Genomic DNA, 56,924 nt, shown 5'->3' with positions numbered 1-56,924 from the left:
ACCGGCTCGCCCAGGACCTCAAGGTCTACCGCGAGTTGATCCTGCGCGAGGTGCGGGCCCGCAAGCCGCTCGACGAGGTCTACGCGGCGGTGGACGCCCAGATCGCCGCGCACGGGTACGACAACCGCCACCAGGTCTACCCTGGGCGGGTGATCGGCCACCAGGTGACCCGCAACACCAGCCGCGCGCCCAAGGGCGTCAACCTCTTCGGCTTCGGCCTGCGCACCCTGCAGACCCTGGGCCGGGAGCTGATCAGCGAGCGCCTGCACGGCCGTTCGCCACTCTGGGCCGACGGCCGCGCCTCCCGGCACGCGCCCACCCCCGGCCTGTGGGCGGTGGAGCCGCACATCGGCTTCCGTTCGGTGGGGATCAAGTTCGAGGAGCTGCTGGTGGTCACCGACGACGACGCCTACTGGCTGGACGACGACCTGCCGCACGTGCGGCGCTGGACGAGCCTTGAGGAGGCCGCCGCATGAGCACCGGCCGCATGAGCACCGGTCAGCCGAGCCCGGTCCGCCGACGGACCGTGCGCAGCGCGGGCGTCGACCTGGCCGTCTTCGAGCAGGGCGACCCCACCGCACCCACCGTGCTGCTGGTGCACGGCTATCCGGACACCCACCGGGTCTGGGACGACGTGGCCGCCGACCTGGCCGCCGACCACCACGTGGTCCGCTACGACGTGCGCGGCGCGGGCGAGTCCTCGGCGCCGGCCGACCGCTCCGGGTACCGCCTGGAGCTGCTGGCCGCCGACCTCTTCGCGGTGGCCGACGCGGTGCGCCCCGACCGCCCGGTGCACGTGGTCGCGCACGACTGGGGCTCGCTGCAGTCCTGGGAGGCCGTCACCGAACCCGGCGCCGAGCGCCGACTCGCCTCCTACACCACGATGTCCGGCCCCTGCCTGGACCATATGGGCCACTGGATCCGGCACCGGCTGCGCCGCCCCACCCCCCGCCACCTGCGCCAACTCCTGGTGCAGGGAGCGCACTCCTGGTACATCACCGCCTTCCACCTGCCCTTCCTGGCCCCCGCCACCTGGCGCCTGGGCCTGGCCCGGGCCTGGCCCAGGGTGCTGCGCGACCTGGAGGGGGTGCGGCCGCGCACCGGCCACCCGCAGCCGACGATCCGTCAGGACGCCGTTCGCGGAATCGAGTTGTACCGGGCGAACATGCGTCCCACGCTGCGCCACCCGCGCGAGCGGCCCACCGAGGTCCCGGTGCAGCTGGTCACGCTGCGCCGCGACCACTACGTCAGCCCGTTCCTGTCCGAGGGCCTGGAACGCTGGGTGCCGCAGCTGACCCGGCGCGAGCTGAACGCGACCCACTGGTCCGCGCTGCTCGAACAGGGGCCGGTGGTGGCGGGTCTGGTGCGCGAGTTCGCCGGGCGGATCGAGGCGACCGGGCGTCCGCCGGGCCCGGGTGAGCGGGTGGTGGTCGTCACCGGCGCCGGCAGCGGGATCGGGCGCGCCACCGCGTTGGCCTTCGGTGAGGAGGGCGCCACCGTGGTGGTTTGCGACCTCGACCTCGCGGCCGCAGAGCGGACCGCCGAACTGGTCACGCTGGTCGGCGGCGCGGGCCACGCCTACCGGGTGGACGTCAGCGACGGCGCGGCCGTGGACGCCTTCGCGCAGCAGGTGGCGGCCGCCCACGGGGTGCCGGACGTGCTGGTGAACAACGCCGGTATCGGGCACTCGGGCACCTTCCTGCAGACCACCGAGAAGGAGTGGCAGCGGGTCCTGGACGTCAACCTGTGGGGCGTGATCCACGGCTGCCGGGCCTTCGGCGCGCTGATGGTCGAGCGCGGCCGGGGCGGCCACATCGTCAACCTGGCCTCCGCGGCGGCCTATCTGCCCTCCAAGGTGCTCGCCGCCTACGCCACCAGCAAGGCCGCGGTGCTGATGCTCTCCGACTGCCTGCGGGCCGAACTCGCCGACAGCGGGATCGGGGTGAGCGCGATCTGCCCCGGCATCGTCAACACCAACATCACCAGGACCTCGACCTTCTCCGGGGTCTCGGCGAGCGAGCAGGCCGCCAAGCAGGCCCGGGTGGCCAAGCTCTACGCCCGCCGGGGCTTCCCGCCGGAGAAGGTGGCCGCCGAGATCGTCAAGGCGGTGCGCACCGGCAAGCCGGTGGTCCCGGTCACGGTGGAGGCGAAGGTCGCGCGCTGGGTCGGGCGGATCTCACCCGGGCTGCTGCGCCGGGCCGCGCGGATCAACGCGGGCTGACCGACCCGGGCACGGCCTGGGTACGACGTGGGCGCGGCCCGGGTGGGCGGTGGTGGGCGGGGCGGTGATGGGCGGGTGGGCGGTGGTGGGCGGGCCGATTCGCCCGCCCACCACCGCCCGGCCCCGCTCGCGTCCGGCTAGCGTGAGGTCCCGTCAGCGCCAGTGCGCGGCTGCTCGGACGCTCGGAACTCCGCGTCCAGCAGCCCCGAGGTGATGTCCAGTTCCGCCGGCGTGGTGTTCAGCTCGTAGTGCAGCCGCTCGGCGGGCACGCCGTCGCGCTGGAACCGCTCGACCATGCTGACCACCATGTCGTCCGGCCCGCTGACGAAGACCTCGTGCTCCACCCAGTGGCCCTGGGCCGGGACCACCTCGGGCAGCCGGCCCACCACGCCCTGGTAGCCGATCTCCTCGGAGACCACCGGCACCAGCAGCAGCCGGGGGAAGACGCTGGCCAACTGCCGCAGGCTCCGCAGGTCGTAGAGGTCGCGCTCGTGGCGCGCGCCGACGAACAGGTGCAGGGTGAGCGGGCGGTTGCGCGCGATCATCTCCTCGACCAGCGCCTTCACCGGGGCCAGGCCGGTGCCGCCGGCCACGCAGACCACCCGGCGGGCCGGCCGCTCGGGCAGCGTCATGGTGCCGCGCCCCGGACCCAGGCGGACGACGTCGCCGACCCGGGTGTGCTGGACCAGCGTGTTGCTCACCCAGCCGGCCGGCACGGCCCGCACGTGCAGGCTCACCAGGCCGTCGCGGCGCGGCGCGTTGGCGATCGAGTACGGGCGCCAGACCCGGGGCCAGCGGGCGGTCTCCACGGTGGTGTACTGGCCGGCCCGGTAGGGGAACGGGGCGTCCGGGCGCAGGGTCAGTACCGCCAGGTCGTCGGAGCGCCGCTCGTGCGCCACCACCTCGGCCAGCCAACTCGCCGGGGTCTGCCCGGCCTCGGCCTCGGCGGCTCCGCTCATCGCGGCCGCGATCTGACCGTAGGCCGCGGTCCAGGCCCGCTCGTGGGCGGGGGTCCAGGCCTCGCCGGCGAACCGGCGCAGGGTGGCCAGCAGCGCCGATCCCACGGCGTCGTAGTGTGCGGTGCGCACCCCGTACTTGCGGTGGTCACGCCCCAACTGCTGCAGGAAGGTGGTCAGTTCGGCGGGCCGGTCGAGCATCCGCACGGCGCCGGCCAGCGCCCGGAAGAGCCGGTCGCGCTGCAGGTCCATGGCGGGCGGGAAGAGCTCGCGGACCTCGGGATCGTGCAGGAAGAGCGTCGCGTAGAAGTGGCCGGTGAGCTTGTCCGCGTGCTGGTCGACCAGGGCGAAGCTCTCGCGGATCAGGGTCAGGTTCTCGGTCTTGTCGGTCTCATCAGTCATGGCGGTGGATGACGCTGCGTCAGATTCCTTGTCCGCTGGTTTCCTTGGCGCCGAAGAAGTCGCCGCCCTTACGTCGTGCGTCGTCGGTGCCCCAGGCGCGGGTGCGCGCCACCGGGACGAACCTGGGGATGTGCTTGGCGCAGTGCAGATAGGCCTCCTCGATGTCGATCAGCACCCAGTGCTCGGCCCGCCGGCCCGGCGCGGTCTCCAGTGGCAGGCCGGGTGCGCTCGGGCGCAGGTCGACGTCCTCGACCACCCGGGCCCGGCCGTTGATGTGCAGACCGATCACGTCGCGGACGAAATCGACCAGCAGCAGGCCGACATGGCCGTTCTCGCTGATGTTGCCCAGGCTCGCCATCACGCCGTTGCCCCGGTACTCGGGGTAGGCGAGGGTCCGCTCGTCCAACACGTGCAGGAAGCCGGGCGGGCCGGCCCGGAAGGTGGCGTCGCACTCGCCGTTCGCGTCCGAGGTGGCGACGAAGGCCATCTCCTGGCGGGCGACGAACTCCCGCATGGCCGGGTTCAGATGGTCCAGCACCTGCTCGCGGTAGAACCGCTCGGCCCGCTCGGCGGTGCCGTGCGCCTGCTGCAACTGGTGCTCGCCGGCTGAACCGGGGCGGTGGAGCAGGTGCTTGCCCATCGGGCCTCCGCATCCTGAGGGGGTCGTGAGGGGAGGTGGGTGACGGTGAATCCACTGCCGTGAATCCACCGATATGTCAAGGGCATGACAAGATCTCCCCTGGACGTACACAACTGTGGGTGAACGCACCGGCGTTCGACCATCCATCGGAACCCTACACGTAGCGCGACGAGCGGTCACCCGGCAGTTTGCCGAGGTCGTGCGGGCACGACAGCGCTCTGGGAGGGTGCTGTGCGAGGGCGTGCTGGGACGGCTCCGGGGCGGCGGCGCGCCGGAGCGTGGGGAGCCTGGGCCAGGCCCGGCCGACCCCAGCCGGGCCGGACCCAGACTCGTACCGCGGGGTGACGGACCCGGGGGAGTCCGTCACCCCGTCGGGGCCGGCGGCCGAACTCATGCACAGTCAGGGCCGCCGGAGTTCCGGGAGGGTGGTGTGCCCGGGGAAGCCACCACCCGTCCCGGAGTCTGAGGGGGTATCGCGTTGTACTGCGTGTACTGCGTGTACTGCCTGGACCGCGTGTCGCGGAGCTCTTCGCGCCGGCTCACAGCCTCCCGTGGTCGAGGCCGCCGCTGACGCCGCCGAGGATGCCGCCGTCCGGCCCCTGCGGGGCTCGGCCGCGGTCCTGTCCGCCGGTCGGGCTCGGTGCGACCGCGGTGCGGGTCGCGCTCGGGACCGGTGTGGGCAGGCGGCCCGGGGTGGGGTCGCCGGCCCTGGGCGAGGGCACTTGGGAGGCGGCCGGCGAGCTCTTGCCGTCCTGGTCGCCCTGCTTCAGCAGGGCGGCGCAGAAGGTGCGGACCCGGTCCGAGCCGCCCGCCGCGCGCGTCAGCGGCTCGAACCGGGAGTCGGCGGAGCCGGACTGGCCGTCGCTCGGCCAGACGCGGCAGAGCGGCAGCAGCACGGCGGCGAGACCCGACCCGCTGGGCAGCGCCTGCCCGGGCACCGCGGTCCTGCCCGACGGACTCGCGGCCGAGGGCCCCGGCGAGGTCGCGGCAGTGCCGCCGCCACCCCCGCCGGAGCCGCCCGAGCTACCCGAGCCGGCCGGGTCGCCGAGCGAAGCACCGGCTGATCCCGAGCCGCCGGGCAGCGGCCGGGCAGCGGCGGGTCCGCTCGCCGGTCCGTCGGCCCGCGCCGTGCTCGGCCGCGCGGTGCCGGGCGCGCCGGTCCAGCTCGCGACCGGGGCGGCGGAGGCCGAAGCGCTGGTGGCCGTGTTGTCGGCGGGCACGGAGTGTCCCTGGCCGCCGAGCACGACCGGCAGGTGCCCCGTCCCGGCCGCCACCGCTACCCCGCCGATCGCCGTCACCGCCAGCGCTGCCACGGCGGCCTTCGCACTGAGGAACCGCGTGGGTACGCGGAACCTCTGCGGTGCGCAGCTGGCCATCGGGCGACTCCGGGGCTTGGACGGGGCGGGCGGGGTGGACGGGACGAGTGGCGCGGTGGCACGGGTCGGAGCGAGGCGGGCGGCCTCCCGGAACGCGGTCACGGCCGCCTCCTCGCCGGTCAGTTCGGCCGCGGTCGCGGGGGCGGCAGCGGCGGCGAGCAGTCCGGAGAGGGCGTCCAGACCGCCCGGCGTACCGTCCGCGCCGCCGGCCAGCAGGTGCTCGGCGGCGTCGCGGTCGATCCGACGGGGTCGGTTGGTGCTCATCTCATGTCCTTCAGCGTCGAGGCTCCGGGTTGTGTCACACCTTCGGCGAGATTTTTCTTGAGCCGTTTCGACGGGCCGCGCTGAGTGGGGACGGCGCCGGGCGAGTCGAGCAGTTTGGCCAGCCGGCGCAGGCCCCGGTGGGCGGCCATCCGGACGCTGCCGGCCCGCTTGCCGAGCACCTGGGCCGCGCTCTCCGCGTCCAGTTGCAGCACCACGCGCAGCAGCACCGCCTCGGCCTGGTCCCGGGGCAGCCCGGCGATCAGGTCCAGCGCCTCCCGGGTCCCGAGGGCGGTCAGCACGCTGCCCTCGGTGTCCTCCGGGGCGGGCAGGTCGAGCAGTTCCTCGACCGGCAGGTCGGCGGTGGGCCGCCGCCGCCGGGCCCGCAGGTGGTCCAGCGCGCGGTGCCGGGCGATGGTGGCGGCCCAGCCCCGGAAGCCGTCGCCGTCGCCGTGGAAGGTGTGCAGGTCCCGGGCGATCTGCAGCCAGGCCTCCGAGGCGATGTCCTCGGCGTCCCCGGCGCCGCTGCCGTCGCCGCCCACCATGACCCGCAGGTAGCGCAGCAGCATCGGCTGCACGATGCGGAAGACCAGCCGGAACGCCTCTTCGTCGCCGTTCTGCGCGGCTCGCACCGCGTGCCCGAGTCTCTCCGTGTCGCCCGCCGTGTCGCCGGTCGTGGCGCCGGGGTCGGTGGACGGCGGTGGGGTCGGTGGCGAGCCGTCGGCGGCGGCGTACCCGAACTGATCTGCGTTTTGCACCGAGCCATCATCCCCTCTGTTCGGACCTGGACATGCAAGATCCCGCCCGGTGCGCTGCTCCGGACGGGATCTTCGTCAGGTGTGCCGCGGCGAACGGCTTTTCCTGTGAGCTTGCTGAGTACTGACGGTGCGTCAGGCAGCGGAGGTGGCGGAACCGGCGGGCGGAACCGGGGCCGCAGCGGGGGCCGGACGGGACGTGTCAGGCGACCCGGCGGCCCTTGGCGGGCTTGCCGCCGGCCCGCTCCAGGTCGTGGTGGATCGGGCCCGCGCCCGCCGACAGCGGCAGGCAGCCGCCGCCGCGGCGGCTGGCGACGATCTCGGCGGCGACCGCGACGGCGGTCTCCTCGGGGGTGCGGGCCCCCAGGTCCAGGCCGATCGGCGAGCGCAGCCGGGCGATCTCCGCCTCGGTCAGGCCGACCTCGCGCAGCTTGGCGTTGCGGTCCAGGTGGGTCTTGCGCGAGCCCATCGCGCCGACGAAGCCGACCGGCAGCCGCAACGCCCGTTCCAGCAGCGGGATGTCGAACTTGGCGTCGTGGGTCAGCACGCAGAGCACGGTGCGGCCGTCGATGCCCGCGTTCCGCTCGGGCGCGGCCAGTTGGGCGTCCAGGTAGCGGTGCGGCCAGTCGACCACCACCTCGTCTGCCTCCGGGAAGCGGCGCCTTGTGGCGAAGACCGGCCGGGCGTCGCAGACGGTCACCCGGTAGCCGAGGAACTTGCCGATCCGCACCACGGCGGCGGCGAAGTCGATCGCGCCGAAGACCAGCATCCGCGGCTTGGGGACGTAGGACTCGACGAAGAAGGTGACGGTGCTCGCGGCCGTCCCCGCGGGCATGCCCGCCGAGACCATCGGAGTGCAGGGGCGGCCGTCCAGCGCCAGGGTGACCTTGGCGGTCTTCCCCGCGTCCAGCAGCGCGCGCGCCTCGGCGACGGCCGAGCGCTCCAGCGCGCCGGTGGTCGAGGGGCCGGCGGGGGAGAGGGCGCCGTGGTGGGTGTCGGCGGTCACCGCGACGGTGGCGCCGAGCAGCGCGGTCGGGCCCTCGATCACCCGGACCAGCGCGACCGGGGTGCCGGAGGCGATGTAGGTGATGCCCGCGTCCAGTCCGGCGTCCGCGCCGGGGACGATCGGCTGGACGAAGACGTCCAGGATGCCGCCACAGGTCAGGCCGACCGCGAAGGCGTCCTCGTCGCTGTAGCCGAAGCGCTCCAGCACCGGCTGCCCGGACTCGATCGCCTCCCGGCACAGCTCGTAGACCGCGCCCTCGACGCAGCCGCCCGAGACGCTGCCGACGGCCTCGCCGTCCGCGTCCACGGCCAGCGCCGCGCCGGGGTCGCGCGGGGCGCTGCCCGAGACGCCGACCACCGTGGCCACGGCGAAGGACCGCCCGGCGGCGTGCCAGGCCTGCAACTGCTCGGCGATGTCCTGCATGTCCGTGGCTCCTATCGGCGGTGTCGAGGGTCGGTGTCGTCGACGGTGAAGGGTGTCGAGGGTCAGTCTCGTCGAGGGTCGGTGCTGTCGATGGTCGGTTCTGTCGACGGTCTGCGCTGTCGATGATCGGCAGATCTATGGTCACTGATCTCAAGGGTCTGACGGTCGATGATCTATGACATCAATAGTTGGTGTCATAGATGACCGGTGCCGCGCGGGGACGGAGGCCCCCCGTGCGGCACCGGTACCGCTAGTGGACTCCCAGCCACTCCTTGATCGGAGTGAGCGCGAAGTAGATCAGGAAGACGGCGGTCAGGATCCACATCAGCGGACCCGGCTCGCGCCACCTGCCCTTGCCGGCCTTGATCACCGTGTAGGAGACCACGCCGGCCGCGACACCGGCCGTGATGCTGTAGGTGAACGGCATCAGCGTGCAGGTGAGGAAGGCCGGGATCGCCACGTCGCGGTCGGCCCAGTCGATGTGCCGTGCCTGGCTCATCATCATCGAGCCGATCACCACCAGCGCGGCCGAGGCGACCTCGACCGGCACGATGCCGGCCAGTGGGGAGAAGAAGAGCATCAGGGTGAAGACACCGCCGGTGACCAACGAGGCGAGACCCGTCCTGGCACCCTCGCCGACGCCGGTGGCGGACTCGACGAAGACCGTCTGGCCCGAGGCGCCGACCAGGCCGCCGATCGCGCCGCCGGAACCGTCGATGAAGAGCGCCTTGGAGAGGCCCGGCATCCGGCCCTGCTTGTCGGCCAGACCGGCCTCGGTGCCGACGCCGATGATGGTGGCCATCGCGTCGAAGAAGCCGGCCAGCACCAGGGTGAAGACCGCGACCGAGGCGCTGATCGCGCCCATGCCCTTGGAACCGAAGGCACCGAACAGGTCGACATGGCCGACCAGGCCGAAGTTCGGCGCGGCGACCGGGCTGCCCGGCCAGACCGGCGGCGCGCTGCCCCAGGCCTTGGTGGGGATGTGGCCGATCGCGTTGACGATGAAGGCGAAGACCGTGCCGGCCGTGATGCCGATCAGGATGGCGCCGCGGACGTTGCGCGCCAGCAGCACGAAGATGATCAGCAGCGTGACGGCGAAGCAGACCACCGGCCACCCGGTGAGTTCACCCTCGGGGCCGAGCGAGACCAGGGTGGGCCCGCCGCTCTGCACGAAACCGGCCTTGTGCAGGCCGATCAGCGAGACGAAGAGGCCGATGCCGATGGTGATCGCGTGCTTGAGCGCCAGCGGTATGCCGTTCATGATCTTCTCGCGCAGGCCGGAGACGACCAGCAGCACGATCAGCAGACCGTAGATCACGCAGAGGCCGAAGGCCTGGGCCCAGGTGGTGTGGGGGACGACCAGGGCGGAGACCGCTCCGGACACCGACAGGCCGGCGGCGACCGCCAGCGGCACGTTGCCCACCACACCCATCAGGATGGTGGTGACGGCGGCGGCGAGCGCCGTTGCCGTGGTGAGCTGCGCGTGGTCCAGTTTGACGCCGGTGACGTCGGCGCCGCTCAGGATGAGCGGGTTGAGCAGGACGATGTAGGCCATCGCCATGAAGGTGGTCAGGCCACCGCGGATCTCGTTGCCGAAGGTCGAGCCTCTTGCCGAGATCTTGAAATACGCGTCCAGGGCATTCTTCGAAGCTGGTGCCGAGGCCGACGTGGGGGTGTCGGCCTGGTGGGGGATCTCTTCAGTGGTGCCAGGCTCCGTGGGGATCCGGGTCATGTCCACTCCCAAGGTTCAAAGGGGATTGGGGTGGGCGAGCCGACCTGAACGTCAAGGGGGAGACGGCACAGGGGGACTTGTTCGACTCACGAGGTGCACTCGGTGTGCGTGCGGTGCGTGGGGTGGTGCGCACCGCTGCAGAGCCCCGGCGTGGGAGAGGCAGCGGGATCGTGCACTTGCTGGGTACTGCTGGGTACTGCTGGGTACTGCTGAGTGGCGCTGGGCACTGCTGGTGGTGCGCCCCGGGGCGGCGGGGGAAGACGTTGGCCGCCGCCCCGGGAGGTAGGGAGCGGGAACCGCTCTGCGGTCAGAGCGTCCCGGTGATGTGCTCGGGCCGGACCGGGATCCGGTTGAGCGCGATGCCCGTGGCCTGCCTGATCGCGGCGACGATCGAGGGGGTGGCCGAGACCGTGGGCGCCTCGCCGACCCCGCGCAGCCCGTACGGGGCGTTCGGGTCGGGCAGCTCCAGCACGTCCACCGGGATCGGCGGGACGTCCAGGATGGTCGGGATCAGGTAGTCGGTGAAGGAGGCGTTGCGCACCTTGCCGTCCTTGACGATGATCTCCTCCATCACCGCCAGGCCCAGCGCCTGCGTGCAGCCGCCCTGGATCTGGCCGACCACCGAGAGCGGGTTGAGCGCCTTGCCGACGTCCTGGGCGGCGGTCAGCTCGACCACCTTGACCAGGCCCAGCTCGACGTCCACGTCGACCACCGCGCGGTTGGCGCAGAAGGTGTACTGGACGTGGCCGAAGCCCTGCCCGGTCACCTTGTCGAAGGCTTCGGTGGGGCGGTGGTGGTGCTCGCGGGTCAGGTCGATCGCCTCGTCGCCGAGCAGGTCCACCATCGAGACCAGCGAACCCTGCGCCGCCGAGACCACCTTGCCGCCGACCAGGTCGAGGTCGGTCTGGGTCCAGCCGTAGCGCTTGCGGCCCTTCTCGATCAGCGCCTGCTTCACGGCCTCGGCCGCGAGCTTCACCGCGCCGCCGGTCATGTAGGTCTGCCGCGAGGCGGAGGTGGAGCCGGCCGAGCCGACCTCGGTGTTGGCCGGGTGGATGGTGACCTGCTCGACCCCGAGCTCGGTGCGGGCGATCTGGGCGTGCACGGTGATGCCGCCCTGGCCGACCTCGGCCATCGCGGTGTGCACCATGGCGACCGGCTCGCCGCCGATGACCTCCAGGCGCACCCGGGCGGTGGAGTAGTCGTCGAAGCCCTCGGAGAAGCCGACGTTCTTGATGCCGACCGAGTAGCCGATACCGCGCACGATGCCCTCGCCGTGCGAGGTGTTCGACAGCGCGCCGGGCAGCTCGCGGATGTCGAGGTTGGCCAGGTCCAGCGGCGGCGGCAGCGGCATGTCCTTGACCCGCCGCAGCAGTTCGGCCACCGGGGCGGGCGAGTCGATCTGCTGGCCCGTGGGCAGGCGGTCGCCCTCCGACATCGCGTTCAGCTGGCGCAACTCGACCGGGTCCATGCCCAGTTCGGCGGCGAGCCGGTCCATCTGGGTCTCGTAGCCGAAGCACGCCTGCACCGCGCCGAAGCCGCGCATCGCGCCGCAGCTGGGGTTGTTGGTGTAGAGCGCGATGGCCTCCATCCGCACGTTCGGGATGTTGTACGGGCCGTTGCCCAGCGAGGCCGCGTTGCCGACCACGGCGGGGGAGGCGGAGGCGTAGGCGCCGCCGTCCAGCACCAGGCGCACGTCGGAGTAGACCAGCTTGCCGTCGCGGGTGGCGCCGTGCTCGTAGCTCATCTTCGCCGGGTGGCGGTGCACGTGGCCGAAGAAGGACTCGTCGCGGGCGTAGACGATCTTGACCGGCTTGCCGGTGCGCTGGGCCAGCAGCGAGGCGTGGATCTGCATCGACAGGTCCTCGCGGCCGCCGAAGGCGCCGCCGACGCCGGCCAGGGTCAGGCGCACCTTCTCCTCGGGCAGACCGAGCACCGGGGCCATCTGCTGGCGGTCCACGTGCAGCCACTGGGTGGCCACGTAGAGGTCGATGCCACCGTCCTCGGCGGGCACCGCGAGGCCGGACTCCGGGCCCAGGAAGGCCTGGTCCTGCATGCCGACCTCGTACTCGCCCTTGACGACCACGTCCGCCAGCGCCTTGACCTCGTCGGTCACGCCCTGGCCGAAGACCAACCGCTGCGAGTGGCAGATGTTGCCGGAGCCGTGCGACTTGTACTCGTGCGGCTCGTGCACGTAGCCGTGCACCTCGGGGTTGAGCGCCTGCTCCTCGGTGGTGATCGGGGTGAGCACCTCGTACTCGACCTTGATCTTCTTCACCGCGCGGCGGGCCGTCTCCGGGTGGTCGGCCGCCACCAGCGCGATCGCCTCACCGTGGTAGCGGACCTTGTCGATGGCCAGGGCCGGCTGGTCCTGGATCTCCAGGCCGTAGAACTTCGTGCCCGGGATGTCCTCGTGGGTCAGCACCGCGTAGACGCCCGGGGTCCTGAGCGCCTCGGAGATGTCCACCGAGAGGATGTTGGCGCGCGGGTGCGGCGAGCGCAGCGCCATGCCCCAGAGCATGTCCTCGTGCCACATGTCCGAGGAGTAGGCGAACTCGCCCTTGACCTTCAGCGTGCCGTCCGGGCGCAGCGGCGAGCCGCCGATGCCGTCCTTGCTGCCGGTGGTGATGTCCTGCAGGTTCTTCTGGCCCTGGATGGTCCGCGTGCTCATTCCGCCGCCCCCGCCTTCTGGCACTTGCGGGCGGACGCCAGCCGCACCGCGTCCATGATCTTCTCGTAACCGGTGCAGCGGCAGAGGTTGCCGCTCAGCGCCTCGCGGATGTCCGTGTCGCTGGGCTGCGGGCTGCGCTCCAGCAGCGCGTCGGTCTGCACCAGCAGGCCCGGGGTGCAGAAGCCGCACTGCACGGCGCCGGCGTCGATGAACGACTGCTGGACCAGGCCCAGCTCGCCGCTCTCCTCGGTCAGGCCCTCGACGGTGCGGACCTCGCGGTCCTGCACCTGGCCGGCCGCCACCAGGCAGGAGCAGACCGGGGTGCCGTCCAGGTAGACCGTGCAGGAGCCGCACTCGCCCTGCTCGCACGCGTTCTTCGAACCCGGCAGGCCGACCCGCTCGCGCAGCACGTAGAGCAGGCTCTCGCCCTCCCACACGTCGTCCGCCTCGACCGGCTTCCCGTTGGCGGTGAATGTGACCCTCATGCCGCGCTCCTGATCTGCTTGCTGTAGTCGGTCCAGGTCCAGGTGAGGGTGCGGCGGGCCATCACGGCCAGCGAGTGCCGCCGGTAGTCGGCGGTGCCGCGCACATCGTCGATCGGCGAGGCGGCGGCCTTCACCAGCTCGCCGAACCGCTGGGTCACCTCGGTGCCCAGCAGAGCGCCCGACTCCCACAGCCCGCGCTCCTCGAGCACGCCCTGCAGGTACTCCTCCGCCTCGACGGCGCGACGCGGCGTGGGGGCAGCCGAGCCGATACCGGTTCCGACGGTGTGGTTCTTGGGGTGCAGCGCGAAGCCGAACGCGCAGACCGCGATGACCATCGCGTTGCGGGTGCCGATCTTCGAGAACTGCTGCGGGCCGTCCGCCACCGGGATGAGGACGGCGCGGATCAGCTCGTCCTTCTCCAGGCTGTTGCGCTTGACCCCGACGTAGAACTCGTCGATCGGGATCAGTCGGGTGCCGCGCACCGAGCAGGCCTCGACGAAGACATCGCGTCCGGCGGCCAGCAGCGCCGGGTGGGCGTCACCCGCCGGGGAGGCGCCGCCCAGGTTCCCGCCGACCCCGCCCCGGTTGCGGATCTGGGGTGAGCCGACCGTGTGCGCCGCACGCGCCAGCCCCGGCAGGGGCTCGGACAGCTCGTCGATGATCCGGGAATACGGGACCGCGGCCCCGAGTCTGACCACGCCGTCGGTGATCGACCACTCGGTCAGCTCGGTGATGCGGTTCAGGTCGAGCAGTGCAGCCGGCCGGTGAACATCGAAGTTCATCTCGACCATCACGTCGGTGCCGCCCGAGATCGGCAGCGCGGTCGGGTGCTCAGCCTTAACCGCGAGAGCCTCGTCCCAGGTAGCGGGCCGCAGGAACTCCATGCGGGTGTCTCCTCAAGTCGTCGCCAATCGAACCAGTGGGCACAGCGCCCGGAAACCCGCGGGAATTCGCCCGGTTGGGGGCGTCGGCGCGGGATTCCCAAACCTCCGGTGCTCGGACCGGCCACCGGAGCGTTGCCGGGGCGTTGAGTCCTGGTCACCGGGGTGTGTCCGGCGGCGTGTCAGCCAGTGAACCGCTGTGACGGGGCCCACTGGCAGTCACCGATGGCATGAAGCCCGTGCTTCGGTGCCGCCCGGCATCCTGTACGTTCCTCTAAGGCCGATGAATCCCCTGCTGAGCGGTCTGCCAACCGCCGCTTACGACCGTAATCCGGCCGTGACGACGAAGCGACGGCCCCGTGACCCGGCGGAGCGCTGATACGTAACACCGAAGGCCTGGAACTCGGGCACACTCGGGCACACTGTTCCCCCGACCTGCGCGGATCTGCCCCAGGTAGCGGTATCCCTCACACTTGGTCCAGACGAAGGAGTCTGCGGATGCGCGTCCGTGACCTGCTCGCCCCCGGCGCCCCGAGACTGCGCCTGCTCGCGGCCGAGGACGAGCTCGATCGACAGGTCAGCGGTGTCATGACCACGGACCTGCACGACCCGGGCCGCTACCTGCACGGTGGCGAGCTCGTGCTCACCGGCATGCTCTGGCGCACCGGGCCGGAGGACTCCGAGCGCTTCGTGCGCACCCTGGCGGCCGGCGGGGCGGTGGCGCTGGCGGCCGGCGAGGCCGAGGTCGGGCCGATCCCCGAGGACCTGATCGACGCCTGCCGCCGGCACCGGATGCCGCTGCTCGCGGTGCCCGACGACATCGCCTTCTCGACCCTGACCGAGTTCATCGGCCGCCAGGTCTCCGCCGACCGGGCCGCCGACCTGGCCGCGCTGGTCGACCGGCACCGGATGCTGGTCTCGGCGGCCGGCGGCGGCGGCCTGGACGCCGTGCTCGACCTGCTCGGCGGCGACCTCGACCTGGACTGCTGGGTGCTCACGCCCACCGGCCGGGTGGTCGCGGGCCCGGTCGACCACCTCTCCGCCGAGGACCGCGACCAGTTGGTCCGCGCCCACCTGGCCGCCCAGCGCCAGCGCCGCCGCCCCCCGCACCGGGCCCGCCTGGTCTCCGGCTCCTACTCGCTGCTGCCCGCACCCGCGCGCCCCGAGGAGGAGGCGCCGCTGTCCGACTGGGTGCTGGCGGTGGCCGGCGACGTCACCGAGTGGACCACCAAGCGCCAGCAACTGGCCGATAACCTGGCCCGGTTGGTCGCCGCCGAGCGCAACCGGCGCGACGAGGGCCGCCGCCTGCGCCGCCGACTGGCCGACGAGGTGCTCACCCTGCTGCAGCGCGACGCCGATCCGGCCGAAATCAGCCGCACCCTCTACGCCTCCTCGGCGATGGCCGCCAAGTACGAGGCCACGGCACCCGAGTCGCAGGCACCGGAGGCTTCCTGGCTGGTGCTCAGCGCCGAGGGCACGGGGCTGCCGGACGGCGCGGTGCGCTCGATCCTGGAGGAGGCCCTCACCGACACCTCCGACCGCGCGCTGGTGGCCGGCACCGGCGCCGGGGCGGTGGTCGTGCTGCCCGCGCCGGGCGCCACCGTGCCCGCCGACGCGCTGCGCGAGCTGCTCGCCCCGCTGGAGGCCGGGCTCGGCTCGGAAGGGCGGATCACCCTGGGCGTCTCCGCCCCCGCGCTGGAGGCCGGTGGGCTGCGCGGCGCGCTGGAGGAGGCCAGGCACGCCCGGCGGATCGCCGCCGCCCGGGTCGGCCGGGTCTGCGTGGCCGGCCCCGAGGAGCTCGCCTCGCACGTGCTGCTGCTCGCCGCGGTGCCCGACGAGGTGCGCCGGGCCTTCCGCAGCCGGCTGCTCGACAAGGTGATCGGCTACGACATCGAGCACCAGGCCGACCTGGTCCGCACCCTGGAGGCCTTCCTGCGCTCGGACGGCTCCTGGACCAGGTGCGCCGCCCAGTTGCACGTGCACGTCAACACGCTGCGCTACCGGATCGGCCGGATCGAGGAGCTGACCGGCCGCGACCTGTCCCGGCTGGAGGACCGGGTGGACTTCTACCTGGCCCTGGAGCTGGCCTGACGCACCGCGGCCCGGACCCCGGCCGCCCGGGGCCCGGACCCCGGACCCCGGCCGCCCGGTTCGGCCCAGGGCCTGTTTTCCGCTCAGCGCCCGGAACCGCCCAGGGTCCGGTCTCCGCTCAGGGGGCTCCGCGGGTCAGGGCTTGGGCGCCGGGATGATGGTGCTCAGCCACTTGAAGACGCCGGGGATCATCGGCCGCCAGAGCGAGGGCGTGTGCGGCCCGGTGGTCAGCACCACCTGCACCGTGGTCGGCGCCTTGGCGGCCGCGGCCAGCGCCTGGCCGTCCTCGTAGCCGTCGCCCTTGTCACCGGTCTGGTAGAGCGCGAGCTTCGGCGGGGTCTGGGCGTGCTGCAGGATGTAGAGCGGGTTGGAGGTCTCGCGCAGCTTGGGGTCCTTCGCGGTGAGCGAGAGCGACTCGGCGTCCGGCGCGCTGTAGCCCGAGAGGCTGATCGCGGCGCGGTAGCGGTCGGGGTGCAGCAGGGCCATCCGGTCCGCGCAGTGCGCGCCGGCCGAGTAGCCGGCCACTGCCCAGCTGTTCACCGAGGGGTCGGCCCGGAAGTTGTCCAGGACCATCTGCGGCACGTCGGTGGAGAGCCAGGTGTCCGCGTTGACCTTGCCCGGCACGTTGGCGCAGCCGGTGTCGACCGTGGTGCTGATCAGCTGGGTGCGCGGGGAGACCAGGATGAACGGGGTGACCTGGCCCGACTGCATCAGCGGCTTGAGCTGCTCGGAGATCTTCAGCGAGCCGAACCAGGTCTTCGAGGAGCCGGGGAAGCCCGGGAACAGCTCGACCACCGGGAACTTCACGTCCTTGTACGCCGGGTCGTTGTACTGCGGCGGCAGCCAGACGTTGACCTCGCCGTCGACCCCGGAGACCTGGCCCTTGAGGTCGGTGGTCTGCACGTCGCCGGGCACCGCCGGGTCGTCCACGCCCTTGAACTGCTGGAGCGCCTTCGCGGCGGCCGGCTTGCCGTCGTTGCCGGGCCGGGGGCTCGCCGTCCCCGGGCCCGGCTGGCCCGCCGCGTCCGCGGCCGGCACGTTCGGCACCGACTGCACGTGACTGTCGTCACCCAGCAGGTCGCCCCAACTCCCGTAGATCAGGTTGGCGTTGTTGACCATGACGAACACCATGGTCACCGCCGTCGCCTGGCAGAACAGCAGCATCACCAGGCGGACCAGCGCCTGCAGCGGCTTAGGTCCGCGCACCCGGCCCCAGAGCAGCAGGGCCACCGCGATGGAGAGCGGCACCAGGATGATCGTGAGGATCAGGAAGGGCTGACCTGTCAGTTGCATAGGTATCTCGTATCCGGGTTGCTTGCTGCCCGGACCCCGCTTGCCCGGTGCTGACGACAATGAAGAACGACGGCGTGAACGAACGCCCGGTTTCCGACGATCATGAAGGAAACCTGAGAGGAAGATCACGTGCAGCTGGGAGCCTGCTGAGTGACCGCTCCCAGTCTGTCATCTGACCGGGTGTGCCCCGAGCACCGAGGGGAGCCGGCCCGCCCGCCGGGACGGTCCGGCTCGCCTGCCGGAACGACCTGGTCCGCCCGCCGGGACGGTCCGGTCCGCGTGCCGGGACGGTCCGGCCCGCCTGCCGGAACGATCAGTGCGGCGTATCGTTCCGGTCGTGACCCACCCCAGCGGCCGGACCGGCCAACCCGTCCTCCCCGCGCTCCTGGGCCTCGGCCAGCGCGGCCTGGGCCAGCGGGCCCTCGCCCCGCGCGGGGGCGAGCGGTACGGCGCGGACCGGCGCCGGCGCACCCTCCCCGCCGGCGTGCTGCGACTGCCCACGATCGGGATCGACATCGGCGGCACCAAAGTGGTCGCCGGGGTGGTGAACGGCGACGGCCGGATCGTCGAGCAGCTGCGCACCGAGACCCCGCACAAGAGCAAGAGCCCCAAGGTGGTCGAGGACGTCATCGTCGAGCTGGTGCTCGAACTGGCCGACCGGCACGACGTGCACGCCGTGGGCATCGGCGCGGCCGGCTGGGTGGACGCCGACCGCTCCCGGGTGCTCTTCGCCCCCCACCTGAACTGGCGCGACGAGCCGCTGCGCGAGGCGCTCAGCGACCGGCTGAAGTTCCCGGTGGTGGTGGAGAACGACGCCAACGCCGCGGCCTGGGCCGAGTGGCGGTTCGGGGCGGGGCGGGGTGAGGACCTGCTGGTGATGATCACCCTGGGCACCGGGATCGGCGGCGCGGTGGTGCGCCAGGGGTACGTCGACCGGGGCCGCTACGGGCTGGCCGGTGAGTTCGGCCACATGCAGGTGGTGCCGGCAGGCCACCGCTGCCCGTGCGGCAACCGGGGCTGCTGGGAGCAGTACTCCTCCGGCAACGCGCTGGTCCGCGAGGCGCGCGAGCTGGCCGCCGCCGAGTCGCCGGTGGCGCAGCCGCTGCTGGCCATGGTCGGCGGCGAGGTCGGGGCGATCACCGGACCGCTGGTCACCGAGGCGGCCCGGGCCGGCGACCCGATGGCGATCGAACTGCTGCACGACATCGGCACCTGGCTCGGCGTGGGCCTGGCCAACCTGGCCGCCGCGCTCGACCCCGGGCGGTTCGTGGTCGGCGGCGGCGTCTCGGCCGCCGGCGAGCTGCTGCTCGGGCCCGCCCAGGACGCCTTCCGCCGCACCCTGACCGGCCGCGGCTTCCGCCCGGAGGCGCAGATCGTGCCCGCGGCACTGGGCAACGAGGCCGGCCTGATCGGCGCCGCCGATCTGGCGCGCGCGCTGGCCCGCCGGTTCCGCACCGTCAAGCGCAGCCGCGTCGAGCGCTGAAGGCGCCGCGGTGGTCGCGGTCGCACGGTCGCGGTCGCGCGCACGGCCGCCGTCGCGTGGTCGCCGTCGGTGTCGGTGCCGGGCGGTATGTTCGGGGCGGGTGCCAGGGCCCGGCATCCGCTCCCGTACCGCTGGAAGGCCTGGTCGTGACCGTCCGCATCGCCACCTGGAACATCAACTCCGTCACCGCGCGGCTGCCCAAGCTGCTGGAGTGGCTGGAGAGCGCCAAGCCCGACGTGCTCTGCCTGCAGGAGCTGAAGTGCGCCGCGGACGCCTTCCCGTACGAGGAGGTCCGCGCCCTCGGTTACGAGACCCAGGCGCACGGTACGGGCCGGTGGAACGGCGTGGCCATCCTCTCCCGGATCGGTTTCGAGGACGTGGTGCGCGACCTGCCCGAGCAGCCCGGCTACCTGGCCGACGACGCGCTGGTGGCCGCCGTCGAGCCGCGCGCCATCGCCGCCACCTGCGGGCCGGTGCGGGTCTGGTCGGTCTACGTGCCCAACGGCCGCGAGGTCGGCCACGCCCACTTCCGCTACAAGCTCGACTGGCTGGAGGCGCTGCGCACCTCGGTCCTGGCGGACGCGGCGGGCGAGCGGCCGTTCGCCGTGCTCGGTGACTTCAACGTGGCGCCGACCGACGAGGATGTCTACGACCTGGCCGACTTCGTGGGCGCCACCCACGTCACCGAGGTCGAGCGGGCGGCGCTGGCCGGCCTGCGGGAGGCCGGCCTGGCGGACGTCGTGCCGCGCCCGCTCAAGTACGACCGCCCCTACACCTACTGGGACTACCGCCAGCTGGCCTTCCCGAAGAACCGCGGCATGCGGATCGACCTGGTCTACGGCAACGCGGCCTTCGGCGCGGCGGTCACCGACAGCTACGTGGACCGCGAGGCGCGCAAGGGCAAGGGCACCTCGGACCACACGCCGGTCGTGGTGGACCTGGCGCTCTGAGGGCCGCTGTCCGAGCCGCTGTCCGAGCCGTGCGTCGGGTCGGGTCGCCCGCGGCTCAGTCGGCCGGTCAGTCGGCCGGTCAGTCAGTCGGTCGGTCGGCCGCCTTGAGCGCGGCGGTGGCGAGCAGGTACTGCGCCAGCAGGTAGGTCGACATGATCCAGAACTCGTGGCCCGGCAGCTGCTTCCAGCCGGCCAGCCGGGTCGCGATCAGCGTGTCGGAGAGCAGGAAGAGCGCGCCGCCGAGGCCGCCGCGCCGGCCCAGGCCCGCGGAGGTGACGGCGGTGGCGGCGAGCAGCAGGCTGTAGCCCGCCACCGGCACCTTCAGCTCGCCGAGCCCGGGCCAGAGCTGATGGATCATCACCGCCCAGGCCAGCGCGTACCCGGCGGCCACCAGGGCGGTGCGGCGGCGGTCGGTCAGCGCGCCCTGCTTGGCGAACATCGTCACGTAGCAGATGTGGGCCGCCGCGAAGGAGCCCATCCCGGCCAGGAAGGCCCGCTCGTCGTCCAACTGGAGCAGCGCGTCCCCGGCCGCGCTGGCCAGCAGCGCCGGGGTGAGCAGGCGGGGCGCGCTGCCCTCGCCCGCGCTGCCCTCGCCCGCGGTGCGCCCGGCGGCCGACCGGCCCGCGGCGGCGCCCCGGACGCCGCGGACGTGTCCGGCGAGCAGCGGCATCAGCGCGGGCTTGGTGACCTGCTCGACCACCTTGACGTCCGTCAGCAGCGAGCCCAGGTGCGCGGCGGCGGTGGCCGTGAAGGCGGTCAGCAGGCCGCGGGCCCGGCGGGCGGTGGTGATCGTGTTCGACATGCCCGGCACGATAGGCGACGGGAGCGGGGGACCGGAAGGGGCTCCCCTCTTCCTCCCTTAGGCTGTCTCCGACACGGTGGGCAGCACGTCGGAGGGGCGCGTGAACGGGGGCGGAGCGCTGGGCGGGAAGCCGGCTTCGGTCGCCCTGGCGCCCGGTGGCGAGGTGACGCTGACCCTGACCTCCTGGCACCCCCCGGCGGCAAGCGAGGCGGCCACGCCGCCGGCGCGGTCCGCGGACCACCTGCGCGAACTCGCCCGCCGGCTGGCCGCCGCCACCCCGGACGAGGCACATGAGCTCTTCGCGGACGCCTTCGGGCTCTATGGCGCACGCCACTTCGGCATCGCCCCGGAGCCGACCTGCGCCGACCTGGGCGAGGTCAGCTGGTGGCACGGGCCGACGGTCGGTCAGCGCTCGCTGCCCGGCGCCCGCCGGGCCCGCCGCCCCGGCCGCGCGGCCGCCGTACCGGCGCTCCCGGGGCGGCACCGCAAGCCCGAGCCGCCCGCCGCCGACGGTCCCGCCGCGCTCGCGGCACTGGCGGCCGAGCGCCGCGCGGCCGCCCGGATGCTGCTCGCGCATCCGCTGGTCACCGCCAACGGCCCGCAGGCCCAGGCGTTCCCGGTGATCCGCCGTCACGCCGACTGGCTCACCAGCCGATTCGCCGAGCTGCTCGGCTACCCGCTGACCGTCGGCGAGGGCTTCGCCCGGCTGACCAAGGCCGCGCTCGGCCCCACCGCACCGCGCCGCCCGATGTTCGCGGGCACGCTCGGCACGCCCGAGCGGTACGCCGCGCTGACCCGGGCACTGGCCGCCCTGCTCACCGGCCCGGCCCGCCGCTCGGCGGCCGACCTGACCGCGGTGTTGACGGCGGAGTTGACGGCGGAGCTCACCGGGGAGTCGACCGCGGAGCTGACGGTGGAGCAGCCCGCTGAGCCGAGCGGTGAGCAGCCCGCTGAGCCGAGCGCTGAGCCGAGCGCCGAGCCGACTGTCGAGCCGGCCGCCGAGCGGGACCTCGCGGCCGGGCGGGCCGCCGTGCTCGCGGCGCTGGCCGTGCTGACGGAGTGGCAGTTGCTCACCGCGGACGGCGGCGAGCGCGGCACGCTCCTGGTGGACCAGGAGCTGCTGACGGCCGTGGTGGCACACTGCTGCCCGGCCCGGCCGCAGGACCCGCCGGCACCGCGGACCACGATCCCGGTCGCGGTGCGCCGCCGTCTGGTGGAGACCCCGGTGGTGCTCTTCGAGGAGCTCACCGGGTTGGAGCGGGAGTGGCTCTGGGAGTCCCGTTCGCGGGAGACGGCGGTGCTCGCGGACTTCCTCGGGCTCACCACCGAGATCCGCCAGGAGGGCATCGCGCTGCTCGACCCGGCCGGTGAGCTGACCGACCTGCGGCTGCCCGGTCCGGGACCGCTCGCGCACGCCGCCCTGCTGCTGGTGGAGCGCCTGGTCGACCAGCTCCGCCCGCTGCCCACCGACCCGCCGGACCCGGCCGCCCCGGCCGCCCCGGTCGGCCGACCGGCCCAGGCACGGTCGGCCGCGCCCACCGGCGTGCCGATCGCCGAGGCGCTGATAGACGGCATCCTCGGCGATCTGGCGGACGAGTACGAGACCGGCGACCGGGTCCGCGAGCAGCACGCCGCCCATTGGCGCCGCGCCCACCTGGCCGACCGGGCCGCCTTCCGGCGCGACGTGCTCGCGCTGCTGCACGCCATGCGCCTGATAGCCCCCACCGCCCCGGCGGCCGAAGCCTGCGCCCCGGCCCGGAGCGGCTGGATCCTGCTGCCGCCCGCCGCCCGCTACGCCGCTCCCTTCGCGCTGGGGGAGGCCGCGGGCACCGGGCGGCACTCACGGCGCTGAGCACGGCGGTGAGCGCGGCGGTGAGAGCGGCGCTTTTGGCCGTCGTGGAAAAGGCGGTGCGCCGCCGCTCCCGTCTCTGATGAGATGCCGGGATGACGATCGAGCTTCTGCACGAGACCCCGGTGCTGGTCTGCGCCCCCGACGGTGACCCGCTGAGCAGTGTCGCGGACGCCCTCGGGCTGATCGGTGAGGCCGGGTACGGGGAGGCGAGCTGGGTGGCCGTGCCGGTGCAGCGGTGGCCGGAGGAGTTCTTCCGACTGCGCAGCGGCCTGGCCGGCGAGGTGCTGCAGAAGTTCGCCCAGTACCGGGTCAACCTGGCCGTGGTCGGCGACATCTCCCGCTGGACCGAGGAGAGTTCGGCGCTGCGGGATTTCGTGCGCGAGTGCGACCGCGGTCGGCAGTGCTGGTTCGTGGCTGACCTGGCGGAGTTGGGCGAGCGGCTGGGCGAGCGGCTGGGCGATCAGCCGAACGGGAGCTGACGGACCGTCGACCGACGGATCGTCAAGACCGCTTCAGTGGGTGCCGGCTGCCGCTGTCACGCTGGTCTGGTGCTGGACGGTCTCCACGGTGGCGCCCACGCCGAGGCCGCCGAGCGCGACCGAGGCGGCCACGGCCGCGCAGGCCAGGTAGCGGCGGTGGCGCTTGGGCAGCGGGAAGCGCGGAGCCTCCCCGGCGGGGTCCGAAGGGCCGGGCGAGCCGGGGGAGTCCGGGGTCTGGGGCTCCACCGGGCGGCGGAGCGGCGGCAGCGATACGTCCATGATGGTCAGCATTCCAGTCTGGTGTTAAACGATGACTACACAGGGGTGAACGCCGTACCGGCGAAATGCGGCGATTCGGCACGGCCGGGTGAGGTGCCACCTGGGCCGATGCGCGGGCCGGTGCGCCGGGCCGAAGCGCTCCGAGGGTGCACCCGAGCCCTTGGGCGCGGCTTGAGCGGGGCTTCGGCGGGGCTCAAGGACGGGCACATCCGCCGGCCTCAGGCCGGGCTGCGGCGCAGCATCGACGGCACCGCGGCGGCCAGCAGTTGCTGCGCCATGCCGTAGAAGAAGATCGGCAGCAGGACCGCCGGATGGCCGCCGAACTGGCTGCCGGCCAGCGCCGCGGCCGCGCTGGTGTTGTTCATCCCGGTCGCCAGGGTGAGTGCCGCCGCCTCGCCGGGCCCCGGGTGCGCGCGCCGGGCCGCGAACCAGGCGCACCAGCCGACCGCGAAGGGCGCGGCGCAGATCGCGCCGCCGGCCAGCAATGCCAGCGCGATCAGCTCCGGGTGCGGTTTCAGGGCGATCTCCCCGAACACCCCGGCGGCGTTCAGGGCGGTCAGGCCGAGCGCGTTGAGCAGGCCGAGGAGCCGCACCCAGGGCAGCGCCCGGGCCCTGGGCCGGCCGCCGCGCAGCCGACCGGTGAGGCGGCGCGCGATCAGGCCCGCCACGCACGGCGCGGCGACCCAGAGCAGCATGAACCGGCAGGTGCCGTCGGCCTGGGCGAGGCTGTCGAGCACCGCTCGCGGGCCCGGCGTCTCCGGCTCCTCGGCCAGGACCAGGCCGAGCGGCACGGTGAGCGGGCTGAGCAGCGTGGTCGCCAGCACCAGGCCCAGGCTCAGCGAGGCGTCCGCCGAGGCCTTGGCGCCCCAGGTCTGGGCCGCGCCCGCCACCGGCATGGTGGCGGTCAGCGAGAGGCCGACCACCAGCCAGAGCGCCTGGTGCTGCTCCGGCCAGCAGTCCGCGGCCCGTTCGGCGCCGAGCAGCACCACCATCCGCAGCACCAGCGCGACCGCGAGCCCGGCCAGCAGCAGACCGGGCCGCAGCAGCGCGCGGGCCAGGTCGGCGAGCTTGACCTCGAAGCCGCCGATGAACATCGCGGCCACCAGCATCAGCATCGGCGGGGTGGTCCCGGGCAGTGGGTGGCTGTGCCGGAGTACCGCGACCGGGCCGTGCAGCAGGCAGCCCGCCACGCAGGCCAGCACCGTGACGGGGACGAGCCGGGCCCGCAGGGCCTGGTCGGTGGCGGTTCCGCGCCGCCCGTAGGGGAGGGGTGCGGGGCGGGAGGCGGTGACGCCGACCGTCTGGAGGGACATGACTGGGGTGCCTTCGGCTGGACCGGCAAAACGTCCACCAGCATCGCACGATCATGACGTTGAGTCAGGTCGTGTCGACGCAGCGTCAGCACGGCAGCTCAGGTCGGTGGCCAGCGCTGCCAAGGGCCGGGGCGCCGTCGGCGGCCGTGCGTGGTTTCACCCGGACGGTGGAGCGCCGCCCGAGGCCCCCCGCCCGCCGCCACCTGCTGCGTGTGCCGTGCCGTGCCGTCAGGCCGTGCCGCGTGGTGCCGGGCGGCGCTCGCGCACCAGGGTCTCCTGCACCGCGGAGGCGACCAGCAGCCCGTCCCGGCTGTAGAACTCGCCCAGCGCCAGCCCCCGCCCGTCCGAGGCCGACGGGCTGCGCTGGGCGAAGAGCAGCCACTCGTCCGCCCGGAACGGGCGGTGGAACCACATCGCGTGGTCCAGCGAGGCCAGCGTGATCAGCGGCGGCTCGCTGCGCTGGAACCGGTGCGGCTGCAGGTGCAGCGCGGTGGTGGCGGCCAGCGTCAGATCGGAGAGGTAGGTCAGCGCGCAGACGTGCAGCAGGTCGTCGTCGGCCGGCAGCGGCGAGCCGGTGCGCAGCCAGACGAACTGCTGCGGCACGCCTTCTGTCTCGGCCGGCATGCCGGGGGCGCCCGGTGGGATGAAGCGGATGTCCAGCGAGTGGAAGCCGGCCGCCTGGTCGAAGTCCTCCGGGTCGGCCTGGGCCCAGCCCGGGATCGGGTCGGGCAACTCCTCCGGGCCGGGCACCGGCGGCATGGTGCGCTGGCGCTCGCTGGACCGCTCGGGCCGCTTGACCGAGGCGGAGAGGGTGAAGATCGCCTCGCCGCGCTGCACGGCGGTCACCCGGCGGGTGGCGTAGGAGTGGCCGTCCCGGATCCGCTCCACCTGGTAGAGGATCGGTCTGGTCGGATCGCCGGGTCTCAGGAAGTAGCCGTGCAGCGAGTGCACCGCGCGCCCGGCGGGCAGCGTGCGACCGCCCGCGATCAGCGCCTGGGCCGCCACCTGGCCGCCGAAGGCGCGCAGCGGCGCGCCGGCGTGGCACTGGCCCCGGTACAGGTCCTCGTCCAACTCCTCGATCCGCAGCAGGTCGAGGAAGGAGCCGACCCTGACCCCGGTGGGCCGGTCCCGGTCCTCGTCCGTCTGGTGGTCCCGCACCGGTGCGTCTGCCATCCGCTCATAGTGGCAGAAGGCTCCACCCGGCACTGTGAGGTGCGTTACCCGCCTTCCGCCCCGGGAGTACGCCGTGCTGCACCTGCGTCTGATCGTCCCCGCCGACCTGCGGCGCACCGTGGCCGAGATCCTGGACGACTGCGTCGGAGTCACGCACGTCGTCAGGTTGCCGGACGCCGCGGTGCGCCCGCCCGGGGACGTGGTGCTCTGCGACGTGGCCCGCGAGGGGGCCGACGAACTGCTCGGGCGGCTGCGGGCCAGCGGGCTGCCCGAGCACGGCGCGATCGACGTCGCGCAGCTGCAGCTGGCCATCTCGGCCGCTGCCCGGGAGGCCGAGCGGCTGGCGCCCGGTGAAAGCTCGGACGCGCTGGTCTGGGAGGCGGTCAGCGAGACCACCCACGAGGAGAGCGCCTTCTCCTACACCTACCTGGCCTTCATCGTGACCGCGACCATGCTGGCCGCCTGCGGCGTGGTGCTGGACAGCGCGGTGCTGATCGTCGGGGCGATGGTGGTGGGTCCGGAGTTCGGCCCGCTCGCCGGGATCTGCGTGGCGCTGGTTCAGCGCCGGCCCCGCCTGGCGCTGCGCTCGCTGGTCGCGCTGCTCGGCGGCTTCGTGGTGGCGATCGCGCTGACCATCTTGTTCTCGCTGATGATGGACGGCCTCGGGCTCTTCACCGTGGCGGACTTCGACGGGTCGCGGCCGAACACCGCGTTCATCTGGCAGCCGGACGCGCTCTCCTTCGTGGTGGCCTTCCTGGCCGGTGTCGCCGGGCTGCTCTCGCTCACCTCGGCCAAGTCCGGTGCGCTGGTGGGGGTGGCGATCTCGGTGACCACGGTGCCGGCGGCGGCCAACGCGGCGGTGGCGCTGGCCTACGCGCAGGTCGCGCAGGCGCGCGGCTCGGCGGTGCAGCTGCTGATCAACCTCTCCGGGATCGTGGTCGCCGGGGTGCTGACGCTGGTGGTGCAGCGGGCGGCGTGGAGGCTGATCAGGCGCCGCCACGCCGCCGCCGGGTGACCGCCGGGCCACCAGGCCGGCGGTCAGGCGGTCAGGCGGTCACCCGGAGGTCAGGCCGGGACCTCGTCCTCGTGGCCCAGCCCCGGCGCGGCCGGTGCCGTGGGGGCCGCCGTGGCCGCCGGGCGCTCGGCCGGTGCCGGGGCGGGCGCCGACGCGGGCAGGCCCGCCACCGTCCGCCACCAGGCGTGCGGCGCGGGCGGCTCGGCCGGCTCGAACGGCGCGCCGGGCAGCGGCACCGCCAGCGCGGCGCCGAGGGCCGCGGCCGCCGCCACCGTCCGCTCGGCGGGCTCCTCCCAGGGGTGCGGTGCCAGGTTGAAGGTGGCCCAGTGGATCGGCAGCAGCAGCCCACCGCGCAGGTCCAGGTGGGCCCGCACGCCCTCCTCCGGGGTCATGTGCACCTCGGGCCAGAACTTGCTGTAGGCACCGACCTGGGTCATCGTCGCGTCGAACGGGCCGAGCAGCTCGCCGATCCGCTCGAAGCCGGGGAAGTAGCCGGTGTCCCCGCTGTGGAAGACCCGGTGCTCGGGCCCGGCCACTGCCCAGGAGGCCCAGAGCATCTGCGGGTCGGTGCGCGGGCCGCGGCTGCAGTAGTGCCGGGCCGGGGTCGCGGTCAGGGTCAGGCCGGCCACCTCGGCCGACTCCCACCAGTCCAGCTCGGTGATCCGGGCGGCCGGCACGCCCCAGTGCTCCAGGTGCGCGCCCACCCCGAGCGGGGCGGCGAACCGGGCGCCGGAGCCGATCAGCGCCCGGATCGTCGTCATGTCGAGGTGGTCGTAGTGGTCGTGGGAGATCACCACCACGTCCACCGGGCCGAGGTCGGCCAGCCGGATCGGCATCGGGTGCAGCCGCTTGGGGCCGATTCCGGGGAACGGTGAGCAACGCACCCCCCAGACCGGGTCGAAGAGCACACGGCGGCCGTCCAGCTCGGCCAACACGGTGGCGTGGCCCAGCCAGGTCAGCCGCAGCCCCGAGGCGGGCGCGGTGGCGAGCTCGGCGGAGCGCAGCCGGTGCACCGGGATCGGGCGGGCGGGCACCCGGCGGGCCTTGTCGGTGGCGAGCTGGGCGCGGGTGATCTCCAGCGGCGACTTCTCGTAGACCAGCCGCCGGGTGGGCACCGGATTGCGGAAGGCGCCGTCCACGAAGTTCGGGCTGCGCCGGATCCGCTCCAGGCGCGCACCGGTGGGGACGGCGCCGAAGGCGTCCGTCCGGATCCGTCGCCAGCCGGCGGCCGTCAGACCGCGAAGATCGGTGAGTCGGGACGAGCTGGGGGCGGGGCCGGGCACGGCACCTCCTGGGAGCGGGACGTCCATGGTGCCGCCGTGCCGGCGGCACCATGGAGAGCGGGCACCGGTGCGGCCAGGGCCGCCGGGCGCCCGCTCGAACGGATCAGTACGTCATGACGATCAACATCTCATCGGGAGACTACCGGGCGCGCACGGGGCGGGCGCGGTGGATCGCTTGATCGGCCCGCCGTTCGGGCGCCCGGCGCGAGCGGGCCGACGATACGTCAGGTCGGCCGCCGGCGGCGGGTCGGACGTGTCGGCCGGGTCGGCCGGGTCGGCCAGGTCGGCCAGGTCGGCCAGGTCGGCCGGGGCAGACGGGTCGGCCGGGTCAGACGTAGAAGCGGGTGATCGTCTCCGCGACGCAGTGCGGCTTGGCGCCGGCCTCGCTCGCGATGGTGAACCGCACCACGGCCTGCCGCCCGCCCGGCACCTCGGTCATCGAGAGCAGCTCGGCGGTGGCCCGCACCGGGGTGCCGACCGGCAGCGGGGCCGGGAAGCGGACCTTGTCCGAGCCGTAGTTGACCGCCATCCTGATCCCCTCGACCCCGTAGCACTCCTTGGCCAGCAGCGGGATCAGCGAGAGCGTCAGGTAGCCGTGCGCGATCGGGCCGCCGAACGGGCCGGACTTGGCGCGCTCGGGGTCGACGTGGATCCACTGGTGGTCGCCGGTCGCCTCGGCGAAGAGGTTGACCTGCTCCTGGGTGACGGTGTGCCAGGCGCTGCCGCCGAGCTCGGTGCCGACCGCCGCGGTCAGCTCGTCGAGGGTGGCGAAGGTCGTCATGCTGCGCTCCTGAGGATGGTCGGGGGCCGGGCCGGGCCGGGTCGGGCCGAGGTCCGACCGGGCTCGTCCCCGGGAGCGTAGCCCTACCCGCCGGTCACCTGGCCCCGGGGTGTGGCCGCGTGGGCGAACCGCGGCTCCTCGTCGGGGCCGCGCAGTCGGCGTCCCGAGACCAGTTCGGCGGTGAGCCGCACGAACATCGGCTCCTGCCCGGCCAGCCAGAGCCGCGGGCCGGTGCGCAGCAGCTCGGCGTGCTGCTCGCGGTCCCTGACCAGCGCGGCGGGCCCGTGCACCAGCACGCTCCAGCCGGTCCGGGCGGCCTCGTCGAGGTGGTCGGCCTGGAACGCGGCGACCGTGCCGTCCAGGGCGCGGGCCGGCGAGCCGCCGGGGAGCATCGCGAGCGCCAGGCGCCCGTCGGCGCCCAGGTGGAAGGGGACCGGGAGCACCCGCAGCAGCGCGTGCTCGGTGTACACCACGCGCCCGATGGGCACGGTGCTGAGCAGCCGCAGGCATTCGGCCTCGCTCAGATCCTCGATACGGTCGACACGGTCCATAACCCGATGGTGCGCCCGTCGGGCGCGGGCCAGTAGGGCCCATGGTCCCGGAGCAGGGATCGCGGGTCGGGGCGCGGCTCAGGGCGCGGGTCGGGGTGCTGACCGGGCGCCGGGCGGTTCCCGTGCCGTCGGCGGCGGGCGGAAACCCACGTCGCGGCCCATCGGTGCGGCAGAGTGGCGACCAGCGGGGACGGGTACGGCGAAGAGGGGTGCGGGAGTGACGGGTGGTGCGGGAGTGACGGGTGCGGGTGCGGGTGCGGGTGCGGGTGTGCGCTCGGGTGTGCGCTCGGGTGTGCGCTCGGGTGTGCGCTCGGGTGTGCGCTCGGGTGTGATGGGGACGGGCGCGGGCACGGCGGGGGCGGCCGGGGCTTCGGGCGGGGTCGACCTGGTGGTGATCGGCGCGAACGGCGGTCCGGAGCGCAGCCACGGGGGCTCCGCGCTGGCCGCCCACGGCGCCCAGGTGCTGGCCCAGGCGCTGCCGGCGGTCTGCTTCGACACCGGCAACCGGGGTTGCCGGGTGACCGTGGTGCCGCCGGAGGCCGACGCCAACACCATGCTGACCGCGCTGCGCGAGGCGGCCCGCCAGGAGAGCCGCTGGCTGGTGGTCTGCCTGCTCGGCCAGCTGGTCGCCGACCCGCGCGGTCGGCGCCTGGCGCTGGTGGCCGGCGGCAGCACTCCGGAGAACGCCTACCGGCGCGGCCTGGCCTGGGACTGGGTGGTGAGCTGCATGGTGCACGGCGCGCAGGAGGAGGCCCTGCTCCTGGTCGACGCGGTGGCCCCGCCGGAGACCTGGGCGGCGATCGGCGGTCTGGACGGCGAGCAGGGGGTGGCCGAGCTCCTCGCGCACTCCCGCGTGCCGCTCTGGGGGCGGGTCGGTCCCTACCCAGGGGGGCGGCGCGGGCGCTCGGCGGTGCTGCCCGGTGGTGAGGGCTCGTTCAGTTGGGCGCTGGGGCGGGTGCTGGAGCGCGGAGTGCCGGGCGCGCCCCCCGCCCTCGCGCCGGCCGAGTTCCATCCCGCGGTGGCGGCCGAGCTGGCCTGGGGTGAACTGGCGTCAGGACTGGAAGCACGGCTGCTCGTCCCTCCTTCGGGTGGCCGGTTGTTGCTGCGCAATCGGGCGGCGGTGCGCGGCGCACTGGCCGGATTGTCGGTTTCCGAAGAACTGTTGGCTGTTCTGTGGCGCGAAAGTGCCCCAACGGATCCGCCTTCCGCGTAAGGTCAGGGGCCCAAGGTGTTGCCGTACGCGGTTGGGTTGGCGAAGAATCGTGCCCCACACCGCACTTCGGCACCTGGCAGGTGTTTTCTGCCAACTTCGGGGCCGGGTCGGATGGTCGCGACTAGGTGGGGCTATGCGCCGTTGCAAGGCTTTCTTACGCCTACGGGCGGTCGGGGTCGGTGCGTCGGTTCTGCTCACGCTTTTCACGGCCGGCTGTGCGGGGGGATCGCCGGGGGTGGCGCAGCGGCTTTCAACCGCCGTGCCTGGCGGGGGTGATGTCGCGGGTGGTACTTCGGTGCCGGGCACGGGCGGGGGGCTGCTGCCGAGCGCGGTGGCGAGTGCCCCGGCAGGTGCGGGAACGGGCGGTGCCGCGGGCTCGTCGGGCAGCACGCCGGCCACGGGCGCCGCGCCCACCACGGGGGCGCCGGGGGCGGTCGGCCGGGTTGTCCTGGGGGCCTATCAGGACTGGTGGGCGGCGCAGGTGGCGGCCTACTCGGGAGCTGATCCGAACGGTGCTCAGGTCAAGGCCTATTCCAACGGAACCGCGTTGGGGAACATCCTGCTGAGCCTCCATTCGTTGCACGCCGCCAAGTTGGTGATGACCGGCGAGCCGGTGCTTTCCCCGGTGGTGCGGAGCCTGGATCTGAACGGCTCCTCGCAGAGTGCGGTGATCGAGGACTGCGTGGATGTCTCCGGTTGGCACCAGAGTGATCCGAGCAGTGGCGCGCTGAAGGATCCGCCGCAGCGGCTGACCCGATATCCGGCGCAGGCCGTACTGCGGTTGGACGGAAGTATCTGGATGGTGTTCGAGTTCACTCGCGAGGCAGGTCGGACATGCTGAGCACAATGCGTCGAGCTCTTGGTCAACTCATCCTGCTCACCGGCCTGGTGGCGGCGGTGACGATCCCCGCGCAGGCGGCCTCTCCCACGGGGGGGCTCAATCCCTGCGTGGTCCAGGCGATTTGCGTGGTGATCCAGACACCGGGGAGTCCGGGTGCGCCCGGTGGGACGGGTGGCACCGGTGGGACGGGCGGCGGCAGCGGGGGCGGCGCCACCGGTGAGCCGAGCTGCACGTGGAACAACGCGCAGTACCCGTGCTGGGATCCGGACCTGGGGTGGTTCAACACCGTCGACGGTTGCTACTACCTGCTGGAGGTCCCGCAGCCGCCGGCCGACGATCCGTCCTGGGGCACGAACCTGCCCAAGGACGGCTCGATCTACCTGCTGACCTGTGACAACTACACGGAGAGCCACACCGAGTTCCTGAACAAGCCGCCGAACCTCGACGCGCCACCACCGACGCCCGCGACGGTGGGCCAGATGGCCTTCAACGAGCTCGTGTTCAAGACGCCGACGGCGCACAGCGCCCCGGTGGGCCAGGCGCTGGTGGGGGTGCCGGTCTGGCTCTGGTACGACACTCCGAACGCCCCGGCGGCCGAGGTGGTGGGGCCGCAGACGGTCAACGTCTCGCTGAACGGCGTCTCGGTGGACGCCACCGCCACCCTCACCAAAGTGGTCTGGGACCTCGGTTACCGGGACCCGGCCACCGGCCAGGAGGCGACGGTGGAGTGCAAGGACAAGGGCGCCGGGCACCCGTACGCGCCCGGTGACGAGAAGAAGAGCCCGCCGCCGGCGGACGCCTGCCTCGCCCAGTTCGACAACATCTCCTCCACGCCGCCGAGCCCGCCCGCGTCCCTGCCCGCATCCTCGCCCGCTGCTTCGGGTGCCGCGGCTGCCGGGTTCGACCTGGTCGTGACCCAGTACTGGACCGTCAGCACCAAGGACATGATCAACGGCGGTGAGCCCTGGGGGCCGCTGCTGGTCAAGGTCTCCAGCGCGCCGCTGGCCCTGCAGGTCAACGGCCTGCAACTGCTCAACTAGCACCCCGAGCAGTGCCCCCGAAGGCCCCGAAAGTCCCGCACACCCCGCTCGCGCAGCTCGTCAGGAAGGCCGCAGCCCGATGGAGAACCGCACCTTCTCGTCGCCGACCCTCGGCGCCCCGGGAGCCGTCGGCCGTGATCAGGAGCAGGCGGGCGCCGCCCCCGTGACGGGGCGCGCCGCGGCCCGCTCCGCCCCGGTGGCCCCGTCCCGCTCGTTGCGGGCCCGGCGGCGCAGGCCCGCCGTGATCGCGATGGCGGCCGCGCTGATCGCCGCCGGCGGGCTCGGCGGCGCGGCGCTCTACAACAGCACCGGCAAGCGGATCGCGGTGCTGGCGCTGGCCCGCGACGTCCCGTACGGGCAGCCGCTCACCGCCGCCGACCTGGTGGTGGCCCGGATCGCCAGCGACCCGGCGCTCGCGCCGGTGAACGCCGCCGACCTGGACATCGCCGTCGGCCAGCGCGCCACCACCGACCTGCACCAGGGTGCGCTGCTGCTGGCCGCCGACCTGACCCGGCAACTGGTGGTGCAGCCCGGCATGCAGGAGGTCGGCCTGCCCGTGCATCCGAGCCAACTGCCCGCCGACGGGGTGCAGGTGGGCCAGCAGATCGTGCTGGTGCAGGTCGGCGACCAGCCGTCGCCGACCGGCGGCGGCGCGGCACCGGGACCGCAGACGATGAACGCGGTGGTCGCCCAGCTCGGCCCGGCGGGCGGCGACGGCAGCCGGGTGATCGACCTCGCGGTGCCGCCGGCCCAGGCACCGACGCTGGCCCAGTGGGCGGCGGCCGGGCACTTCCAGGTGATCCTGGCGCCGAAGGCCGGGGCCGCCGCCGGCGCGTCGGCGGGCCCGTCGCCGGCCGTGTCGCCCTCGGGCAGCCCGGCACCCGGCGGTTCGGGCGGGAGCGCCGCCTGATGGCCGTGATCGCGGTGACCGGCGGCCTGGGCGCCCCGGGGGCCACCACCTCGGCGCTCGCCCTGCTGCTCTCCTGGCCGCTGGCGCCGGGGCGCCGGGTGCTGCTGGTCGAGTGCGACCCCGATGGCGGCGCCGCCCTGGCCGGTGCCCTGGAGGGCCGGGTCGAGGCGGTCTACGGGCTGCGCAACCTGGCCGTCGCCGACCGGCGCGGGCTGCTCGCGCAGAGCCTGTGGGAGCAGCTGATCGACATCTCGCCGGAGGGTGAGGGCGAGCGCCTGCTGCTGCCCGGCCTGACCGACCCCGCGCAGGCCGCGGGCCTGGCCTACACCTGGGAGCCGCTGGTCGAGAGCCTGCACGCGCTCGAACCCAGCGGCTACGACGTGCTGCTCGACCTCGGCCGGTCGGGGGCGGCCGGCGCCGGCGCGGTGCTGGCCCGGCGGGCCGACGCGGTGGTCGCCACCGTCCGCACCACGCTGCGCGGGCTCAGCTCGGCCCGCCCGCGGCTGGCCGCGCTGCGCGAGGACCTGGAGAGCGCGGGCAGCGGGGCGGACGCGCTGGGCCTGCTGCTGATCGCCGAGGGCCCCTACCCGGCGGCGGACGTCACCCGACAGCTCGGGCTGCCGGTGCTCGGCGTGCTGCCGTTCGCGGCCAGGACCGCCCGGGTGCTCTCGGACGGCGGGGACAGCACCGACCGCAAGTTCATCCGCTCCGAGCTGATGCGCACCGCGCGGACGGCGGCGGACCGGATCCAGGGCCTGGTGGAGCAGCGCCGGGAGCGGCTGAGCCGGCTGACTCCGCCGCCGCGGACCGAGGCGGCGGCCGAGCCCGCGCGGGAGGCCTTCGCGCGCGAGGCCTTCGCCGGGCCGGGGCCGGTGGCCGCGCCCGCGTGGGGGGTGGCGCCCGAGCCGTACCAGCCGTACCAGCCGTACCAGCCGGCCCAGCAGGGCGCGGTGCCGGTCGGAGCGGCGTACCAGCCGCAGGCCTACGCGCCGCCGTCGGGGCAGGACTTCGCGCCGCGGGACTTCGTGCCGCAGGAGTTCCGGGAGCCTCAGCAGTACCGGGAGCCCCAGCAGTACCAGGAGGTCCAGCCGCACCCGCAGTACCAGGGGTACCAGCCGGTGCCGCCCGTCCCCTCGGCCGGCCACCCCGCGCCCGCGCCCGCGCCCGGGCCGGCGCCGGCGGTGGCGCCGGCGCCAATGGCGTACCCGGAGCCGGCCCGCTACCCGCGGACCGGTTACGAGACCGGCTACGAGGCCGGGTACGGCGCGGGTTACGGGGAGCCGCAGCCCGGTGGGCAGGCCTTCGCCTCGCCGGTCGGGCAGGTCTACGTGCCGCAGACCGGGCCGGTCCAGGTGGTGCCGGGGCCGGTGCCGCCCGGGCAGAGCTATCCGCCGCTCGCTCGGATAGCGCCGCAACCGGCGGCTCCCGAGCCGTTCCGGGCGCCGACCGAGGATGCCGAAACCCAGGGGGAGGTGCTCCGTGCGCGGTAGCCCGATGCGTGACCGCTCCGTCCCGGCCGAGCCGGGCGACTACCAGCTGCAGGCGCACGAGCAGCCGCCGCACGAGCAGCAGGCGTCGCAGCAGCCCTACCAGCAGCCGCAGCCGCAGCCGTACCAGCAGCAGCCGCAGCACGACGCGGCCGCCCGTCCGTTCGCGCCCGGCGGCCCGTTCCCGGCGGCCGCCGGGGCGGGCGCGGCCGGGCAGGGCGGGCCCGCCCAGGAGCCCGCGTCCGACTGGGTGCGCCGGCCCGCGACGTTCCCCGGCCCCGTGGCCGCGCCGGTGGTGCAGCTGACGCCGGGCCCGGGGTCGGCCACCGCCGCGGGTGTGCCGCTGCGGCTCGCGCCGGGGCCGGTGCTGCCCGGCCCTGTTCCACCCGGCCCCGTGCCACCCGGTCCGGTGCGCCCGGGACCGGTGCTGCCCGGCCCGGCCGCCGCCGCTGGGCAGTTGGCCGCCGGACAGCCCTGGTCGGTGCTGCCACCACCCGGGCCCGCCCCCGCACCGGGTCCGGTGCCGACGCCCACGCCCACGCCCACGCCCACGCCCACGCCCACGCCCATGTCCGCGCCCACGCCCATGCCGACGCCCACCCCGACCGCCTCACCGTCCGGCCTGCCGGTGCTGCCCCCGCCCGAGCGCTGGGGCCCGGGCAGTGCGCCGACGGTGGACTCTCGGGTGGCACGGGAGCTCAAGCGCCAGGTGGCCGCCGAACTCCACCAGCAGCTCGCCAAGCTGACGGGCAATCAGGGCGTGGACGTCGACCGCGCCACCCGCCGCCAGCGCGGCCGGGCGCTGATCGAGGAGGCGGTGGCCCGCTGGTCGGACGGCTACGCCCAGACCCACGGCGTGACCCCGACCCGCGAGCAGGACCGGGCACTGGCCGAGGCCGTCTTCGACCTGCTCTTCCGGGCCGGGCGCCTGCAGCCCTACCTGGACGACCCGGAGATCGAGAACATCATGATCAACGGCTGCGACGACGTCTGGATCTCCCGGGTGCACCAGCCGCTGCGCAAGGTCGAGCCGGTGGCCGACAGCGACGCCGAACTGGTGGAGCTGCTCCAGGACCTGGCCCGCCAGCACGGCGGCGGCGAGCGCAGCCTGAACACCGCCAACCCCACCCTGGCGCTGCGCCTGGAGGGCGGCATGCGCCTGCAGGCGATGACCGAGGTGACGCCGCGGCCCTACGTCGCGATCCGCCGCCACCGGGTCGCCTCGGCCACCCTCGCCGACATGGTCAACCTGGGCACCGTGGACTCGACCATCGCCGCCTTCCTGGCCTCGGCGATCCGGGCCCGGAAGAACGTGATGATCACCGGCACCCAGGGCGTGGGCAAGACCAGCCTGCTGCGCGCGATGGCCGCCGAGATCCCGCCGGACGAGCGCATCGGCACCCTGGAGTCGGAGTTCGAGCTCTGGCTGCACACCCTGGGCCACCTGCGCCAGGTGGTGCCGATGGAGGCCAGGGAGGGCAACGGCGAACGGGTCGACGGCAAGCCGGCCGGCGAGCTGACGATCGGTGAACTCATCCCGGCCGCACTGCGGATGACGCTGTCGCGGATCATCGTCGGCGAGGTCCGCTCCGGCGAGGTGGTCCCGATGCTCCGGGTGATGACGAACGGCGAGGGCGGCTCGATGTGCACCCTGCACGCCCGCGGCCCCCACATGGTGGTGGACCGGATCGCCGAACTCTGCCTGGAGTACGGCGCGCACATGACCGACACGCTCGCCTACCGGCTGGCCTCCAACGCGCTCGACCTGATCGTGCACGTGGCGATGGTCGACGAGACGGCGGTGGGCGGCCGGCGGCACCGCTTCGTGTCGCACGTCCTGGAGGTCACCGGGCTTGGCGAGAACGGCCGGCCCGCGCTGAACACCGTCTTCGGTCCGCGCCCCGAGCTGGGTGAGCCGCGCGCGGTGCCGCACACGCCGCCGAACTGCCTGGACGACCTGCGCCGGGCCGGCTTCGACGCGGGCCTGCTGCAGTCCGCGTACGGGAGTTGGAGCGCTCCGCTGCCGCTGCGGATCGGGGGCGTGCGGTGACGCTGCTCTACGCCCTCTGCGGGGTGCTGCTGGTCGGCGGTCTGGTCGCCCTGGTGGTCGGCCTGACCGGTGCGGGCGGCGACCCGGGCGCGGCCGACGGGTCCGGGCCGAGCCCGCTCGCGACCCGCGCGCACGTCCTCTGGTACGGCGCGCCGGGAGCGCCCGCGCCCGCCGTGCTGCGCCTGCGCCGGATCCAGCTCGCGCTCTCGCTCACCGCCGCGCCGCTGACCTGGCTCTTCAGCCGGATCGCGCTGACCGTGGTGCTGGTCCCGCTGATCATCTTCGGCTTCCCCTGGCTCTTCGCGGTCACCCGGTCCGACACCCGGCACATCGTCCGGTTGGAGGCGCTGGCCGACTGGACCCAGCGGCTCTCCGACGTCCTGCTGTTGGGCACCGGCCTCAACCAGGCCCTGATCACCAGCCGCCGCACCGCGCCCCTCGCGCTGCGCACCGAGGTGGAGGACCTGGCCGCCCGGCTGCAGGCCCGGTGGAACGCCGAGGACGCGCTGCGCGCCTTCGCCGACAGCCTCGCCGACGCCACGGCGGACAAGGTGCTCGCCGCGCTGCTGCTGCGGGCCGGGGACAGCGGTCCTGGCCTGAGCCGGGCACTGGCCGACATGGCCGACTCGGTGCGGGACGAGGTGCGCCAGCGCCGGGCGATCGAGGCCGACCGGGCCAAGCACCGCACCACCGTGCGCTGGCTGGTCACGATCATCTTCGGGGTGATCGTGGTCGGCTCCTTCAACACCCGCTACACCGCCCCGTACAGCACGGGCCAGGGGCAGTTGGTGCTGGCGGTGCTGGCCGCGGCGTTCATCGGGGTGATCGCCTGGATGCGCTCGCTGGCCGCCCACAAGCCGCTGGCCCGCCTGTTGGAGCAGGACCGCCGCAGTCGGGTGGGCGCGCTGCCCGAGCCCGCCGACCCGCAGGAGGCGGCGCCGGACGGCACCACCGCCGGGTGGTCCGGGGTGCCTCCCTACGCCGGGCCCAGCGGGGCCTTCGGCACCGGTCCCGGCTCTGGCACCGGTCCCGGCACCGGCTCCGGCGACGGTGGCCGCCCGCCCCTGCTGAAGGAGCCCCGATGATCTCGCCCTGGGCCGTGCTGGCCGGCTGCGTGGCGGCCGCCGGGCTCGCCCTGCTGATCGCCGAACTGCGCCCGGCGCCACCGGACCTGGGACAGGCGCTGGACCGCCTGCACCGGACCCCGGCGGAGCGCCAGGCGGACGAGGCGGCCTCCGGCGCCCGCTGGTACGACCGGCTCGGCGACCGCTCCCTCACGCTGGCCGGCTCCCGGGTGCCGATCCAGTCGCTGGCGCTGATCGGCCGCACCCCGGCCCGGTTCATGGCGCACAAACTGCTCTTCGCGCTGATCGGCCTGGTGCTGCCCGGCTACCTCTCCGCGATGGCGGTGCTCACCGGCTTCGCGCTGCCCGTGGCGCTGCCCGCGCTGCTCGGCCTTGCGCTGGCGGCCGGCGGCTGGGTGCTGCCCGACGCGATCGTGCAGAGCGAGGCCAAGGAGGCCCGCACCGAGTACCTGCACGGCATCGCCGCCTACCTCGAACTCGTCGCGCTGGAGCGGGTGGCCGACCACGGGCCGGCCGAGGCGATGCGCCGGGCGGCGGCGGTCGGGCGGGGCACGGTCTTCCGCCGGATCCGCGACGCGCTGGAGCGGGCCGCCACCGACCGGCTACCGCCGTGGGACGGTCTGGACGCGCTCGCCGCCGAACTCGGCCTGACCGCGCTGCAGGACGTGGCCGACATCATGCGGCTCTCCGGCACCGACGGCGCCGCCGTGTACGACACCCTGCGGGCCCGGGCCAAGGGCCTGCGCGACGAACTGCTCGCCACCGAGCTGGCCGAGGCGGGTGCCACCAGTGAGCAGATGGTGGCACCCGGCGCGGCGCTCACCCTGCTGATGACCGTCATGATCGTCTACCCCGCGCTGTACCAGATGCTCCATGTGTTCTGAATGCCCGTCCGGCCCACCGGACTTCCGTCCCCCGAGGAGAACGAACCATGAAGACCCTGCGCACTCTCGCACACCTGCTGCTGCTGCCCGTCCTGCTGCCCCTGCAGGTCGGCGGGATGCTGCTGCGGATCCACGTCGGCCGGGCCAGGACGGCCCGCGCCGACGGCGACCGCGGCGCGCTGAGCATCGAGATGGCGCTGATCGTGATCGTCGTGGTGGCGATCGCGGGCAGCATCCTGGCCGCCGTGAACTCCTTCAGCGGGACGGTCAAGACCAGCATCCCGAGCACGCTGCCGAACAACATCACCCCGCACTGATCCAGCCCGCACTGATCCAGCCCGCGCTGATCCGAACGGAACTGACGACGCGTCAACGGGGAGGCGACCGCGGGGTGCTCAGCATCAGCTTCGCGCTCGTCTTCCCGGTGATCGTGCTGCTGGTGCTGCTGGTGGTCCAGGTCGGGGTGCTCTGGTACTCGGAGAGCGTGGCCCTGGCCGCGGCGCGCGAAGGCGCGGACGCGGCGCGGTCCTACGGGGGGACCGACCAGGACGCCACCGATCGGGTCACCGGTTTCCTCAAGCCCTTCAACGGCCTGCTCGGCACCTCGACCGTGGGGGTGCGGCGCGCGCCCGACGACACCACGGTCACCGTGACGGTGCGGTTCGAGCCGCTCTTCCTGGTGCCGGGGCTGGACGGTCTGACGGTCGTCCAGCGCGTGCAGGAGCCGGTCGAACGGTATGTCGGCCCGTGAACGCGGCAGCGGGAGGGGAGCGGGGGATCGACGGCGGTGGTGGCGGCGGTAGCGGCGACGGCGGTGGCGGCGTGCGCCGGCGCGGAACCGCGCGGCGGGGCGGCGGGCGCGGCACCGGCGAGCGCGGCAGCCTGGCGATCGAGGCGGCGATCCTGGTCCCGGCGATCGCCGTGCTCTTCAGCCTGGTGGTGGTCATCGGCCAGTTGGAGTCCGCGTCCGGCAGCGTGCAGGAGGCGGCCAGGGTCGCCGCGCGCACCGTCACGCTGAACTACGCGAACAGCGAGACGGACGAGCAGCTGAACCAGGTGGCCCTGACGGCGGTCGACCAGTCGCTCGCCCAGAACGGCGTCACCTGCCACGGGTTGGACGTGCGGGCGACCCGCTCGACCCTGCAGACCGGCCCGCTGCCCCTGCGGACCGTGCGGGTCGAGGTGAAGTGCACGGTCGCGGTGAATGATCTGTTCGTGACCGGGGTACCGGGCGAGGTGAAGTTCGACGAATACTTCACCTCGGTCGTGGACTACTACCGTCCGCAGTGATCCGGTGACTCATGGAATGCGATTCAGGCCCTGGGGAGGGGATGTGAGGGTCCGTCGGGGCGGCCGCGACCGCGGCACCATCTCGATCTTCGTGGCGTTCAGCGTCAGCGCGATGCTGGTCTTCATGGGCATCGTGCTGGACTGCGGCGGCAGGCTGAACACGCTGGAGCGGGCCGACGCCATGGCCGAGGAGGCCGCCCGGGTCGGCGGTCAGCAGATCGACCAGGGCTCGGTGCTGGGCGGCAAGACGCCGCTGATCGACACCAAGGCCGCCCAGGCCGCCGCGACCGCCTACCTCCAGCAGACCTACGGCGGCGGCCTGACGGCCGAGTGGCCGGACCCGGGCAACCCGCCGCCGGCCGACGCCCCCAGCGTCACCTTCGTGGTCAACATCACCTACCGCACCACGCTGCTCGGGCTCTTCAACACACCCACCCTGCCCGTCCAGGGCATCGGCACCGCCACCCCGGTGCTCGGCAACCAGAAAGCGGGAGGCGCCTGATGGCCGCGCCACGAGCCAAGGTCCAAGCCCGCCCGGGGGGTTCCGCGACGACGGAGCGTCCGGGTGGCGCTCCGGCCGCGCCCGGGCGCGGCCCGCGAGGCACGGCCGCCCGGCCGCCGGGGCGGCGGCGCAGCGCGCTGCGCTCGGTGCCGGCCGCCTTCGGCGCGCTGCTGGTGCTGGCCGCGCTGCTGGTCGGCGTGCCCGCGCTGCTGCTCTACGGCACCCGTGCGGTGACCGCGATGGGCGGGGTGGGCCACGGTGGCCTCTGGCAGTCGCTCTCCAGTCCGGACAACGGGCAGCTCTTCCTCTGGGCGCTGGTCGGGATCGGCTGGCTCGGCTGGGGCTGCTTCGCGCTCTCCGTGCTGCTGGAGATCCCGGCGCAGTTGCGCGGGCGGGTGGCCCGGCGGCTGCCGGCCTTCGGCTGGAGCCAGCGGATGGCGGCCGGCCTGGTCGGCGCGGTGATCGCGCTGCTGCCGGTGGCCGGCGCCTCCTTCGCCGCCACCGGCCCCGGCCAGCTCACGGCCGCGGTCGCGCCCGCCCAGCTCGCCGCCGCCCCGCAGTACGCCGCCATCGCGGGCGCGCCGGCCGGTGCGCCGACCCTCGCGTTGCCCGCCGCCGACCCGCAGTCGCAGCAGCAGCAGCAGCAGCCCGGCTACACCGTGCGGGACAGCCGGCCTGCCGACAGCCTCTGGTCGATCGCCGAGCGCCAACTCGGCTCGGGGGAGCGGTGGCAGGAGATCGCCAAGCTCAACGCCGGTCGGGTGATGGACGCTTCGGGTGAGCGCTTCGACGCGGACCGGCCGATCCAGCCCGGCTGGCAGCTGCTGATGCCCGCCGACGCCAAGCCGGACGGCGCCGCGGCCGGGCAGTCGGGCGGGCAGCAGAGTCAGGCCGGTGGGCAGCAGGGCCAGTCGGGCCAGCAGGGTCAGCACGATGCCACCGCGACGGTTCGATCGGGTGACACGCTCTCCGCCATCGCGCAGCGGGAGCTGGGGAGTTCGGACGACTGGCAACAGCTGTTCGACGCCAACAAGGGCGTCCGCGCGCCGGACGGGGAGACGCTGACCGATCCGAACGCGCTGGTGCCGGGGATGGTGCTGGCCATCCCGGGCGCCCCGGCCGCGCAGCCGCCGGCCCAGGCCCAGGCCCCGGCACCGACGCCGGCACCGGTCCAGCAGTCGGCGCCCGCCGCCCCGGCGCCGTCCGCTCCCACGCCGTCCGCTCCCACGCCGTCCGCGCCTGCCCATCCCGGTGCGGGCGGCGGCACGGCCCCGTCGGCGCACCCATCAGCGCAGCCGTCCGAGCACCCGTCCGCCAGACCGTCCGGTGCTGCCACCGGCGCCGGGGCTGCTCACCAGGGCGGCGGTCCGGCCGCGAAGGAGGGTGCGCACCGGGCCGCCGGCGACGGGGACGAGCCGATCGGCGACTACATCCCCGCGCTCGCCGCCGCCGGCATCGGCGTGCTGCTCGCCGCCGTGCTGATCGGCTCGGTGGCCCACCGCCGCGGCGCCCAGCAGCGCGCCCGGCGCCCCCGGCACCGGATCCCGCTGCCCACGCCGCCGGCCGCCGCCTTCGAGGCGGAGCTTCGGGCCCGGCAGAACAGCACCGGCCTCGACCTGCTCAACCGCTCGCTGCGGACCATGGCCCGCAACGTCAGCCGGACCGGCAAGCGGCTGCCCGCCCTCGCGGCGGTCCGGGTCACCACCGGCGGCACCGTCGAGCTGCACCTGGCGGCCGCCGCCGTGCCGATCGCGCCGTTCCGTGCCGCGCACGCGCCCAACGTCTGGTGGTGCACGGCCGACTCCACCGACCTGCTCTCCGCCCAGCAGGCCGCCAAGGTGCCCGCGCCCTACCCCGCGCTGGTCACCCTCGGCACGGCCGCCGACGGCGCCGCCGTGCTCGCCGACCTGGAGACGGTCCGGCTGCTGCACCTGGCCGGCCACCCGGACGACGCGCGCGGGGTGCTGCGCACCATCGCGCTGGAGCTGGCCCACAGCCCGCTGGCCGACCGGCTCAGCCTGCACCTGGTCGGCTTCGGCGAGGACCTGCCGGTCTCCGAGGTCGTCGCGGACCGGGTGCACCGCTACCCCAGCCTGGAGACCGCGCTCGCCGCGCTCGAACCCCGGATCGCCAAGGCCCGCGCCTCCCTGGTCGAGGTCGGCGCGGCCCACCCGCGCGACGCTCGCAGCCGGGGCCACGCCGACGACGCCTGGGTGCCGGAGATCGTGCTCTCCGCGCAGCCGCCGATCGGTGACGTTCCGTCAGAACTGGGTCGGCTGCTCGACGGCAGGCCGCGCACCTGCCTGGCCGTGGTCGCCCGGGCGCCGGAGCGCGGCGCCGGGCCGGTGGCGCGCTGGACCCTGCCGAGCACCGGCCAGGCCACGCTGCCGGGCCTGAACCTGTCCTTCCAGCTCCAGCGCTTGTCGGACGAGCAGTTCGGCCACTGGACCGAGCTGGTCACCACCAGCGGCTCCACCGCGCAGCACCCGGCCCCCTCCTGGACCTTCGACGGCGAGGAGCTGGAGCCGGCCGACCTGCCCAAGCCGGTCCCGGTGCTGGTGGGGGTGAGCGCGGGCACCGCCCCGTTCGTCGGCGAGTCGCTGCCCGAGGGGCTGCCGGAGGTCGGGCCGCGCCTGATCGCCCGGGTGATCGGGACGGGCAGCAGCCCGTTCGCGTCCGTCGACCCGGCGGCCGCGACGGCGGTGCCGGGTGGTTCGGGCAGTGGTCCGGCGGGCAGTGGTCCGGCGGGCAGTGGTTCAGTGGGTGGTGGTGCGGCGGGAGGGGGTTCAGGCGGTTCGAGCGGTTCGACCGGTTCGAGCGGAGCAGCCCGGCACAGCGTCAACGGCCTCGGCCGGCAGGCGAACAACGGGCACCCGGTGGCGCCCGCGACGGCGGTGCCGGTGCTCCCGGTGCTCCCCGTGGCGCCGGTGGTGCCGGTGCTCCCCGCGGTGCCCGTGCCGCCGTCGCTGCCACCGTCCGTGCCCGACGCGGCCGCAGACGCGGCCCCCGCCGCCGAGCCGTCGGCCGAGCCCGTCCCCGCCCTGACGGCGGCCCCGGCCCCCGTGCCCGAGCCGGCCCCCACCCATGACACCGCCCCGCCCTCCGTCCTGCCCGACCCCCGCGTCCCGCTGCGCCCCGAGCCCGTCCCGGCCACCCCGCCCGGCGGCACCCCGACGGCGGGCCCCGCCACCGTCCGCACCGACGCCGACGACCTGCTCGCCATCCTGCGCTCCCCGGAGGCGCACGCGATCCGCACCACCCCCCGGATCCGGCTGCTCGGCCCGGTCGACGTGCTCGGTGCCTGCGGTCCGACCGACCCGGCCACCGTGCCCGCGCTGACCGAGCTCGCCGCCTACCTGGCCCTGCACCCGGGCACCGGCCCCGCCGCCGCCGACCGCGCCCTGCACCCGGGTGACCACGCCCGCCCGGACCAGGCGCTGCCCGCCACCTTCACCGCGCTGGCCGCCTGGGTCGGCAGCGACCCGGACGGCCGGGCCTTCCTGCGCCAGGACGACCAGGACAGCTGCGCGTTCGCCCCGACCGTGACCTGCGACTGGGACGAGTTCCGCAGCCTCTACCGGCGCGGCATGCGCAGCACCAGCAGCACCGCCGACTCCGCCCTCGCCCACGCCCTGGCCCTGGTCCGCGGCGCCCCCTTCGCCGAGGCGCCCGACACCGGCTACGGCTGGGCCGAGGCGGCCCGCCAGGACATGCTCGCCGCCATCGTCGACACCGCCCACGAACTCGCCGCCCGCCGCCTGCAGTACGGCGACCACCGCAGCGCCGAGGCCGCCGTCTTCCGCGGCCTCGCCGTCGCCCCGGACGTCGAAATGCTGCACCGCGACCTGTTCTACGCCTACGCCTCGGCCGGCGCCCGGGACCAACTACTGAAGGCCGTCAACCGCCTGGACGCCCTCAGCCGCCGCACCGGCCGCAGCCTCGACCCGGACACGGTGGCGCTGCTGCGCGACCTGCTCTCCAGCCCCTGACGGCGGCCGGTGGAAGTACGGAGTGGAATCGCGGAGTGGAAGCGCGGATCCGGGTGGCCGCGTCGGACGTCTCGGTGATCCGCTAGAGTCCGGCCACGATCGAACGGCCGCGCGGGCGGCCGGGCTTGGGGGCGGGGGCATGACGGACGCGGCGCGACCGGACGGCGGGGAGGCGGCGGTGCCGCAGGACGCGGCCGCGCGCGGGGCCGGTTCGAGCGATCCGTGGGCGCCGCCGGAGGGGGCCGCGCCGCAGGACGCCCGTCCTGCCGACCCGTGGGCGGCCGGGGGTGCACCGGCCGCGCCCGGCCCCGTCGGTGCCCCGTGGCCGCCGCCCGGCACCGGCCCGAACCCGTACGCGCACCCGTACGCGCACCCGTACGCGCGGGGCGGGCCGTACGCCCACCACCCCGACCAGCGCCCGGTGTTCGAGGTGACCAACGGGCTGGCCATCACCTCGTTGGTCACCGGGCTCACCTGCTGTCTCTGGCCGGCCGCGCTGGGCTTCGGCATCGCCGCGCTGGTCCAGCTCCGTCGTCGGCGCCAGCGCGGGTTCGGGCTCGCCGTCGCGGGGGTGCTGCTCGGGTCACTCGGGTTGCTGATGGGGACGGTCGGCGAACTCAATGGCTCCCTGCACCTCCACGGCTCTACCCGGGTCGTTCCGCCGGCCCCCGCGCTGCCGCTGCCGCTGCCCGGCGACACCCCTGCTGCCCCCGGCGGCCCTGCCGAACTGACCCCGAACCAGCAGGACTTCGTGAACGACATCGCCGAACTCGAAGTGCAGGACCGGGTGCTGGGTATCCCGGTGACCGACTCGGGGATGGCGGTCGAGGAGTCGCAGAGCACCGCCCAGGCGATCGTCGACACCGTGGAGACGCTCAAGACCACACGGTGGCCGACCGAGCTCCAGGGACAGATCGCCACGCTGGTGAACAGCCTGGAGGCCGACGAGTCCGCCTGGAACGCGGCAGCCACCGACACCACCGATCCGGTGGGGGCTTTCCAGGCAGCCCTGCGGATCAACGACCCCTCGACCGCCGTGGCCACCGCCCGCGCGGCGTTCTCGCTCACCGACGAGGACCTGCCGGTCGACCCGGACAGCGCGACGCCGGGCGATCCGGGCAGCACGCGCCCGGACGACAGCCCCGCACCCGCCTCGGTCTGAGCCTCGTTCGACGGCGTCAGGAGAGTCCACCTCGCCGACCAGGGCCACGACGGCGGCCGGTAGCGTGGCCGGATGCGTCTGACCAAGCTCGGACACGCCTGTGTCCGCCTCGAAGCCGGTGACCGCGTCCTCGTGATCGATCCGGGCACCCTGTCCGACCCGGACGCGCTGAGGGGCGCCACCGCCGTGCTCATCACCCACGAGCACGAGGACCACCTCGACCGCGACCGGCTCGCCGCGGCCCGCGCGGCCAACCCCGCGCTGACCGTCCACACCCACGCCGCGCTGGCCGCGACGCTGGGCCCCGGCACCGTCGTCGTCGCCCCGGGTGACACCTTCACCGCCGCCGGCTTCACCGTGCGCGCCGTCGGCGGCACGCACGCCGAGATCATCGACGGCCTGCCCGGCTGCCCCAACCTCGGCTACCTCGTCGACGGCGTCTACCACCCCGGCGACTCCCTCGTCGTCCCCGGCGAACCGGTCGACACCCTGCTGCTCCCCGCCTCCGGCCCCTGGCTGAAGCTCCGCGAGGCCATCGAACTCGTCCGCGCCATCAGGCCGGCCCGCGCCTTCCCCATCCACGACGCCAACCTCAGCGAGATCGGCCTGGAGAACTTCGACGGCTGGCTGGAGGAGGAGACCTGCACCAGCTACGCCCGCCTCCCGCTGGGCGAGCCGGTCGAGCTGTAGGGCGGGTCCCGTGGCGCTGCCGGACAGAGCTGGAACGAGCCATCACGATTCGTGATCGCCGGCCGCGTGGATCGGGTCTTGGTCGGGCGTGCCCGCGCGGCTTGACTGGTCCCAGGGCGGACGGGCCGCCCGGACCAGCGGAAAGGCGGGACCACCTCATGACCGGCACCGAGCCCAGCAGCACCCGGCCGACCAGCACCGAGCCGACCAGCACCGAGCCGACCATCGCCCGACTGCGCGGCGCCGCGGCGAAGGACGTGGTGCTCCGCTACTTCGCCGCCCTCGCGGCCGGCGACCAGCAGGCGATCCGGGACTCCTGGGCCGTGGACGGCACCTGCTGGTACGGCGGCGACCTGCCGATCTCCGGGCTGTGGCGCGGCCGGGACCGGGTGATCGACGGGTTCCTCGCCACCGCCTTCGCGCACCTCGACCCCGAGCGGGAGATCGGTATCCGGGTCACCAATGTCTTCGGTGAGGGCGAGCAGGTCTTCGTCGAGTGGGACTCCTGGGCGACCGGGCGCACCGGGCGGCCCTACCGGCAGGCGAACAGCGGCGTCTTCTCCGTCCGTGGCGGGCAGATCGCCACGATGCGGGAGTACGCCGACACCCAGGGCTGGGAGCGGGCACTGATCGACGGCGCCGGGACCGGACCCGGCACCGGCAGTGCTAGCGGCACCGGCACCGGCACCGGCACCGGCGAGGCTCCCGCCCCGCTGCGGTAGCGGGACGGGAGCCGGGTGAGCCCGTTGGCTGCTGGGCGCGGTGCTTCAGCTGACGTTGACCGCGGTGTCGTCGATCACGAACGAGGTCTGGTACTCGCTGTCCTCGGTGCCGGTGAACTTCAGCGTCACGGTCTGACCGGCGTAGGCCGACAGGTTGGCGGTCTGCTGGGCGTAGCCGGTGTTGTGGTTGAGGTTGGAGAAGCTGCCCACGGTGCCGAGCACGGTGCCCGAGCTGTTCAGCACCTGCACCTTGAGGGTGTCGTAGGCGGTGGTCTTGCTGGTCTCCGCGGTGTCGACGTGCAGCCAGTAGCTCAGCTGGTAGTTGGCGCAGCCGGTCGGCAGGGTGACGGACTGGGCGAGGGTGTCGGTGGTCGCCTTGCCGTAGCCGTCCAGCCAGGCGTCGTACGAACCGGTGTGCGCGGGCTCGGTGCTGCTGTCGGCGACCACGCCGGTCGAGGCGGTCCACGGCGAGGCGGTGCCGGTCTCGAAGCCGGGGTTGCCGAGCAGCTGGGCCGAGGTGCAGCCGCCGCCGGAGGCGGGGTTGACCGTCCAGCTGAAGGTGGCGGAGCCGCCGGCGTTGGTGCTGTCCTTGGCGGTCACCGTCACGCTCGCGGTGCCGGCGGTGGTCGGGGTGCCGGAGACCAGGCCGGTGGCGGAGTTGATGGACAGGCCGGCCGGCAGCCCGGTGGCGCTGTAGCTCAGGGTCTGGCCGGAGGCGGAGTCGCTCGCCGAGACCTGAAGGCTCGCGGCGGTGCCGACGGTGCCGCTCTGGCTGCCCGGGTTGGTGACCGTCACGGTGTTGCCGCCGGCCGGGTTGACCGTCCAGCTGAACGAGGCCGAGCCGGACGGGCCGGTCGAGTCGGTCGCGGTCACGGTCGCGTTCGAGGTGCCGGCGGTGGTCGGGGTGCCGGAGACCAGGCCGGTCGAGGCGTTGATGGACAGGCCCGCCGGCAGCCCGGTGGCGCTGTAGGAGAGGCTGCCGCCCGCGGTGTCGGTGGCCGAGACCTGAAGGCTCGCGGCGGTGCCGACGGTGCCGCTCTGGCTGCCCGGGTTGGCCACGCTGACGCCCGCGCTGCTGGTCTTGTTGAAGTCGGCGGTGATGGTCGACTCCAGGCCGCTGACCACGCCCGGGTCGCTGACGATCAGACCGAGTTCGCGGTTGTCGTTCAGCGAGTTGTCGGAGAAGTTCTCCGAGCCGGCGAACGCCTTGGCGGTCGAGGTGCCGTAGTCGGCGACGATGGCCTTGGCGTGGATGTAGAAGCCGGTCGAGCTGGTGTAGGTGGTCACCTTGCCGCCCGCGGCGGTGATCTCGTTGAGGTCGGTGGTGTAGGTGTTGTTCTCGTTCTCCGCCACTACCCGGACCGTGACGCCGCGCTGCTCGTCCGCGACGATCGCGTTGATCAGCGCGGTGTCGCCGAACTCCTCCTCCTGGACGTCCAGCGTGTGCTGAGCGCCGTTGATCAGGCCCAGCAGCTGGGTCTGCGAGTCGGTGGGCGACCAGACCAGGTCGTCGCCGTCGGAGGGGGTGATCGAGGTCTTCGCGTAGTCCGCGGCGAAGACCTGCTCGATCGCGTTGACGTCGTTGGCGTCGGTGTCGAAGACCCCGTAGTCGCGCGAGGTGGCGTAGTACGTGGTGTCGAAGTTGCCGGTGCTGATGTAGGACTTGGCGCCGTCGACCGTGATGGTCTTCTGGTGGGTGTAGACGAAGGCCGAGGAGGAGTAGGTGACCCCCACGCCGCCCGCGGACAGCGCGCTGTAGGCGGCGCTGTTCACCGAGGTCTGCTTGGCGTCCATGATGACGCGGACCGGGATGCCGGCCTTCTCCTTGGCCACCAGGTCGTTGACCAGGGTGGTGTCGCGCAGCTCGTAGATCGTGACATCGATCGACTTCGTCGCGGAGTTGACGAAGTTGTAGATCGCGCTCTCCCCCTGGTCCGGCAGGATCACCAGGGAGTAGGTGCCGGTCGCGGCGTGCGCGGCGGTCACGGGCGCGAGGACGCCGGCAGCAGCCATCGCCCCGGCGGCAAGGCTGGTCAGGGCGCGACGCGTGAGTCTCATTCAGGTCTCCGTGGGGGTAGGCGAGGGGATGTGACGCGCGTAGCTCCGACGTGCAACGCGCGTAGCTCCCTCAGTAAGACACAGGGCCGATGACGGGTGAAGTCCGCGCACATGACAACTGGCTTAACAGCCGGGCGACAGTTGACGATCCGTTCATACAATCTGTGTGCGAGGAAGTGTCCGCTGCGGCAGAGGAGTTGAACGTGTGGTTGCGTGATGTCGAACTGGGGGACGTGGACGCCTATGTGAGGATGCGCTGCGATCCGCTGATGATGGCCGAGCTGGGCGGGCCGCTGCCGGTGGCGGGCATGGCGGCGAAGGTCGAGCGCGACGTGGCGGCGGCAGTGACGGATCGTCAGTGGATCAAGATGATCGTGGTGGATGGCGCCGGTGCTCCCGGTGCTCCCGGTGACCCGGGTGCCGCTGCCGCCGCTGCCGCCGGTGTCGCCGGCACCGTGACGCTCTGGGCGCAGGAGGAGGACGGCGCACCGCACGCGGAGATCGGCTGGATGGTGCTGCCGGAGTTCCAGGGGCGGGGGCTCGGCCGGTGGGCGGTCGGCGAGCTGCTCCGGCTGGCCCGGGCGGACGGGCGCTGGGGGCGGGTGAACGCCTACCCGGCCGTCACCAACGGTCCCTCGAACGGGATCTGCCGCTCGCTCGGTTTCACCCTGCGGGGTGAGCGGCGGACCGCGTTCGCCGGGCGCTCCCTGCTGACCAACCACTGGACGGTCGAGACCTGAGCGGCTCGGCGTGGGGACGCACGCCGAGCCGCCGTCAGTGGACAGTGGGCGCCAGGGTCCAGTCGATCGCCGAGAGGGTGACCATCGAGAGCAGCGTCGACCAGAGCACCGAGTCGCGCGGCAGCGCGGTGCTCGCGCCGTACTCGCGGGCGTAGACGAAGACGTTCTGCGCGGTGGGCAGCGCCGAGCAGATGACCACGGCGAGCAGCTGGTGGGCGGTCAGGTGCAGCAGCAGGCTGCCCACCGCGAAGGCGATCAGCGGCTGGAGCAGGTTCTTGGTGAGCACGGTGAGCCCGACCTCGGCACGCAGCGAGCCGCGCTCGGCGGCCGGGCGGGCGTGCAGGGACATGCCGAGGGTGATCAGTGCGGTCGGCACGCCGGCGTTGCCGAGCAGCTGGCAGGACTGGCCGAGTGCGGCCGGCGGGTGCCAGCCGATGGCCGAGCAGAGCGCGCCGAGGGCGGAGGCCAGGATGATCGGGTTGCGCAGCGGCAGCCGCAGCAGCCGCCGGAGTCGGGCGCGCCGCGCGGAGTGGGGGCGGGCGGCCGCACCGGGCGTTCCGCCACCGGCCGTCCCGGCGTCCGCGGTCCCGGCGTCCGCGGTCCCGGCGTCCGCGGTCCCGCCACCGGCTGTCCCGGCGTCGAGCAGGCCGAGGATCACCGGGGTCACCAGCAGGACCTGGAAGAGCAGCACCGGTCCGACGAAGGACGCGTCACCGAGCACCTGGACCGCCACCGGGATGCCCAGGTTGGCCGAGTTGACGTAGCCCGCCGCCATGCCGCTGATCGCCCGGTCGGCGGGCCCGCGCCCGAAGAGCCAGCGCGCGCCGGCCCAGCCGAGCAGGGTGGCCGCCAGGGTGCCGGCGGCGAAGGCGAGCATCGAGGTGTTGGCGAAGGTGGTGAGCGGTGCCTTGGCGAGCATGGTGAAGAGCGCGGCGGGCATCGCGACATGGAAGACGAAGCGGCTGAGCACCAGTTCGGCCTGCTCGCCCAGCAGGCCGGTGCGGCTGACCAGGTAGCCGACGGCGGTCAGGGCCCAGATCGGGACGAAGGCGGCCAGCAGGGGTTGCAGGTCGTGCATGGATCCTCGGAGGGTGCGGCAAGCCCCGGTGCTGCGGGGCCCGGAGGGTGTGGGGGACCGCGCGGAGCCCGCCGCGTGGGCGGGCCCGCCCCAGTCAACCAGGCGAGCGGAAGCGGCCGTTCCGCACCCCCCGGCTCAGCCGCCCCGGTGCCCGGGAGCGAGCAGCCGGGCGACGGTGGTCGTGCCCGCCTCCGCCACCGCTACCTCCGCCTCCGCTACCTCCGCCTCCGCCGCCGCGAGTGCCTCGGCGGCCCGCGCGATGCTGAGCTCCAGCTCCGCGTGGTAGTCCGCCGCCCCGCACTCGCAGGCGAAGACCGCGACGGCGTCCAGGGGATCGCCCAGCGCCCACGGGCGGGCGAAGTAGCCGAGGTACTGGTCCAGCACCGAGCGGTTGCCCGCCCGCAGCAGTGCCCGCCGCTCCTGGCGGCCCCGGGCGGCGGGCGCGGTGGCGAGTTCGGGGCCGAACGCCACCTCGACCAGCGCGAGGGTCGCGTCGATGTCCCGCTCGCCGTCCACCACCAGAACGCGTGCCCCGGCGGCCGCCACCTCGGCGGCGATCTCCTCGGTGAGCGCGGTGTAGAGGCGGCGCGCCCCGGGGGAGAGGCCCCGGGCGGCCAGCCTGGCCTGCTGCACCCCGGGCGCGGGCAGCAGCCAGAGCGAGCGGGCCGCCGGGGCGACGGAGGGGGTGATCGGCGTGCCCTCGGCGACGGTCGACCCGGTGGCCGGCAGCGCGCGCAGGTCGGCCGCGATCATCGGCCCGCGCTCGCGGTGCAGCGACATCGCCAGCAACTCGGGTGTCGGCGCGGTCCACCGGGCGGCGGGGGAGAGCGCCTCCCAGCGGATCGCGGCCTGGTGCCCGGCGGCGATCGCCCGGTCGCGGTGCGCCCAGGTGCGGGTGTCCGCGCCGTACCAGCCGAAGCCGTAGCGGCGGGCGAGCAGCCGGGCGACGGTGGTCTTGCCCGCCCCCGGCGCGCCGCCGATCCACCAGACCGTCATCTGCCGATCCCCCTGTCCTGTCCTGGTCTGTCCTGTCCTGTGGTGAGCCCGCCTCAGGCGGGTCCGACCGCGACCAGCGCGCGGTGGTGGGCCGGGGCCTCGACCTCGTCGACCAGCGCGACCGCCAGGTCGGCGTACGCGAACAGCGGCGCGTCGGCCGAGGCCGGCAGCACGCTGGAGCCACCTGTACGGTACCGCCCGGTGCCCGCGCCCTCGGCGTCCAGGTAGGCCGGCGGCGGGGCCAGCACCACCCAGTCCAGCTCGGGCCCGGCCGCGCCCAGCAGCGCCAGTTCGGCGGCGTGCCCCAGCGAGAACTCCCTGGCCTCGGCCGGGAAACCAGGCGTGTCGTGCACCGGGACACCGGGCTCCGCCTCCAGCACGGTGCCCACCCCGACGGCCACCAGGCGCGGCACCCCGGCCCGCGCCAGCCCGGCCAGCAGCGCCCGGGCGGCGGCCGGGAAGAACTCGACCGACGGCACGTCGGCCCGGTACGCCGCGCTGATCGCGGCGTCCGCTCCAGCGCTGACGGCCGCGACGCTCGCCGGGTCCGTGACGTCGCCCGCCACCACCGACACGCCGGGGCCGGTCAGTTCGGGATACTCGGCCGGGACCCGGACCACCGCGGTGACCTGGTGCCCGCGCGCCACGGCCCGCGCCACCGCGCGCCGCCCCGCGTTCCCGCCCGCCCCGAAGACCACGATCCGGCTCATCGCTCACTCCCTCGTTCATGCCCCGGACCCCGTGATCCGGTCGGCGCCTCGAACGGTAGAGCGGCACCCCCTGGTTACTTCAACGATACCGGCGGGGCCGGAGCCCCGGCCTGGAACGGGAGGTCGAAGACCCCGTAAGGTGGCGCGCAAGGGGGAACGGTGCGGTCTACCGCGACCCGCGAACCGAGAACGCCCAGGGTGGCGGGCGGGGTGGTGACCGGCGTTGGCGGACAGTGCATCGATCTCCGGGTCTGCGGTGCCGCCGCCGACCGCGCCCGACCAGCAGCAACCGTACGACGTGGAGCGGACCGCGCCGATGCCGCTGCCGCCGCCCGCGATCGAGGACGCGATCCCGGCGGCCTACCGCGCGGAGCATGGCGCGGCGGCCGCCCCGGCCACGCGTCAGGCGTCCGAGGGCGTGCCGCCCGAGGTGAGCGAGACCCGGGTGCTGCCGGTGATCGAGGACGCGATCCCGGCGGCCTACCGAAGAGGCGGCGGCGACGGGACGGCGCTGCTGCGCGCGGTGCCGCAGAGCGCGGCGACGGCCGTGCTGCGCGCGATCCCGGAACCCGCGGTCGCGGCCACCACCGCGCCCGCTGCCACCACCGCACCCACGACGCCCTCGCCCACGACGCCCGCGCCCACCCCCGTGCCCGGGCCGCCGCCGGCCGAGGCCCCGCCCGCCGACCCGCCCCCCGCCGACGCGCCGGCCGCCTCGACCGGATGGACCGTCACCGTCCCGCTGCCGCACCCGGCCGCCACGCTGCCGCTCCCGGACCCGGCCGAACTCGCGGCCTCGACCGGCACCTTCACGCCCACCGGTACCGCCACCGGCACGGTCGGGGGCGGCCTGCGCGGCCGGATCCTCGCAGTCGAGGGCGGCTACGGCAGCGGCGGCCGCCGCCCCTGGGGCCGCGGCGGCGCCGGGCAGCCGCAGGTGCTGTCCGCGATGCTCGCGGCGGTCTCCCCGCAGACCCTGCTGGCCGCCGAGGCCGTGGACGCCGTCCACCTGCCGACGGCCAGTGACCCGCAGACCGTCGTCGCGCACCTGCGGGCCGCCGCCCGGCACCCAGGTCCGCTGCTGGTCCACCTCGGTGGTCAGCTGGTCGCCGACAAGCGCGGCGGTGGGCTGCACCTGACGCTGCGTGACTCCAAGGCCGGCACGATCCGCCAGGACGGCGTGGCCTGGGCGGCGATCGTGGCCGAGCTGCGCAGTCGGCCCGCGGACTGGGACACCCTGGTGATCGCCGACCTCAGCGCGGACCAGGGCGCCTGGCCGCTGTTGCAGGGCGGCGGCGGTCCGGCGCTGCTCACCGACGAGATCCCGCTCTGGGCGGTGATCGGACCGGACGCGGAGCAGATCGGCACCTTCACCCGGGCGCTGATCGAGGCGCTGCACGGCGGCCGGCCCGGGGCCGGGCCGCTGCTGACGCCGGAGCAACTGCGCGGGCAGGTGCACTCGGTGCTCCGCCCCAACGCGCTGATCTTCGGTTCCTACGGTCCGGACCGCCCGGTGTTCCGCAACACCTCGCGTCAGCGGACCGCCGCCGGGGTCCGGGCGCCGGAGCCGGCGGTCGCGGTCGGCACGGCCGCGACGGTCCCGCTGCCGCGACCGTCCGCCGCGCGCGGCCCGGTCTCGCTGCTGAAGCCAGGGGTGCTGCCGACCGTCCGCCCGATCCGCCCGGTCACGCTGCTCAAGGCGGCGGCGCCGGGTGCGGCAGCCGTCACCGACGCGCCGCCGCCGGTCGAGGATCCGCGGCCCGACACGCCGTGGGACGCGCCCGCCCCTGGCACCGCCGCCCCTGACGCGCCCGCCGCCGAGGCCCCTGCGCCCGCCGAGGCTCCCGCGCCCGCCGCCGGAGCCCCCGCCGCCGACCCCGCCCTGCCGCCCCCGGACGACTACCGCGAGGCACTCGGCAGAATCGTCCGCACCGCCGACGCCGGCGAGCACGACTCCGCCGCCGAGCTCGCCCTGGTGCTGGAGGAGCAGGTGGTCTCGGCCCACGGCGCCATCGCACCAGCGGTTCTGATGGTTCGTCAGGTCCGGGCTCATGTGGCCAGGTTGGCGGGCGACCCGGTGCTGGCGGCCGAGCTCTACCGTCAGGTGGCGCTGGTGCTGCTCGCCGTCGAGGGCCCGGACGACCCGGAGGTGCAGCGGGTGGCGACCAACGCGGAGGCCTGCTGGCGGGCTATCGCGGATCCCCGCCGCGCCCTGCGACTCGGCCCGCCGATCCTGGAGCTGCGCGCCCAACTGCCCGGCGAGGGAAGCCGCAAGCTCCGCTCCGCCGAACGCTACCTGGCCAAGCTCACCGCCGCGGTCGGGTCGCCCGGCTGAGCGCCGCCGGCCCCGCGGTGGTGGCGCCGGCCCGCCCGCGCCCACGCGAACGGCCCGCCCGCGCCCACGCGAACGGCCCGCCCGCGCCCACGCGAACGGCCCGCCCGCGCCCACGCGAACGGCCCGCCCGCGCCCACGCGAACGGCCCGCCCGCGCCCACGCGAACGGGGCACCCGCCGACGAGCGGCGAGTGCCCCGGACGAGCAGGCGAGCAGGCGGGGTCAGCGACCCGCGAGCGCGTGCACGAAGGTGTAGCCGTTGATCGTCCCGAGGCCCGAGGCGAGGTCGTAGCCCTTCGCCGCCGAGTAGCCCGTGACGCCGTTCCAGCCGTTGTCGCCGGTGGTCACGTCGGTGATGCCGCTCCACTGCGAGGGCAGCAGCGACAGACCGTAGAGGCGCCAGTTGATCTGGCCCAGGCGGTGGCCCGCGGCCTGGTCGGCCAGCGCGACGACGCCGGAGAAGATCGGCGAGGCCTCGCTGGTGCCACCGGTGAGGTGCCAGCCGACGGCGGTCGGGTCGTACGAGTCGTACGTCCAGGCCGCGCCGTCCACCGCCGCGCTCATGCTGATGTCGGGCGTGCCGCGGTGGTTGCCCACCACGTTCGCCACGCCGGTCTGGTACCACGGGCGGTCGAAGATGGCCGAGGTGCCACCGCCGCCGGCGCCGTACGCGTCGTGCCAGACCTGGTCGGGCGCGGTGCGGTTGCCGTTGTTGTCCAGGGTCAGCTGGGTGCCGCCGACCGAGGTGACCAGCGGGTCCGAGGACGGCCAGGAGTTGACCTTGTACGGGTACAGGTTGTTGTTGTTGTCCGAGTCGACCGCGCCGTTGTCGCCGGAGGAGGCGAGCACGGTGACGTCGTGGTCGGCCGCGGACTTGAAGGCGTAGCGCAGGTCGGTGAGCGACTTGTAGTCGCCCTTGTCGAAGCCCGGGAAGGTGTTCTCGGTGGCCCCGAAGCTCTGCGTGATGACGTCGCCCTTGCCCTGCTTGATCAGGGACTGCTCGGCGGCCATCATCTCGGGCAGACCGGTGACGCCCTCGGTCTCGGCGACGGCGGTCTCGACCAGCACGATGTGCGCGTCGGGTGCGATCGAGTGGGCGTACTCGACGTCCAGCGTGGTCTCACCGGCCCAGCCGGTCATGTCCGAGTTGGTCGGGTCGAAGGTGGGGACGTTGCCCCACTTGACCACCTCGACGTTGGTGTCGGGGATGCCCCACTGCTTGTCGAAGGTCTCCAGGTCGTGCTGGATCGTCGGCGAGCCGTAGGAGTCCACGATGACGATCGTCCGGCCCTTGCCGGTGATGCCCTGCTTGTACAGCGGGTTCAGGTTGTACGCGTCGCGGTACTGCAGCGGGGAGTAGCAGTGGATGCCGATCTGCGACACGCAGTCGCTGGTGCTGATCGGTGCCGTCCGCCCGGTCGCGTCGATGTGGCCCTGGGAGGCCGGGTGGAGCTTGAACGCGGCCTGGGAGGGCGCCCCGGCGGCGAAGGCCGCGGTGCTCTGGGCGGTGACCGTGCCGGCCGTCAGGGCGGTGGCCCCGACGGCGAGGAAGGCCAGCGCACGGGCGGTCGCGGAGCGTCGGGGGCCCGCGGTGGCGGGGGAGGTTCCCATGGAACTCCTTCGAAGGGGGGGAGGGTCGTGCCGAATAGGGAAGTCGGCCCGGGTTATCCCATCGTGTGGAGAGCCGATGAATCTATAGTCATTTCGGACTCTTGACATGCTTGGTGAACATGCCGAAAAAATCTGCCGAAGTCGCGCTGATGGCTCGAACAGCCCAGGCCAGCGGGGGTGCCGAGGTCCCGGCGAGCCGTCCGACGAACCGTCAAGTGCTGGTCAAGAGTAGCCCAGTTGGCGCAATTGGCGACCGCTGAGCGGACGTCGTGAACCCCTGGCCGGTGCAGGGCGGCGCCGCGTTCCGGGTCGGCCCGGCGGACCGGCGGGGAACGGTAGGTGAACTCTCCCGCGACCCCCTCCCGCTCGGCCCGGTCCGCG

General features: G+C 74.2%; 48 protein-coding genes (1 of these 48 running past the window's edge). 26 read left to right on the top strand and 22 right to left on the bottom strand.

Features of this window, described 5'->3' with window-relative positions; translation table 11 throughout:
• Nucleotides 1-476, top strand: the 3' portion of a protein-coding gene (locus OG455_RS07005; protein ID WP_266291332.1) for a M24 family metallopeptidase. The gene continues 358 nt to the left of window position 1, outside the view; only the last 476 of its 834 coding nucleotides appear in the window; its start codon lies beyond the left edge, outside the window; it ends in the stop codon at nucleotides 474-476.
• Nucleotides 473-2,221, top strand: coding sequence for an SDR family oxidoreductase (locus OG455_RS07000; RefSeq protein WP_266291330.1), 1,749 nt, complete (start codon nucleotides 473-475; stop codon nucleotides 2,219-2,221). Before OG455_RS07005 ends, OG455_RS07000 begins: the two co-directional genes overlap by 4 nt.
• A 137-nt stretch (nucleotides 2,222-2,358) precedes the next feature.
• Here the strand turns inward: OG455_RS07000 and OG455_RS06995 are convergent, their stop codons facing one another.
• From OG455_RS06995 to OG455_RS06955, 9 genes are all read right to left on the bottom strand, one after another.
• Entirely contained in the window at nucleotides 2,359-3,579 is a 1,221-nt protein-coding gene (locus OG455_RS06995; RefSeq protein ID WP_266291328.1) for a globin domain-containing protein, read from the bottom strand.
• 19 nt (nucleotides 3,580-3,598) lie between these two features.
• A complete protein-coding gene (locus OG455_RS06990; RefSeq protein WP_266291326.1) occupies nucleotides 3,599-4,219 on the bottom strand; it encodes a pyridoxamine 5'-phosphate oxidase family protein in 621 nt (206 codons plus the stop codon).
• 539 nt (nucleotides 4,220-4,758) lie between these two features.
• The gene (locus OG455_RS06985) at nucleotides 4,759-5,859 is read right to left on the bottom strand and encodes a hypothetical protein (protein ID WP_266291324.1); all 1,101 of its coding nucleotides are present in this window, start codon (nucleotides 5,857-5,859) and stop codon (nucleotides 4,759-4,761) included.
• Nucleotides 5,856-6,488 carry an RNA polymerase sigma factor gene (locus OG455_RS06980; protein WP_266300677.1) on the bottom strand — a complete coding sequence of 211 codons (633 nt, stop codon included), beginning with the start codon at nucleotides 6,486-6,488 and terminating at the stop codon, nucleotides 5,856-5,858. Before OG455_RS06980 ends, OG455_RS06985 begins: the two co-directional genes overlap by 4 nt.
• A 325-nt stretch (nucleotides 6,489-6,813) precedes the next feature.
• A complete protein-coding gene (locus OG455_RS06975; RefSeq protein ID WP_266291322.1) occupies nucleotides 6,814-8,040 on the bottom strand; it encodes an XdhC family protein in 1,227 nt (408 codons plus the stop codon).
• A gap of 250 nt (nucleotides 8,041-8,290) precedes the next feature.
• Nucleotides 8,291-9,772 carry an NCS2 family permease gene (locus OG455_RS06970; RefSeq protein WP_266291320.1) on the bottom strand — a complete coding sequence of 494 codons (1,482 nt, stop codon included), beginning with the start codon at nucleotides 9,770-9,772 and terminating at the stop codon, nucleotides 8,291-8,293.
• A 307-nt stretch (nucleotides 9,773-10,079) separates the two neighbouring features.
• Nucleotides 10,080-12,440, bottom strand: a complete 2,361-nt coding sequence (gene pucD, locus OG455_RS06965) for a xanthine dehydrogenase subunit D (RefSeq protein ID WP_266291318.1) — start codon at nucleotides 12,438-12,440, stop codon at nucleotides 10,080-10,082.
• Nucleotides 12,437-12,925, bottom strand: coding sequence for a (2Fe-2S)-binding protein (locus OG455_RS06960; RefSeq protein WP_266291316.1), 489 nt, complete (start codon nucleotides 12,923-12,925; stop codon nucleotides 12,437-12,439). The genes pucD and OG455_RS06960 overlap by 4 nt, the downstream gene beginning before the upstream one ends.
• The gene (locus OG455_RS06955) at nucleotides 12,922-13,809 is read right to left on the bottom strand and encodes a xanthine dehydrogenase family protein subunit M (protein ID WP_266291314.1); all 888 of its coding nucleotides are present in this window, start codon (nucleotides 13,807-13,809) and stop codon (nucleotides 12,922-12,924) included. The genes OG455_RS06960 and OG455_RS06955 overlap by 4 nt, the downstream gene beginning before the upstream one ends.
• A gap of 495 nt (nucleotides 13,810-14,304) precedes the next feature.
• Here OG455_RS06955 and OG455_RS06950 point away from each other — a divergent pair, with 495 nt between their 5' ends.
• Nucleotides 14,305-15,897 (top strand): PucR family transcriptional regulator, encoded by a 1,593-nt coding sequence (locus tag OG455_RS06950; RefSeq protein WP_266291312.1) that lies wholly within the window; start codon nucleotides 14,305-14,307, stop codon nucleotides 15,895-15,897.
• Nucleotides 15,898-16,032: 135 nt separating this feature from the next.
• Here OG455_RS06950 and OG455_RS06945 read toward each other — a convergent pair whose 3' ends face one another.
• Entirely contained in the window at nucleotides 16,033-17,190 is a 1,158-nt protein-coding gene (locus OG455_RS06945; protein WP_266291310.1) for an esterase family protein, read from the bottom strand.
• 337 nt (nucleotides 17,191-17,527) lie between these two features.
• Here OG455_RS06945 and OG455_RS06940 point away from each other — a divergent pair, with 337 nt between their 5' ends.
• Together OG455_RS06940 and OG455_RS06935 are read left to right on the top strand one after the other, a co-directional pair.
• Nucleotides 17,528-18,673 (top strand): ROK family glucokinase, encoded by a 1,146-nt coding sequence (locus OG455_RS06940; protein ID WP_266291308.1) that lies wholly within the window; start codon nucleotides 17,528-17,530, stop codon nucleotides 18,671-18,673.
• A gap of 146 nt (nucleotides 18,674-18,819) precedes the next feature.
• A complete protein-coding gene (locus tag OG455_RS06935; RefSeq protein WP_266291306.1) occupies nucleotides 18,820-19,623 on the top strand; it encodes an exodeoxyribonuclease III in 804 nt (267 codons plus the stop codon).
• A 79-nt stretch (nucleotides 19,624-19,702) separates the two neighbouring features.
• On the opposite strand, the gene OG455_RS06930 is transcribed toward OG455_RS06935, so the two are convergent.
• Nucleotides 19,703-20,425, bottom strand: coding sequence for a lysoplasmalogenase (locus OG455_RS06930; RefSeq protein WP_266291304.1), 723 nt, complete (start codon nucleotides 20,423-20,425; stop codon nucleotides 19,703-19,705).
• Between the two features lie 100 nt (nucleotides 20,426-20,525).
• On the opposite strand from OG455_RS06930, the gene OG455_RS06925 reads away from it, so the two are divergent.
• Nucleotides 20,526-22,277 (top strand): DUF2398 family protein, encoded by a 1,752-nt coding sequence (locus OG455_RS06925; protein WP_266291302.1) that lies wholly within the window; start codon nucleotides 20,526-20,528, stop codon nucleotides 22,275-22,277.
• A gap of 92 nt (nucleotides 22,278-22,369) precedes the next feature.
• Nucleotides 22,370-22,756, top strand: coding sequence for a DUF4180 domain-containing protein (locus tag OG455_RS06920; protein ID WP_266291300.1), 387 nt, complete (start codon nucleotides 22,370-22,372; stop codon nucleotides 22,754-22,756).
• A gap of 33 nt (nucleotides 22,757-22,789) precedes the next feature.
• Here OG455_RS06920 and OG455_RS06915 read toward each other — a convergent pair whose 3' ends face one another.
• From OG455_RS06915 to OG455_RS06905, 3 genes are all read right to left on the bottom strand, one after another.
• Nucleotides 22,790-23,035 carry a hypothetical protein gene (locus OG455_RS06915; protein ID WP_266291298.1) on the bottom strand — a complete coding sequence of 82 codons (246 nt, stop codon included), beginning with the start codon at nucleotides 23,033-23,035 and terminating at the stop codon, nucleotides 22,790-22,792.
• 218 nt (nucleotides 23,036-23,253) lie between these two features.
• On the bottom strand, nucleotides 23,254-24,348 hold the full coding sequence (locus OG455_RS06910; protein WP_266291296.1) for a hypothetical protein: 1,095 nt from the start codon (nucleotides 24,346-24,348) through the stop codon (nucleotides 23,254-23,256).
• A gap of 228 nt (nucleotides 24,349-24,576) precedes the next feature.
• Nucleotides 24,577-25,521 (bottom strand): acyl-CoA thioesterase II, encoded by a 945-nt coding sequence (locus OG455_RS06905; protein ID WP_266291294.1) that lies wholly within the window; start codon nucleotides 25,519-25,521, stop codon nucleotides 24,577-24,579.
• A 73-nt stretch (nucleotides 25,522-25,594) separates the two neighbouring features.
• Between OG455_RS06905 and OG455_RS06900 the strand changes: the two genes are divergently transcribed.
• On the top strand, nucleotides 25,595-26,536 hold the full coding sequence (locus OG455_RS06900) for a DUF389 domain-containing protein (protein WP_266291292.1): 942 nt from the start codon (nucleotides 25,595-25,597) through the stop codon (nucleotides 26,534-26,536).
• A gap of 50 nt (nucleotides 26,537-26,586) precedes the next feature.
• On the opposite strand, the gene OG455_RS06895 is transcribed toward OG455_RS06900, so the two are convergent.
• From OG455_RS06895 to OG455_RS06885, 3 genes are all read right to left on the bottom strand, one after another.
• Nucleotides 26,587-27,771, bottom strand: coding sequence for an MBL fold metallo-hydrolase (locus OG455_RS06895; protein WP_266300676.1), 1,185 nt, complete (start codon nucleotides 27,769-27,771; stop codon nucleotides 26,587-26,589).
• A gap of 376 nt (nucleotides 27,772-28,147) precedes the next feature.
• Nucleotides 28,148-28,600, bottom strand: a complete 453-nt coding sequence (locus OG455_RS06890; protein WP_266291290.1) for a MaoC family dehydratase — start codon at nucleotides 28,598-28,600, stop codon at nucleotides 28,148-28,150.
• 83 nt (nucleotides 28,601-28,683) lie between these two features.
• Entirely contained in the window at nucleotides 28,684-29,151 is a 468-nt protein-coding gene (locus tag OG455_RS06885; protein WP_266291288.1) for a pyridoxamine 5'-phosphate oxidase family protein, read from the bottom strand.
• A 217-nt stretch (nucleotides 29,152-29,368) separates the two neighbouring features.
• On the opposite strand from OG455_RS06885, the gene OG455_RS06880 reads away from it, so the two are divergent.
• From OG455_RS06880 to OG455_RS06805, 16 genes are all read left to right on the top strand, one after another.
• Nucleotides 29,369-30,364, top strand: a complete 996-nt coding sequence (locus OG455_RS06880) for a hypothetical protein (protein WP_266291286.1) — start codon at nucleotides 29,369-29,371, stop codon at nucleotides 30,362-30,364.
• 235 nt (nucleotides 30,365-30,599) lie between these two features.
• Entirely contained in the window at nucleotides 30,600-31,205 is a 606-nt protein-coding gene (locus tag OG455_RS06875; protein ID WP_266291284.1) for a hypothetical protein, read from the top strand.
• Between the two features lie 5 nt (nucleotides 31,206-31,210).
• Nucleotides 31,211-32,245, top strand: a complete 1,035-nt coding sequence (locus OG455_RS06870; protein ID WP_266291282.1) for a hypothetical protein — start codon at nucleotides 31,211-31,213, stop codon at nucleotides 32,243-32,245.
• A 79-nt stretch (nucleotides 32,246-32,324) separates the two neighbouring features.
• Nucleotides 32,325-33,155, top strand: coding sequence for an SAF domain-containing protein (locus OG455_RS06865; protein ID WP_266291280.1), 831 nt, complete (start codon nucleotides 32,325-32,327; stop codon nucleotides 33,153-33,155).
• The gene (locus OG455_RS06860; RefSeq protein ID WP_266291278.1) at nucleotides 33,155-34,645 is read left to right on the top strand and encodes a hypothetical protein; all 1,491 of its coding nucleotides are present in this window, start codon (nucleotides 33,155-33,157) and stop codon (nucleotides 34,643-34,645) included. Before OG455_RS06865 ends, OG455_RS06860 begins: the two co-directional genes overlap by 1 nt.
• Nucleotides 34,635-36,692: a CpaF family protein gene (locus OG455_RS06855; protein ID WP_266291276.1), complete on the top strand. Its 2,058-nt coding sequence runs from the start codon at nucleotides 34,635-34,637 to the stop codon at nucleotides 36,690-36,692. The genes OG455_RS06860 and OG455_RS06855 overlap by 11 nt, the downstream gene beginning before the upstream one ends.
• Nucleotides 36,689-37,777 (top strand): type II secretion system F family protein, encoded by a 1,089-nt coding sequence (locus OG455_RS06850; protein WP_266291274.1) that lies wholly within the window; start codon nucleotides 36,689-36,691, stop codon nucleotides 37,775-37,777. Before OG455_RS06855 ends, OG455_RS06850 begins: the two co-directional genes overlap by 4 nt.
• A complete protein-coding gene (locus tag OG455_RS06845; protein ID WP_266291272.1) occupies nucleotides 37,774-38,661 on the top strand; it encodes a hypothetical protein in 888 nt (295 codons plus the stop codon). The genes OG455_RS06850 and OG455_RS06845 overlap by 4 nt, the downstream gene beginning before the upstream one ends.
• Nucleotides 38,662-38,708: 47 nt before the next feature.
• The gene (locus OG455_RS06840) at nucleotides 38,709-38,978 is read left to right on the top strand and encodes a hypothetical protein (RefSeq protein ID WP_266291270.1); all 270 of its coding nucleotides are present in this window, start codon (nucleotides 38,709-38,711) and stop codon (nucleotides 38,976-38,978) included.
• 74 nt (nucleotides 38,979-39,052) lie between these two features.
• The gene (locus OG455_RS06835) at nucleotides 39,053-39,412 is read left to right on the top strand and encodes a TadE/TadG family type IV pilus assembly protein (protein WP_266291268.1); all 360 of its coding nucleotides are present in this window, start codon (nucleotides 39,053-39,055) and stop codon (nucleotides 39,410-39,412) included.
• Nucleotides 39,409-39,951, top strand: coding sequence for a TadE/TadG family type IV pilus assembly protein (locus OG455_RS06830; protein WP_266291266.1), 543 nt, complete (start codon nucleotides 39,409-39,411; stop codon nucleotides 39,949-39,951). The genes OG455_RS06835 and OG455_RS06830 overlap by 4 nt, the downstream gene beginning before the upstream one ends.
• Before the next feature lie 43 nt (nucleotides 39,952-39,994).
• Nucleotides 39,995-40,453 (top strand): hypothetical protein, encoded by a 459-nt coding sequence (locus OG455_RS06825; RefSeq protein ID WP_266291264.1) that lies wholly within the window; start codon nucleotides 39,995-39,997, stop codon nucleotides 40,451-40,453.
• The gene (locus OG455_RS06820) at nucleotides 40,453-44,442 is read left to right on the top strand and encodes a LysM peptidoglycan-binding domain-containing protein (RefSeq protein ID WP_266291262.1); all 3,990 of its coding nucleotides are present in this window, start codon (nucleotides 40,453-40,455) and stop codon (nucleotides 44,440-44,442) included. The genes OG455_RS06825 and OG455_RS06820 overlap by 1 nt, the downstream gene beginning before the upstream one ends.
• A 139-nt stretch (nucleotides 44,443-44,581) precedes the next feature.
• Entirely contained in the window at nucleotides 44,582-45,604 is a 1,023-nt protein-coding gene (locus OG455_RS06815; RefSeq protein ID WP_266291260.1) for a DUF4190 domain-containing protein, read from the top strand.
• A 72-nt stretch (nucleotides 45,605-45,676) separates the two neighbouring features.
• Nucleotides 45,677-46,294 (top strand): MBL fold metallo-hydrolase, encoded by a 618-nt coding sequence (locus OG455_RS06810; protein ID WP_266291258.1) that lies wholly within the window; start codon nucleotides 45,677-45,679, stop codon nucleotides 46,292-46,294.
• Nucleotides 46,295-46,452: 158 nt separating this feature from the next.
• The gene (locus OG455_RS06805) at nucleotides 46,453-47,016 is read left to right on the top strand and encodes a nuclear transport factor 2 family protein (RefSeq protein WP_266291256.1); all 564 of its coding nucleotides are present in this window, start codon (nucleotides 46,453-46,455) and stop codon (nucleotides 47,014-47,016) included.
• Between the two features lie 45 nt (nucleotides 47,017-47,061).
• Here OG455_RS06805 and OG455_RS06800 read toward each other — a convergent pair whose 3' ends face one another.
• Nucleotides 47,062-49,074 (bottom strand): putative Ig domain-containing protein, encoded by a 2,013-nt coding sequence (locus OG455_RS06800; protein ID WP_266291254.1) that lies wholly within the window; start codon nucleotides 49,072-49,074, stop codon nucleotides 47,062-47,064.
• A 203-nt stretch (nucleotides 49,075-49,277) separates the two neighbouring features.
• On the opposite strand from OG455_RS06800, the gene OG455_RS06795 reads away from it, so the two are divergent.
• Nucleotides 49,278-49,814, top strand: a complete 537-nt coding sequence (locus OG455_RS06795; RefSeq protein WP_266291252.1) for a GNAT family N-acetyltransferase — start codon at nucleotides 49,278-49,280, stop codon at nucleotides 49,812-49,814.
• Nucleotides 49,815-49,848: 34 nt separating this feature from the next.
• Here the strand turns inward: OG455_RS06795 and OG455_RS06790 are convergent, their stop codons facing one another.
• The 3 genes from OG455_RS06790 to OG455_RS06780 form a co-directional block, all read right to left on the bottom strand.
• Entirely contained in the window at nucleotides 49,849-50,892 is a 1,044-nt protein-coding gene (locus tag OG455_RS06790; protein ID WP_266291250.1) for an AEC family transporter, read from the bottom strand.
• A gap of 135 nt (nucleotides 50,893-51,027) precedes the next feature.
• Nucleotides 51,028-51,888 (bottom strand): hypothetical protein, encoded by an 861-nt coding sequence (locus tag OG455_RS06785; protein WP_266291248.1) that lies wholly within the window; start codon nucleotides 51,886-51,888, stop codon nucleotides 51,028-51,030.
• A gap of 53 nt (nucleotides 51,889-51,941) precedes the next feature.
• Nucleotides 51,942-52,598: an NAD(P)-dependent oxidoreductase gene (locus OG455_RS06780; RefSeq protein ID WP_266291246.1), complete on the bottom strand. Its 657-nt coding sequence runs from the start codon at nucleotides 52,596-52,598 to the stop codon at nucleotides 51,942-51,944.
• Between the two features lie 223 nt (nucleotides 52,599-52,821).
• Here OG455_RS06780 and OG455_RS06775 point away from each other — a divergent pair, with 223 nt between their 5' ends.
• Nucleotides 52,822-54,933, top strand: a complete 2,112-nt coding sequence (locus tag OG455_RS06775) for a hypothetical protein (RefSeq protein WP_266291244.1) — start codon at nucleotides 52,822-52,824, stop codon at nucleotides 54,931-54,933.
• A 221-nt stretch (nucleotides 54,934-55,154) separates the two neighbouring features.
• On the opposite strand, the gene OG455_RS06770 is transcribed toward OG455_RS06775, so the two are convergent.
• Complete coding sequence (locus OG455_RS06770; protein ID WP_266291242.1) at nucleotides 55,155-56,543, bottom strand: S8 family serine peptidase; 1,389 nt, start codon at nucleotides 56,541-56,543, stop codon at nucleotides 55,155-55,157.
• Between the last annotated feature and the right edge of the window lie 381 nt (nucleotides 56,544-56,924).

Origin of the sequence: Kitasatospora sp. NBC_01287 (assembly GCF_026340565.1) — a bacterium.
GTDB lineage: Bacteria > Actinomycetota > Actinomycetes > Streptomycetales > Streptomycetaceae > Kitasatospora.
The sequence above is the reverse complement of the archived record's forward strand: the minus strand, read 5'-3'. Positions and strand labels throughout refer to the sequence as shown.

What these genes read in the sequence shown, in the direction of transcription:
- OG455_RS07000 (WP_266291330.1), top strand. Translation starts at nt 473, where the DNA reads ATGAGCACCGGCCGCATGAGCACCGGTCAGCCGAGCCCGGTCCGCCGA.
- OG455_RS06995 (WP_266291328.1), bottom strand. Translation starts at nt 3,579, where the DNA reads ATGACTGATGAGACCGACAAGACCGAGAACCTGACCCTGATCCGCGAG.
- OG455_RS06990 (WP_266291326.1), bottom strand. Translation starts at nt 4,219, where the DNA reads ATGGGCAAGCACCTGCTCCACCGCCCCGGTTCAGCCGGCGAGCACCAG.
- OG455_RS06985 (WP_266291324.1), bottom strand. Translation starts at nt 5,859, where the DNA reads ATGAGCACCAACCGACCCCGTCGGATCGACCGCGACGCCGCCGAGCAC.
- OG455_RS06975 (WP_266291322.1), bottom strand. Translation starts at nt 8,040, where the DNA reads ATGCAGGACATCGCCGAGCAGTTGCAGGCCTGGCACGCCGCCGGGCGG.
- OG455_RS06970 (WP_266291320.1), bottom strand. Translation starts at nt 9,772, where the DNA reads ATGACCCGGATCCCCACGGAGCCTGGCACCACTGAAGAGATCCCCCAC.
- pucD (WP_266291318.1), bottom strand. Translation starts at nt 12,440, where the DNA reads ATGAGCACGCGGACCATCCAGGGCCAGAAGAACCTGCAGGACATCACC.
- OG455_RS06960 (WP_266291316.1), bottom strand. Translation starts at nt 12,925, where the DNA reads ATGAGGGTCACATTCACCGCCAACGGGAAGCCGGTCGAGGCGGACGAC.
- OG455_RS06955 (WP_266291314.1), bottom strand. Translation starts at nt 13,809, where the DNA reads ATGGAGTTCCTGCGGCCCGCTACCTGGGACGAGGCTCTCGCGGTTAAG.
- OG455_RS06950 (WP_266291312.1), top strand. Translation starts at nt 14,305, where the DNA reads ATGCGCGTCCGTGACCTGCTCGCCCCCGGCGCCCCGAGACTGCGCCTG.
- OG455_RS06945 (WP_266291310.1), bottom strand. Translation starts at nt 17,190, where the DNA reads ATGCAACTGACAGGTCAGCCCTTCCTGATCCTCACGATCATCCTGGTG.
- OG455_RS06930 (WP_266291304.1), bottom strand. Translation starts at nt 20,425, where the DNA reads ATGTCGAACACGATCACCACCGCCCGCCGGGCCCGCGGCCTGCTGACC.
- OG455_RS06920 (WP_266291300.1), top strand. Translation starts at nt 22,370, where the DNA reads ATGACGATCGAGCTTCTGCACGAGACCCCGGTGCTGGTCTGCGCCCCC.
- OG455_RS06915 (WP_266291298.1), bottom strand. Translation starts at nt 23,035, where the DNA reads ATGGACGTATCGCTGCCGCCGCTCCGCCGCCCGGTGGAGCCCCAGACC.
- OG455_RS06910 (WP_266291296.1), bottom strand. Translation starts at nt 24,348, where the DNA reads ATGTCCCTCCAGACGGTCGGCGTCACCGCCTCCCGCCCCGCACCCCTC.
- OG455_RS06905 (WP_266291294.1), bottom strand. Translation starts at nt 25,521, where the DNA reads ATGGCAGACGCACCGGTGCGGGACCACCAGACGGACGAGGACCGGGAC.
- OG455_RS06890 (WP_266291290.1), bottom strand. Translation starts at nt 28,600, where the DNA reads ATGACGACCTTCGCCACCCTCGACGAGCTGACCGCGGCGGTCGGCACC.
- OG455_RS06885 (WP_266291288.1), bottom strand. Translation starts at nt 29,151, where the DNA reads ATGGACCGTGTCGACCGTATCGAGGATCTGAGCGAGGCCGAATGCCTG.
- OG455_RS06870 (WP_266291282.1), top strand. Translation starts at nt 31,211, where the DNA reads ATGCGTCGAGCTCTTGGTCAACTCATCCTGCTCACCGGCCTGGTGGCG.
- OG455_RS06865 (WP_266291280.1), top strand. Translation starts at nt 32,325, where the DNA reads ATGGAGAACCGCACCTTCTCGTCGCCGACCCTCGGCGCCCCGGGAGCC.
- OG455_RS06860 (WP_266291278.1), top strand. Translation starts at nt 33,155, where the DNA reads ATGGCCGTGATCGCGGTGACCGGCGGCCTGGGCGCCCCGGGGGCCACC.
- OG455_RS06845 (WP_266291272.1), top strand. Translation starts at nt 37,774, where the DNA reads ATGATCTCGCCCTGGGCCGTGCTGGCCGGCTGCGTGGCGGCCGCCGGG.
- OG455_RS06840 (WP_266291270.1), top strand. Translation starts at nt 38,709, where the DNA reads ATGAAGACCCTGCGCACTCTCGCACACCTGCTGCTGCTGCCCGTCCTG.
- OG455_RS06820 (WP_266291262.1), top strand. Translation starts at nt 40,453, where the DNA reads ATGGCCGCGCCACGAGCCAAGGTCCAAGCCCGCCCGGGGGGTTCCGCG.
- OG455_RS06815 (WP_266291260.1), top strand. Translation starts at nt 44,582, where the DNA reads ATGACGGACGCGGCGCGACCGGACGGCGGGGAGGCGGCGGTGCCGCAG.
- OG455_RS06810 (WP_266291258.1), top strand. Translation starts at nt 45,677, where the DNA reads ATGCGTCTGACCAAGCTCGGACACGCCTGTGTCCGCCTCGAAGCCGGT.
- OG455_RS06805 (WP_266291256.1), top strand. Translation starts at nt 46,453, where the DNA reads ATGACCGGCACCGAGCCCAGCAGCACCCGGCCGACCAGCACCGAGCCG.
- OG455_RS06800 (WP_266291254.1), bottom strand. Translation starts at nt 49,074, where the DNA reads ATGAGACTCACGCGTCGCGCCCTGACCAGCCTTGCCGCCGGGGCGATG.
- OG455_RS06790 (WP_266291250.1), bottom strand. Translation starts at nt 50,892, where the DNA reads ATGCACGACCTGCAACCCCTGCTGGCCGCCTTCGTCCCGATCTGGGCC.
- OG455_RS06785 (WP_266291248.1), bottom strand. Translation starts at nt 51,888, where the DNA reads ATGACGGTCTGGTGGATCGGCGGCGCGCCGGGGGCGGGCAAGACCACC.
- OG455_RS06780 (WP_266291246.1), bottom strand. Translation starts at nt 52,598, where the DNA reads ATGAGCCGGATCGTGGTCTTCGGGGCGGGCGGGAACGCGGGGCGGCGC.
- OG455_RS06770 (WP_266291242.1), bottom strand. Translation starts at nt 56,543, where the DNA reads ATGGGAACCTCCCCCGCCACCGCGGGCCCCCGACGCTCCGCGACCGCC.